Here is a 55,268-nt window from a genome sequence, read left to right on the forward strand (position 1 = left end):
GCCGCCACCAGGGCCGCCAGCTCTTCCTGCTTGGTTTCGACCGGCAGCGTCTGCTGGACGGATTTGAAGCCGCATTCCTTCGCCATCTTGCTCTTGGAACTCACATAGGCATGGCTTGCCGGATCGTCACCGACGATGATGACGGCAAGTCCGGTCCTGACGCCGCTTTGCTTTTCCAGTGCAGATGTCGCGGCCTTGACCGTTTCGATTACGGATGCTGCCACCTGTTTGCCGTCGATGATCTCAACCATCGCTCAGCCCATGCGCTCCGACGCGTAGCTGCCTGGGCTCGCGGGAAATACGACCGTTCGATTGCCGTTGACAAAGGTGCGATGATGGATATGGGCATGGATTGCCCGCGCGAGCACCTGACTTTCGACATCCCGGCCGATCGAAACGTAATCATCTGCACTTTGTGCATGGGTAATCCGCGCCGTGTCCTGCTCGATGATCGGCCCCTCGTCGAGGTCGGCTGTCACGTAGTGCGCGGTCGCACCGATCAGCTTGACCCCGCGCTCATAGGCTTGCTTGTAGGGGTTGGCACCTTTGAAACTCGGCAAAAAGGAATGGTGGATATTGATGATCTTCCCCGACATCTCCTTGCAGAGTTTGTCGGAGAGAACCTGCATGTACCGTGCCAGAACGATGAGCTCCGTTCCGCTCTGCTTGACGAGGTCGAGCAGTTGGGCTTCGGCCTGCGGCTTGTTTTCCTTGGTCACCTTGATGTGGTGGAAGGGGATGTCATGATTGACGACAACCTTCTGATACTCGAAGTGATTGGAGACCACACCGACGATATCGATCGGCAAGGCACCAATTTTCCAACGGTAAAGCAGATCGTTGAGACAATGGCCGAAGCGAGAGACCATCAGGAGGACCTTCATACGCTTCTCGCTATTATGAAACTCGAAATCCATGGCGAAGGGAGCCGCGACGGGCGCGAAGTCCCTGACGATCTCTTCTTCGGACACGCCAGCCTCGGAGATGAAGCTGATCCTCATGAAAAACCTACCTGTGTCCAAATCGTCAAACTGCGAACTGTCGACGATGTTGCAGCCTTTGCCGGAGAGATAGCCTGAGATTGCCGCAACGACCCCTCGCGTGGATTTGCAGGTGACAGTCAAAACGATGTTTTTCACGGTGAAGATCCTTGTTGGGCCAGGTCGCAGTTCAGCAGTCCAGGTTTGCAGGCACATGCAGCCATCGGAGCGCGAGATCCGCGCTCCGGCATCCGATTGCGTTGACTGCCTTAGATATCCAGTGTTGTCTGGTGCTCCCACGACGTGAACTGAGAACAATAGGTATTCCACTCGCCGTGCTTCATTTTGAGGTACGCCGCAGAGAACTCGGTTCCCAGCGCCTGTTGGAGCTCGGTGTCCTTCTCATAGGCGCGCAATGCGTCAAGCAGATTGAGCGGAAGCTTTGGGGCGTCCGTTACTGTGTGTCCTTCCCTGTACATGTCGATGTCGTAGTGCGGCCCCGGATCGGCATTGGTCCTCAATCCGCTCAACCCGGCGGCAATGATAATTGCCTGCAGAAGGTAGGGATTGACCGCACCGTCCGGGAGACGGAGCTCAAACCGCCCAGGTCCGGGCACGCGTACCATATGGGTGCGGTTGTTGCCGGTCCAAGTGACGGTATTCGGCGCCCAGGTCGCGCCCGAGATCGTTCGGGGCGCATTGATGCGCTTGTAGGAATTGACCGTCGGATTGGTGACCGCGGCCAGGGCCGAAGCGTGCTTCATGATACCGCCAAGGAAGGTCTTGCCCTTGGCAGACAGGCCAAACGGTGCTGCCTTGTCGGCAAAGGCGTTTGTCCTGCCCTCGTTATCCCAGACGGAGATGTGGCAATGGCATCCGTTTCCGGTCAGGCCCTTGAAGGGCTTGGGCATGAAGGTGGCGCGCAACCCGTGCTTCTCCGCAACGGACTTGACCATGAACTTGAAGAACGAGTGCTTGTCCGCGGTCTGAAGGGCGTCGTCATACTCCCAGTTCATCTCGAACTGACCATTGGCGTCTTCATGATCGTTCTGATAGGGCTTCCAGCCGAGTTCGAGCATGTAGTCGCATATTTCCGCGATGACGTCATAGCGGCGCATCACGGCTTGCTGGTCGTAGCATGGCTTTTCGGCGGTATCGAATTCGTCGGAAATCCTGGAGCCGTCCGGCGAGATCAGGAAAAACTCCGGTTCCACGCCGGTCTTGACGCGAAGACCCAATTTATCCGCCTCGGCGACAAGACGCTTCAAAACGACACGAGGAGCCTGACAAACCGGCTTGTCTTCCATGACACAGTCGGCAGCGACCCATGCGACATCCTTTTTCCACGGAAGCTGGATGACAGAAGAGGCATCGGGAATGGCAAACAGGTCGGGATGGGCAGGTGAGAGATCGAGCCATGTGGCAAAACCGGCAAATCCGGCCCCGTCTTCTTGCATGCCTGCGATCGCTTCGGCCGGAACCAGTTTGGCGCGTTGCGCACCAAACAAGTCCGTGTAGCTTATCATGAAATATTTGATGCTTCTATCAGCAGCGAACTTTGACAGTTCCAGTGTCACTTTATTCCCCTTTTTATGAATACAAGACACTTTTAAGGTGGGTTGGTCCGCGCTCTCCCAAACACAGACCACCGGTTTGGCGATCGGTCAGAAGCCTGCCTTGCCAGGATACCAGTTTGTGCCGGCCAGAGGGATCTGTGCCATCGCTGCTGCCTCCATCGTCAGCGCGCAAAGGTCTTCCGGCTCGAGATTGTGCAGGTGGTTTTTGCCGCAGGCACGCGCCACCGTCTGCGCCTCAAGGGTCATGACCTTCAGGTAGTTGGCGAGCCGCCGGCCGGCAGCCACAGGGTCAAGGCGCATTGCCAACTCAGGATCTTGGGTGGTGATCCCGGCCGGGTCCTTGCCTTCGTGCCAATCGTCATAAGCACCAGCAGTCGAGTTAAGCTTCTGATACTCATCCTCCCAGCGGGGATCATTGTCACCGAGAGCGACAAGGGCGGCGGTGCCGATCGCCACCGCGTCTGCACCAAGAGCGAGTGCCTTGGCGACATCGGCACCGGATCGGATGCCACCTGAGATAATCAGTTGAACCTTTCGATGCATGCCGAGATCTTGCAGTGCTTGAACGGCCGGGCGAATGCAGGCAAGCGTTGGCATGCCGACATTTTCGATGAAGACATCCTGCGTTGCTGCGGTGCCGCCCTGCATGCCGTCAAGCACCACGACATCGGCCCCCGCCTTCACAGCAAGTGCGGTGTCATAGTAGGGGCGTGCGCCGCCAACTTTGACATAGATCGGCTTTTCCCAATCGGTTATTTCGCGCAGCTCGAGTATTTTGATCTCGAGGTCGTCAGGACCGGTCCAATCTGGATGACGGCACGCCGATCGCTGGTCGATCCCCTTCGGAAGATTACGCATCTCGGCGACACGATCGGAAATCTTCTGACCGAGCAGCATACCGCCACCGCCCGGCTTGGCGCCTTGACCGACGACGATCTCAATTGCGTCCGCGCGGCGCAGGTCTCTTGGATTCATGCCATAGCGCGATGGAAGGTACTGATAGACAAGTGTCTGAGAATGGCCGCGCTCTTCGTCTGTCATGCCGCCGTCGCCGGTGGTGGTTGACGTCCCGGCGATTGTCGCGCCTCGCCCTAGCGCTTCCTTGGCATTGCCTGAAAGGGCACCGAAGCTCATGCCCGCAATCGTGATGGGGGTCTTCAGATGGATTGGCTTTTTTGCAAATCGCGTGCCGAGCACCACGGAGGTGTCGCATTTTTCCCGGTAGCCTTCGAGTGGGTAGCGTGAAATCGACGCTCCGAGAAATAGAAGATCGTCGAAATGAGGGACCTTGCGCTTCGTGCCGGCGCCGCGAATATCATAGATACCGGTGGCGGCCGCGCGCCTGATTTCGGCCAGCGTATAATCGTCGAAGGTAGCTGACTTGCGCGGCGGGGTCGGAGGATTGTGGTATGACATATCTTACCCTTTCGCCGCTCAGTACGCGTCGGCGTTGTCGATATTGAAGTTGTAGAGCTTGCGGGCCGAACCGTAGCGCTTGAATTCCTCGGGCTTCACGTCGGCAACGCCTGCCTTGTCCAGCAATTGGGAAAGCTTGGCGAAATGCTCTGGTCGCATCTCCTTTTCAATGCAGTCGGACCCCAGGCTTTTCACCGTTCCGCGTACGAAGAGCTTTGCTTCATAGAGCGAGTCGCCCAACGCCTCGCCTGCATCGCCAAGCACGACAAGGTGGCCAGACTGACCCATGAAGGCAGACATGTGGCCAATGTTTCCATGAACGACGATGTCGATGCCCTTCATCGAAATACCACAGCGCGAGGACGCATTTCCCTTGATGACAAGAAGACCGCCACGCCCGGTCGCGCCGGCATACTGGCTTGCGTCACCTTCAATGACGACTTTGCCGGACATCATGTTTTCGGCAACTCCCGGCCCCGCAGAGCCGTGCACGGTGATCGTGCCGCCGTCATTCATGCCGGCACAATAATATCCGACGGAGCCACGAACATCCACTGTCACCGGCGCGTCGATCCCGACAGCCACGGAATGGCTCCCGCGCGGATTAACGACCTCGAAATTGGTGTCGTTGGTTCCCGAGGAAATATTGTGCAGAGCGCTGTTCAACTCACGCAGCGGTGTGATCGACAGATCGAAGACTGGCATAGTTCGGGTACTTTCTTGCTTTGAACTGACATTCACGGTTAGGCCGCCTTTTCGTGATCCCAGAAGTAGACAGTCGCCGGCTCCGGCTCCCAGACACGTGCGTTCTCGATGCCGGGAAGATTGACCAGCGCGCGGTATTCCGAACCGAAAGCAACATACTGCTCTGTTTCGGCCATGACAGCAGGCTTGCAGGCGATGGGATCGCGAACGACGCCAAAGCCCGACTTGGTGCCCACCACAAATGTGAAAAAGCCGTCGAGGTCGTCGAGAGCGCCCGTCAGAGCCTCACCGAGGTCTTTGCCCTTTGCCATCTGCGACGTGAGATAGGCGGCCGCGACTTCGGAATCGTTCTGGGTTTCAAACGTCATGCCTTCTGCGACAAGCTCGCGGCGAAGATTGTTGTGATTTGAGAGCGAGCCATTGTGAACCAGGCACTGATCTGCGCCCGTCGAAAACGGGTGAGCGCCGAGCGTGGTGACTGCGGATTCCGTGGCCATTCGCGTGTGGCCAATGCCATGGCTGCCGGTCATGGCCCGAACACCAAATCGAGCCACCACATCCCTGGGGAGGCCCGTCTCCTTGTAGATCTCCACGCTGTCGCCCGAACCCATGATCCGCAGCCCTGGGAATCTTTGCGCAATGAAGCTCCGCACGTCGTCGGCTGAGGCGTTTGTATCGATCACGGCATGGGTGCTCTTGATCGTCACGGCAGCTTCGATGCCGGACTTTTGAAACTCGCTGCCAAGGTTGGCAAAGCCGCGTTCGGCATCGGGCGACTGCACGGTGATCTTCGTCTTGCCCGCAGTCGAAGCGCCATAGATCGCGATGCCGGCGGAGTCGGGTCCACGGTCTGTCATCGTGATCAACATGTCCGAGAGCAATTCGCCGAGCTTCGGCTCAAGGCTTCGGTCTTTGAGAAATAGTCCAACTATACCGCACATGGCTGAGCATCTCCGTTCGCGTCTGAACAAAGTGCTACCAGATGAATTTTGAGCAATCAACCTACAAGAATATTTTTTTCTTGTGAGGCAATTCGTGTCAATCGCGGTTTGTGCGCTTGTGGGGGTAGGAAATTATGGAGAGGTAGCGGGAGGGAAGTTGCACGAGCTGCTCCGGGCCATGGGGCGCGTCCGCGTCGAAAAACAGGCTGTCGCCTGGCTGCATATGATACAGCTGATCGCCGTGGCGATAGACCACCTCGCCTTCCAGCATGTAGAGAAATTCCATTCCATCGTGTTGAAATGTCGGGAACACGTCCGATTCAGCTGTCAGCGTGATGAGGTACGGCTCGACCGCAACACCACTGCTGTTGTTGTCGATGTGTCCAAGCAGGTTGTACTGATGCCCGGCGCGCGTGCCCCGCCTCTCGATATTGACACCTTGCCCCGATTTGACGAAGGTCGCCGTCCGTGGTTCTTCGTAACCCCTGAAGAAGGCTGTTATCGGCACGCCTAACGCCTTTGATACGGCCTGCAGGGTTGTCAATGACGGAGAGATATTGCCGTTCTCGATCTTGGAAAGCATCCCCATGGACATGCCGGTTGCCGCGGCGAGATCTGTAATTGTGATCCCAAGTTTGCGACGGCATTCGCGCACTTCGTGACCGATCGCCATCTCGAGATTGTTCTGCCGCGGCTCGCGAACAGCGTGGGGGTTCTGTTCGAAAGCAGTTTTCATGGCTGCCTTCTCGGCGGCCTTGTTTTTCTGCGGTGGCATTTTATCTCCTTAAAAGCATCGCTCTATCTTCTCAGTAAATATTTCACAATTCAAAGGAAAGATTCAGCGCCTAACGCGTTTGGGTGTCGTGCCGAAGAGCCTCTTGAAACAGTTGGTAAAATGGGCCGCGCTTGAAAAGCCTGTGGCGTAAGCGATTTCGGATATCGACAGCGGGCTCTGCTCAAGCAGCCGCCGGGCATGGCGCAGTCGAATATCGCGATATGTGTCCGAGAATGTCGACCGCCGATGCTCCCGGAACAACCGATCGAGATGCCTGGAACTGATGCCGGCAAATCTCGCCATGGAAGATCGGTCGAGCGGTTTCTCAATCGTGGTTTCCATCGTCTCAAGGATGCTGAGCAGCGCAGCGTGGGTGGTGCCAAAACGTTCCGCAGCCGAGCCACGCTGAGGGGCCGCGGGCTCGGCGACCGCTGTGTGCAGAAACCAGTCGCTCACCCTTCGGGCGAAGTCACCCCCCATCCGCTCCGCGATCATCGCGTGCATCATGTCCAGGGGTGCCACGCCACCACCGCAGGTTATGCGGCCACCATCGATCACAAAGCGCGCTTGGCGCGGCGCGAGTTGGGCAAAGGTCTCCTTCAGTACGGGAGCATGTTCCCAGTGGATGGTGAAGTCGCGATTGTTCAAAAGGCCGGCTTCCGCCAGGACATAGGAACCGCTGGAGATCCCCCCAATCCTGACGCCTTTCCGCGCAAGCCGTCGGAGCCCCGCATGAAGGACGGACGTCCCTGTCCAGTCGGCGGGTCCGCCACCTGCGCAGACAAACACGGTGTGACAGCTGTCGCCATGCGCTGCAAAATCGTGGCAGTCCACCGCGATACCAGAGGAACTCGCGATCGACGACCCTTCAAGCGACAGTGGCACGATTTCGTACAACGATCGCCCCGCGAGCAGATTTGCAGCGCGCAACGGTTCGATGGCAGATGCGTAGCTCATCAGCGCAAAGTTCCTGACCAGGATAAAGCCGATGCGCTGGAGGCTCCTGGTGTCCGGTAGAGTCATGGCTCATTGTTATCTGAAAATGGCTCATCTGCGCAATGACTCCAGGCGCCTTCGTGATAGGCGTTATGAGAATTTCAAGGACCCGGCAGCGATGCGCTATTCAGCTCTCTCGGTATTTCTCAATGGTCTGCGCGGCAACAAGAGTTGGCAGCCTGTGTGGCGCCAGCCACAGCCGAAACCCCACTACGATGTCATTATAGTCGGCGGCGGCGGGCACGGTCTGGCGACGGCCTATTATCTCGCGAAGGAATTCGGCGTCACCAACGTAGCCGTCCTCGAAAAGAGCTATATCGGTTCCGGCAACGTCGGCCGCAACACCACGATCATACGCTCCAACTACCTGCTTGCCGGCAACAATCCATTCTATGAACTCTCGATGAAGCTATGGGAGGGACTGGAACAGGACTTCAACTTCAATGCCATGGTCTCGCAACGCGGCGTGCTCAACCTATTCCATTCTGACGCGCAGCGTGATGCCTATACGCGCCGTGGCAACGCCATGCGCCTGCACGGCGTTGATGCCGATCTGCTCGATCGGGCTGCGGTGCGCAAGATGCTTCCGTTTCTCGACTATGAAAGTGCGCGCTTCCCCATACAAGGAGGCCTTCTGCAGCGCCGTGGAGGCACGGTTCGCCATGACGCCGTTGCCTGGGGTTACGCCCGTGGAGCAGATACGCGCGGCGTCGATATCCTTCAGGGCTGTGAGGTTACGGGCATCCGGCGCGAGAATGGCCGGGTGGTCGGGGTCGACACAACGAAAGGATTTATCGGCTGTGGGAAGCTGGCACTTGCGGCGGCCGGCAACTCGTCCCGTGTCGCGGAGATGGCCGACATGAAGCTTCCGCTGGAAAGCCACGTGCTTCAGGCCTTCGTCTCCGAAGGGCTGAAGCCATTCGTTGACGGCGTCGTGACATTCGGTGCGGGCCATTTTTACGTGTCGCAGTCCGACAAGGGCGGTCTGGTGTTCGGTGGCGACATCGACGGATACAACTCTTACGCCCAGCGTGGAAATCTCGCGACGGTGGAGCATGTCGCCGAAGCGGGCAAGGCGATGATACCGGGGCTTTCACGCGTGAGGGTATTGCGATCCTGGGGTGGCATCATGGATATGTCGATGGATGGTTCTCCCATCATCGACCGGACACCGATTGATAATCTCTATCTCAACGCGGGCTGGTGCTACGGCGGGTTCAAGGCGACGCCTGCGTCAGGCTATTGCTTCGCACATCTTTTGGCGCGCGGCGCGCCACACCAGACCGCAAGTGCTTTCCGGCTCGATCGCTTCGAACGCGGCTATCTGCTCGACGAAAAAGGTATGGGCGCGCAGCCCAATCTTCACTGAAGATACGACTGAGGAAATAGAGAAGATGGCAAGCCTCGTCCCATGCCCGCATTGCGGAAGACGACCGAAAGAAGAATTCACGATCAAGGGCGCGGTCTTGGACCGCCCCAGCCCGGACGCCGGTTCCGGGCGCTGGATCGACTACGTCTACCTGCGCGACAATCCACGCGGTTCTTACGCGGAATATTGGCACCACACATCTGGCTGCCGACGCTGGCTGGTGGTTACGCGAGACACGGCTACCCATGAAATCGAAAAAAGCCACGATGCGGCGCGCGCACAAGAGGCTGGCGTTCAATCATGACATCCTATCGTTTGCAAAGGGGCGGCCTCGTCGACAGAAATGCGTCGCTTTCCTTCACCTTCGATGACAAAGCCTTGGTCGGCTTCCAGGGCGACAGCCTGGCATCCGCCTTGTTGGCGAATGGAAGGCAGCTCGTCGCAAGGAGTTTCAAGTATCATCGCCCACGCGGTGTCCTCACCGCTGGCGCGGCCGAGCCCAACGCACTCGTGACAATCGGACAAGGGGGCCGCAGGGAGGCCAACACCCGCGCCACGATGCAGGAACTCTATGAGGGACTGGAAGCGACAAGCCAGAACCGGTGGCCCTCGCTCACCTTCGACCTTGGTGCGGTCAACAGCCTTTTGTCGCCGTTCCTCAGCGCCGGGTTCTACTACAAGACCTTCATGTGGCCCGCTGCTTTGTGGGAAAAACTATACGAGCCTTTCATTCGCCGCGCCGCCGGCCTCGGCAAGGCGAGTTACGAGGCTGATCCCGACAGCTATGAAAAGACATGGGCGCATTGCGACCTTTTGGTGATTGGCGCCGGTCCGGCAGGCCTGGCGGCCGCCCTCTCGGCCGCGCGCTCCAAAGCACGCGTGATCATCGTCGACGAGCATTCTTCAGTCGGCGGCTCCCTTCGCTCGGAGACCGCTTCGATCGATGGCAGGCCCGCTGCAGAGCTCGCAAATCGCATCCTTTCCGAGCTCCAATCGCTTCCGAACGTCCAGGTGCTGACCAGAACGACAGTTTTTGGCTGGTACGACGGCAACGTGTTTGGCGCCGTCGAGAGAGTGCAGAAACATATCCGGCATCCGACCGACAATGTGCCGGTGGAACGGCTCTGGCGTATCGTCGCAAAGCGCGCGTTGCTGGCGAGCGGCGCAGAAGAGCGCCCGCTGGTATTTGGCGGCAACGACATTCCTGGCGTCATGATGGCAACGGCCATGCGGACCTACCTCAATTGTTACGCTGTCGCGCCCGGGAAGACGACTGCCGTCTTTACCACCGACGACAGCGGTTACGCGCTTGCCCGCGATCTGGAGGCCGCCGGCACCGAGGTTTGCGCTATCATCGACAGCAGAGCAAACGTATCGGTTGCCTACTCCGGCCGCGCCCGGCTGATCAAGGGAGCGATGGTTTCGAACGCACGCGGCCGCCGGCAACTGTCGGCAATCGAAATCTGGCAGGACGGTCGCATCGAAAAGCTGAATGTGGACGCCCTTGCCATGGCAGGAGGCTTCAGTCCGATCATCCATCTCGCATGCCATCGCAGCGGAAAACCTGCCTGGTCCGAGCAACACGGCGCGTTCCTGGCACCGGCGAACCTGCAGGGCCTTGCAATTGCCGGAGCGGCCGCAGCAACGTGTGGCCTCGCCAACTGTCTCGCCGATGGTGCGCGCCTCGGCGCAGCACTTGCTGTCGAACTGGGCTTTTCGGCGCATGCCGCCGAATTCGGGGCTGTCGAGGGTGATATCATTGCGCCCGCAGCCAAACCCCTATGGCGCATTCCTGGCGTGACGAGCAAGGCGTTCGTTGATTTCCAGAACGATGTCCACCGCAAGGATCTGGGCCTTGCGGTACAGGAAGGCTATGACCACGTCGAGCTTGCAAAACGCTACACGACAAACGGCATGGCCACGGATCAGGGCAAGCTCTCAAACGTCAATGCCATCGGGCTTCTTGCAGAAGCACGCGGCGTTTCACCGGCAGAGGTAGGTACCACCACCTTTCGACCATTCTACACGCCGGTATCTTTCGGCGCGCTGACCGGAGCCCACAGCGGCCACCACTTCCAACCCGTGCGCAAATCGCCGCTGCATGACTGGGCCACGAAGCATGGCGCAACTTTCGTTGAGACCGGACTTTGGTACCGGTCTTCCTGGTTCCCGCGCGCCGGCGAAACGACATGGCGCGAGAGCGTTGATCGAGAAGTCATCAATGTCCGGACCAACGCTGGCATTTGCGATGTGTCGATGCTCGGAAAAATCGAGATCTGCGGCAAGGATGCCGCCGAATTTCTCAATCGGGTGTATTGCAACGCGTTTCTGAAACTGCCGGTCGGAAAAGCGCGTTACGGGCTGATGCTTCGCGAAGACGGCATGATCTATGACGACGGCACGACGAGCCGGCTCGAAGAGGAGCGTTACTTCATGACCACCACGACAGCGTATGCTGCTGGCGTCATGAACCATCTCGAATTCTGCTCGCAGGTGCTCTGGCCGGATCTCGACGTTCGCATGGCCTCCGTCACCGATCAGTGGGCGCAGATGGCGGTTGCCGGGCCGAAGGCACGGCTCATCCTGCAGCAGGCAGTCGATGACGACATTTCCGATGCGGCATTCCCCTTCCTCGCAGCCAGGGAGATCTCGCTCTTTGCAGGAGCACTCCGCGGACGGCTCTTCCGTATCTCGTTCTCCGGCGAACTCGCTTACGAGCTAGCGGTGCCGGCCGGCTATGCTGAAAGCGTTGCTGACGCATTGATGGACATTGGGCAGCAACACGGACTTCAACCCTACGGCGTCGAAGCGCTGAGTGTTTTGCGTATCGAGAAGGGACATGTCACCCACAACGAGATCAACGGCACGGTCGTCCCGGCAGACCTGGGCTTCGGCAGGATGGTTTCGATGTCCAAACCCGACTTTATCGGCAGAGCCCTGCTCGGGCGCGAGGGCCTCATGTCGTGCGAGCGGCCAGCGCTCGTCGGCGTAATGCCACTCGATCCCAGGGAAAGCTTCCGTTCTGGCTCGCATATCATCGGTAAGGATGCGGTGGCGACCCTTGAGAATGATCAGGGCTACGTAACATCGAGTGCGTTTTCCCCGCATCTGGGGTCGACCATCGGCTTGGCTCTCGTAAACCGGGGTCCGGAACGACACGGCGAAGAGGTGGTCGTTTGGAACGGTCTTCGAAACGAATTCACCGCAGCCCGTCTATGCAATCCGGTTTTCTTCGATCCTGAAAACGAGAGGCTTCATGTCTAAGCTGCGCGCCATCCACCGTTCCGCCCTTGGAGCCAGGCAAGCGATCATCGGCTCTTCCGTCACTCTGTCGGCCCTGGCCGAGGGTACCATCATTCACGTTTTGGCAAGCAGGTTCGGAGGTGACATGCAGCCGCTTTTACACAAGCTGGCCGGCGACAAGCTGAATGCGGTTCGCCCTGTGGCACCATACCAATGGTTTTTGGTGAGCGACGAACCGACGCCGCATGAGAAAATGACTGCGCTACTCGAAGGTCTACAGCCCAAGGCGACGGGGGTAGATCAAAGCCATGGTCGCGTTCGTATTCTTGTCCAGGGCAGGAAGGCTGAGCGCGTCCTTTCCAAGGGAACCGCCCTCGATTTGTCCGTGAACGAGTTTGCGATCGGACACTCGGCAAGCACGTTGATCGGCCACATTGCCGCCCATCTAACCCGCGTTGGTCAAGACGCGTTTGAGATCATCGTTTTGCGCGGCTTCGCCGAAAGCCTATGGGACGATCTGGCGCGCATGAGTGCCGAGTTTGCCTAAGATGTCCTGCCGAGCAGGACGTTGATCGATCTCGGCCTCTGCGACACCCAAAGACCAGAGGATTGCGGATACATATTCCATAGCAGGACGGGCTTCCCGCGGGCCAAGCGATGACAAGCGATGACAAGCGTATCGGGACCGGGGACTGGACCACGCCGAAAGTCAGGTCGCTCCGATGATCGGCAAGACGATGCCGCTCCCGCTCTCCTTGACGGTCGCCATCGCCACATTGGTCGACGTGCTAGCGACATAGGGGAGTTTTGAAATTCGCTCGCCCAGCACCTTGCGATGCAGCGTTCGTCGGCGCCCAGTACGACTGGATTTTTCATCCATCATCCGGTTGGGTTGCTTGGATACATCGCGGTACTGGAAAGTGAACCGGTCGGTACTGGAAAGTGATCCGGGAACCGCGGACGTCTACGACGATCTCGAGCGTCGGCAGGCCTTCCAAAGCCACTGTTTCGCACTTGTAGGATGCACGGCGAACTGGACCCGCAGCACGTCAAGGAATTGGATGACTTCATCGATTCCCTGCCTTTAACCGAAGGTCAGATGTCCTTGATGGGCATCTCCGCCATGAGCGCGAGCATTGGTTTGGCAGAATGCGTGTCTCGGCTCCATTCCTGATCCGGCTTCGGATCAACAGTAGTGCGCCGTCTGATAGCGTCCTGGTGAATGCCAGGCCTATTGCAGATAATCATATGAGAAAAATTGTGCCGGGCATTCTCGGATGTCCGCTTGATTGGAGTTGGCAAAAAGCGATATATCCGACGATATAGGAAATATCAGAGACCCCTTGATGTCGCAGCAGATCCTGAGTGAGACCATTGCGGAGAGCAGCTACAGGCGAATTCGCGCCGATATCATTTTCGGTCGCTTGGCTCCCGGGCAAAAGTTGAAGCTGGAAAGCTTGAAGGAGGCCTACGAAACCAGCATCAGCACGCTGCGAGAAGTGTTGAACCGGCTCTCCTCCGAGGGGCTTGTTCTGGCCGAGGGGCAAAAGGGGTTCGAAGTGTCCCCGGTGTCCGTTGCCGACCTCAAGGAGACGGCGGCACTCAGGCTTCTTCTTGAGACCCATGCCCTGGAGCAGTCGTTCATGTATGGCGACGTCGAATGGGAGGCTCCCCTGGTATCTGCTCATTACAAGCTGGCGCGGATGGAAAAGGTGATGGCCTTAGGCGACACCAGCAGGGCGGAAGACTGGAAGCGTTACGACTGGGAGTTCCACCAGGCCTTGATATCCGCCTGTGGATCGAAGCTGTTGATGGAGACGCACTCGGTGATCTTCGACAGATACCTCAGATATCAGATGGTCGCCTTGTCCTATCGTGGTGAGGTCGCAGCCAACGAACACCAGCAGCTCCTCGAGGCGGCATTGCGCCGTGATGGCGAGACAGCCAAGCGGGTGCTTGCACTGCATATACAAGGCGGCGTCGAACATGCGCTGGCGAGAGGCACGCTGAAATAGACTTGATCGGCACGTCTCTCTTCGCACCACACATCGACGCCTTCTCGGCAAATCAGGAAAACCCATGCTCAAGCACGTCCAAGACCCGGCTGAAACAGTAAGCGACGTCGTTTTCCGGCAAATACGCCAGGACATCATTTCCGGAACATTGCCACCGGGGACCAAGATCAAGCTGGAGCAGGCGAAGGAGCGCTATTCCATCGGCATTTCATCGCTGCGTGAAATCCTGAGCCGCCTGACCACGGAAAACCTCGTTGTCGCCGAAGGGCAGCGCGGTTTCGAAGTCAGTCCGGCGTCGCGGCGCGAGCTCCTTGAACTGGCGGACCTCAGGATTGTTCTTGAGACGCATGCGATCGGCCTTGCATTCGCAGCCGGAAATCTCGAATGGGAGGGGCGGATCGTCGCCGCGCATCACAGGCTTGCCGCGGCTGAACGCAAGCTCCTCGCGGGCGATGTCTCGCGCACCGTCGACTGGGTGCGATACGACTGGGAGTTCCATCAGGCGATCGTCTCGGCCTGCAACTCCTCGACGCTGATGGCGACACTGTCGTCTGTCTTCGACCGCTTTCTTCGCTACCATATGCTGGCCGAAAGCTTTCGCGGAAAGCCGGTGGTCGATGACCACAGGCTCCTGTTTGAGCTTTCCATTCAACGTGACGTCGCCGGGGCGACGGAAGTCGTCAGACGGCACGTCCAAAGCGGCGTGGAACATGTGCTCAAGAGCGGCCGGATCCTGTAAATCGAGATCTTAGAGCGCGTCTTTCGGGATGCCTTCGGGACGCATCTGCTTTTTCAGGGCGGCAATCCGAAAGATGGCGTTCGGTGCGCCGTATCCGCGATAGCCGCTGCGCTCGACGATCTCGAAAAAGAAACCCTCGCCATATGTTCCGCTGTAGAGCTGGAAATACTCGCCGTGCTCGTCGCGATCATAGAGGATGTTTTCCGACTTCAAACGCTCCGTCAATGCCGGATCGAGGCCGAAGCGCGCCTCGACGTCGTCGTAGTAGTTCGGCGAGATAGGGAGGGATTTGAAACCGCACGCCCGCAACTCCCGCGCTGTTGCAAAGATATCGACTGTCGCAAACGCCAGGTGCTGTATGCCCGATCCGAACTTCTCGGCGATAAAATGCCCTGCCAGGGTGCGGCGGTTCTCAGCTCCGTTCATGGTGATGCGGAGTTGCCCGGTTTCGTTTTCGACGACCTGACTGCGAACGACCCCGGCCGGATCGATGATGTCGACCATCGGGGTCTTGCCGGTCTCAAAGATCGATGTGTAGAACAGCAGCCAGGTGAGCATTTCATCATAGGCCACGGTCTGGGCGATGTGATCGATGCGGAGAAGGCCGGCTGAGGCCGTGCCGCTCTCGTCTGCGACCGGCATAAAGTCAATCTCCGAGAAGCGAGCCGATGCGCTCTTGTCGTCAATGAGATAGACGACCCCGCCCCCCACGCCGCGAATGGCGGGCAACTCCAGTTCGCCTTCTGCAACAGGCTGAAGGAAGGCTTCGGCATCGAGCGCAAGGGCGCGAGTATAGGCCTTTGCGGCATCATCGACGACGAGTGCGATGGCATACGCAAAAGTGCCATGGACGGCGTAGGCCGCGTTCGCAAATCCAGCCTGATCGACATTGACGAGGATCCGGATCTCGCCCTGTTCGAAGAGGAAGACCTTCTTCGTGCGGTGGACCGCCGTCTTGCGGAATCCGAGAGTGTGGAGCAAGGCAACCAACTCGATGGCGTCATCCTCGTCGGTGGCAAACTCCACGAAGCCGACACCCTTGACGGCCGCCCTTTTCGGCATCGCCGCTCCGGTCAGATATCCATCGCCGAGGTCGCGACGCACCTGGTCGCCAAGGTAGATCAGCGACCGATGACCATCGGCCGCGATCGCACGCGACGAGCCGCCCCGAAACTGATCGTTGAAGATTTCGAGCGAGAAGTAGCCATCATAGCCAGTCGCTGCGACGGCTTCGGTGAACGCGGTGACAGGCAGGTCGCCCTCGCCCGGCATGTTTCGGAAATGTCGGCTCCAGTACAGCAGATCCATGTCGATCAACGGGGCATCGGCAAGCTGCACGATGAAGATCTTCTCCTTGGGGATCGAGCGAATGGAATTGACGTCGATCTTGCGCGACAGCGTATGAAAACTGTCGAGGATGAGACCGACATTCGGATGATCGGCGCGGCGAACGATTTCCCAGGCATCGCGATGATCGTTGATATGGCGACCCCATGCGAGCGCCTCGTAGCCCACCCTCAGGCCGCGTCTGGCGGCGCGCTCGCCGAGTTCGCGGAAGTCCGCTGCGGCACGATCGATACCCCCGACAGACGCCGGCGAGACGTTCGAGCAAACAAGCACCAGATCCGTTCCAAGCTCCTGCATCACATCGAACTTCCGTTCCGCCCGATCAAACGTCCGACTTCGAAGCGGTTCCGGCATGCCCTCGAAATCACGAAACGGCTGAAACAGAGTGATCTCCAGGCCATGGTCGCGAACAAGCCTTCCGACATCCGCCGGGCTTCCGTCGAAGGCCAGGAAATCATTTTCAAAGATCTCGACGCCATCGAAGCCGGCCCGAGCGATCGCCTCGAGCTTCTCGGGCAGTTCGCCGCTGATCGTGACAGTTGCAATCGAGGTCCGCATTTCAAAGCCTTCCGCTGTGCGTGCGAGGAGAGTCAAACAGGGTTGGCGCCTGGCATAGGCGCCAACTCAAAATCGCTCTCTACTATTATTGCAAATGTCGTGAGAATTTCAATTAGCTTGGCATATTATAAATTCTCATACGATTTCGAAAAACTCGGTTGATTTCATGGTCCGTCTCTGGCAATCATTCCCCCACAGTCAAAGGTGAGGGTGGCTGTCCGGTCGAACGACCGCCAAAGGAGGAGGAATTTACATGTTCAAGTCTATGCTGACGCGCCGAAATGCCATGCTTGGAGCAGCAGCCCTGGTGACTGCCGTCACCCTGGCGCAGCCGGCGGCCGCAATTACGCCAGAAGAGATCAAGGCCAAAGGCAAGCTCATCGTCGGAATTCAGGGGGACAACCCCCCTTGGGGCTTTGTCACCAGTGGCGGCAAGCAGGACGGGCTCGATGCCGACATCGCGACCCTGTTCGGCAAGGAACTGGGCGTTCCCGTGGAGTTCGTGCCGCTTGAAGTCAACAACCGCATTCCCGCGCTGACCGCTGGCCGTGTTGACGTTCTCTTTGCGACGATGGCCATGCTGCCGGACCGGGCAAAAGCCGTGCAGTTCAGCAAACCCTACGTTGCCAATGCCATCGTCCTGATCGGACCGAAATCGGCAGAAATCAAGACAAATGCCGACATGGCGAAGTTTACGGTCGGTGTGGCGAAGGGGGCTGCTCAGGACACGCAGGTGACCAAGAACGCGCCGCCGAACACGACGATACGACGTTATGATGGGGACGCGGCGAGCGTCCAGGCGCTCGTTTCGGGTCAGGTCGACACACTCGGCGGCAACATTTTCTACATGAACCGCGTGGAGAAGGCTCGTCCGGGCGAATTCGAAAACAAGCTTGAATTCCAGAAGCTCTACAATGGCGCCTGCACGCGTCTCGGCGAAAAGGAAATAAACGCAGCGCTCAACACCTTCATCGACAAGATCAAGGCAAACGGTGAGCTGAAGGCAGTTTACGACAAGTGGATGAAGGTCCCGGTTCCGGCTTTCCCGGAAAGCCTCGACGGCATCCCGTTCGCGGCGAACTGACGGCTCAGTCTATCGAAAGCTTGACCCAGAAGGCGGGCATCCCGGCGATGCCCGCCAACGCCACCACCATATCGAGAGGTGGCTTCGATCCAGGTCCGAGGAGCGCGATCATGAACAAACCAATCTTTGTGCTCAACGGGCCGAACCTCAATCTTCTAGGCCAGCGCGAGCCCGCGATCTATGGCACCACGACGCTTGCCGATATTCGCGCGCGATGCACGACGAAGGCAAAGGCGCTCGGATTCGAAGTCGAGTTTCGTCAGACTAATTTCGAGGGCGAACTGGTCGAGAGTGTGCACCAGGCACGCACGGACGCCTGTGGCATCATCATCAATCCGGCCGCCTATACGTTTACCTCGATCGCGCTTCTCGATGCGCTGAAGACCTTCGACCCGCCTAAGATCGAACTGCATATTTCGAACGTGCATGCGCGCGAGAGCATCTATCACAATTCACTGATTTCGCGCATCGCGACGGCCATCATGATCGGCTTTGGCGCAGACGGATACGAGCTTGCCGTCCAGGCCATGGCAGGAATGGTCAAGCGGGACTGAACTTTAGGGAAGACTGACCGGAAAGATCGCCATGAACTATAAGTTGGACTTCACTCCCGTGATCGATGGGTTGCCGAACCTTCTACTCGGTTGCCTCGGTACATTCCTGCTGGCGATTTGCGGAATGCTGCTCGCGATCGTGATCGGAATTGGCGGCGTTGCCCTGCGCGATTCTCCACTCAAACCGGTGCGCTGGCTGATCATCTCCTTTGTCGAGCTGATCCGCAACACGCCGTTTCTGGTCCAGATCTTCTTCATCTACTTTGCGCTTCCGCTGGCCGGCATCAGGCTCGATCCGACGCCGACGGCGATTATCGCACTCGGCATCAACGGCGGTGCCTACGCAATCGAGATCATTCGTGGCGGCGTCCAGTCGATCCCGAAGGGACAGATGGAAGCCGGTCTCGCCCTTGGCCTGCACAAGGCTCAGGTCTTCAGACTGATCATCCTCAAGCCGGCACTGCGGGCGATCTATCCCTCGCTCACCAGCCAGTTCGTGCTGTTGACGCTGTCCACCAGCATTGCCTCGGCAATCTCCGCCTACGAGCTGACATCCGTTTCCCAGCGCATCGAATCGGAGAGCTTCCGGAGCTTCGAGGTCTACTTCACCGTCACGGTCTTCTATCTCGTGATCTCCTGGCTGATGATGCGCATCTTTGCGCTCTTTTCGGCGCGCTACTTCAAATATCCCGTCAAGTAGGAGGGTCTCATGGGTCGCGAAGAATTCGTCTTCCTGCTGATCGGCCTGAAATGGACTGTCGTCTTGTCGGCGGTCGGCTTCATCTGTGGCTGCATCGCCGGCCTCTGCGTCGCGCTCGCGCGCACCTCTGGTGTGCCCCTTTTGGAGCGTGTCACGGCCGGCTACATTGCGGTCTTCCAGGGAACCCCGCTTCTGATGCAGCTCTTCGTCGTCTATTACGGGCTGGCACTGGTGGGTCTGAGGCTCGACGCGTGGATTGCCGTCGCAATTGGCCTGACGCTTCACGCCAGCGCCTACCTCGGCGAGATCTGGCGCGGAGCGATCGAAGCGGTCCCGCGCGGCCAGACGGAGGCCGCAAAAGCTCTCAGCCTTAGATACGTATCGCGCACGAAGGACGTCATCCTGCCGCAGGCGCTGCGCATCTCGCTGCCCGCGACGGTCGGCTTCCTCGTGCAGTTGATCAAGGGCACCTCGCTTGCGTCGATCGTTGGTTTCACCGAGCTGACGCGGGCTGGCAACATCATCTCCAATCAGATCTTTGAGCCGCTGACGGTTTTCGGGATCGTCGGAGCGCTGTACTTCCTGATGTGCCTGCCTTTGACCATCCTGGGTGCACGCCTCGAACGAAGATTTGCCGCATCAGCGCGCTGATCAGCGCTGACTTATGCCACCTTGCCAATAAAACGTGGAGCTCCGTCAATGGCCAGCCTTACTCCTGCGATGGGCGCAGACACCATGATCACCATGGAACGGGTGGAAAAATGGTACGGCGCGTTTCAAGCCCTGCACGACATCAACATGTCGGTCCGCAAGGGCGAAAGGATCGTCTTGTGCGGGCCGTCCGGCAGCGGAAAGTCGACGCTCATACGATGCATCAATCATCTGGAGACATACAGCAAGGGCGAAATCCGCGTCGGCGGCATGCTTCTCGGCAACCAGGCAAAGACAATCGATGCGATCCGCCGTGAGGTTGGCATGGTTTTCCAGCAGTTCAATCTGTTCCCGCATTTGACGGTGATGCAGAACTGCATGCTTGCGCCGATGCGGGCGCTTGGCATCAGCAAGACCGAAGCCGAGCAGCGGGCGCGCGGGCTTCTTGAGCGGGTCAAGATCCTGGAGCAGGCCGACAAGTACCCGGTACAACTCTCTGGCGGCCAGCAGCAGCGTGTGGCGATTGCGCGGGCCCTTTGCATGCGGCCGAAAGTGATGCTGTTCGACGAGCCGACCTCGGCGCTTGATCCGGAGATGGTCAAGGAGGTTCTCGATACCATGATCGGCCTGGCTGAAGAGGGTATGACGATGATCTGCGTCACCCACGAGATGGGTTTCGCCCGTCAGGTGGCCGATCGCGTGATTTTCATGGCGAGCGGTGCGATCGTCGAGGAAGCGCCACCGGCCGAGTTCTTTACCAACCCGCAGCATGAACGAACCGAGAAGTTTCTCGGAGAAATCCTGCGGAAGTGAGCAGGCACAGAGGTTCGCAACTCGTCCTATTGTCGTAAATTTCGGGAGCCGGCCATGAAGCCGCTAGCGATTGCAGTCATGGGAGCCGGCCTGATTGGCAGACGCCACGCCGAGCGAATTACGTCCGAGCCCGGAACCATACTCTCAGCAGTCATCGATCCCTCTGACGCCGGTCGTGACTTCGCAGAAGGTGCCGGCATCCGATGGTATCGTAGCTTCTCGGACATCCGGGCCGAGGAAAGACCGGACGGCGTCATCGTCGCAACGCCGAACCGGCTTCACGTTGAGAACGGAATGGAGGTCGTAGCCGCGGGTATTCCGGTTCTCATCGAAAAGCCGATCGCAGACGATGTCGATGCAGCCACGACGCTCGTTGCAGCCTGCGAGAATGCAGGGATACCGCTCCTGGTCGGCCATCATCGGCGATATAATCCGATGATCCGGATGGCCAAACAGATCCTGGACGATGGAAAGCTTGGCCGGATCGTTACGGTTCACGGAACTTTCTGGGTCGCCAAGCCCGACGATTATTTTGACACGCCGTGGCGGCGGGAAGCCGGTGCTGGCCCCCTCTTCGTCAACCTGATCCATGATCTCGATCTCTTCCGATATCTCTTGGGCGAGGTTGAAGCCGTCTACGCCATGGCGTCGCACGCCATCAGACACCATGCCGTCGAAGATACCGCCGTCGTTTCACTGCGCTTTGCAAGCGGGGTCCTCGGGACTGTCAACGTCAGCGACACCGTGGCCGCGCCCTGGAGCTGGGAGCTGACGGCCGGGGAAAACCCCGCTTTTGCCCGGCAGGATCAATTCTGCTACCAGATCGGCGGCACGCAAGGCTCCCTGGACATTCCCCATCTGACGTTTTGGACAAACCCCTCGGCGCCTGATTGGCTGGAGCCACTTAGCCACGAGCGCATTTCGTTCACGCCGGCCGACCCTCTGCGCGTTCAACTCAGGCACTTTTGCGACGTCATTCGCGGCGAGGCCACACCTATTGTGAGTGGACGCGAGGGTCTGGCAACCCTCACGGTCGTCGAAGCGATCAAGACATCGGCGCGCACGGGCCAAATGATCCATCTTTGCGACCTCCGTACCTCTTCCGATCCCCAGAAAGTCTAGAAAAATGATCACCGGGACGACCAAACTCATCGCACACCTCGGCTATCCCACCGAGGCATTCAAGGCGCCGCTGATTTACAATCCATATTTCGAGAAGAGCGGAATTGACGCAGTTGTGGTACCGATGGGCTGCCGGCCGGAAGACTATTCCGCGTTTCTGAAGCTCATTTTCCGTCTATCCAATATCCACGGCGCTCTCATCACGATGCCACACAAGATCTCGACCATGGGGTTGCTGGACGAAGCGTCGACCAACGCGAAGGTCGCGGGCTCATGCAATGCGGTCCGCCTCGGGCCGGACGGCCGACTGATTGGTGACATGTTCGATGGGGAGGGTTTTGTTCGCGGCGTCCTGCGCAAGGGGAAGCAGGTTGCGGGAGCACGCGCGCTCGTCGTGGGTGCAGGCGGCGTCGGCTCGGCGATCGCCGCCTCATTGGCCCAGGCGGGTGTAGAACGTCTCGCGATCTTCGACTCCAACGAGGCGACGACGGCGGCACTGCTTGACCGGCTGGAAAAATACTATCCGCACCTGCAGGTAACGAGCGGTTCAGCTGACCCCGCAGGCTTCGACATCGTCGTCAACGCAACGCCACTTGGAATGCGACGGGGTGACCCGCTGCCGATTGATGTCGACCGCATTTCCTCGTCGGCCTTCGTCGGCGAAGTTGTGATGACAAAAGAGATGACGCCCTTTCTCGAAGCGGTCCGTGCTCGGGGCTGCGCATTTCAGGTCGGCACGGACATGTTGTTCGAACAGATCCCTGCCTATCTCGAATTCTTCGAATTCCCGACAACGACAGCGGACAATCTGCGCGCCATCGCGAAACTCGGTTGACGAGACGAAGAGGTCCAGGGGTGATATCAGGTTAACGTTGGGCTATTCGCGCCTGATGACCCGGCACGCGGTTCGCTATGAGCGTCACCGTTTCCCCCGTCGATACCTGCCAGACGCCAGCCTGATTTCTTATGCTTCAGTCACAGACTACAGGCTGACAAAGTGAATCAAATAATCATACTACAGTATGAATCATGTTGTTGATAATCAGCCTGTATACTGATACACATTGTCCTGAGATCAGCTTGCAGTCTGAGACATGTGGATGAAAAGCGATAATCGAAAAAGGGGGCGCCTGCGCCTCGATGAAAGACTTCGGGCGCTCCAGCCGGTTGATCGGTTCAAGGCGCCGCCGAAAGGATGGGTGCGTGCGCTACGCGACGCGCTCGGGATGACGGGTGCGCAGCTCGGCACGCGCATTGGCGTGCGGCCCCAAACCGTAGAAGCCATCGAGAAATCGGAAGCCGCAGGCACGATCCAACTTAACACCTTACGTCGCGCAGCTGAGGCGCTGGATTGCACGCTCGTCTACGCACTTGTTCCCAACAGTTCACTCGAGGCGGTAATCGAGGCGCGCGCAAGGAAAATCGCAACGCGCGAGCTTCACCGCGTCGCGCATACGATGCGGCTCGAAGCTCAGGGCACGGACGAGGCGGAATTCGAATCCCGCGTCCAGGCATATATTCGCGACAGGCTATCCGAGCGCGACCTCTGGAACGAGACATGACGGACCTGTTTCAGGAGCCAGAGGACGCAACACCCCTTGAACCGCATGAGCGAGAGGGACTGCTTCAGACATGGATCACGCACCGCCGTGATCTCAACGAGGCGGAACAGGAAAACATCGTCGAGGGCGCGGCCTGGGCGCGTGGTCGTCGGCGCGCATCCTTTGAGCGAATGCTGAGCGAGGACTTCATGCGAACACTGCACAAGCGGATGTTTGGCGAGGTCTGGGAATGGGCCGGCACCTTCCGAACGACGGAGCGCAACATCGGCGTCCAAGCCTACCGCATCGCAGTGGAGCTCGCGAGCCTGATAAGTGACGTCCGCAATTGGGTTGCGCATGAGACATTTCCACGGGATGAGATTGCGATCAGGCTCCACCATCGCCTGGTCGCGCTCCACCCATTTCCAAACGGAAATGGCCGTCACGCCCGCTTGGCGGCCGATCTTCTGATCGAACGCCTTGGTGGCGAGCGTTTCAGTTGGGGCGGCGGAACGCTGGCCGATATCGGTGAACTGCGCACTTTTTACGTCACGGCCCTTCGTGCAGCAGACAACCATGATATCGCGCCGCTGCTAGAATTCGCGCGCACCTGAGAGGCACCGCCTCTGTGCCATCGTTCGCCTTGATGGGAATCGAACCAAGAACCTGGAGCGCCAAGGCGGCTACAACGGCGCCAGGCTATACATTGACGGCGCCTCGGTTTTGGATATCGAGTTGCTGAAGGACGGCTGAGCTACTTGTACGCGTCGGCGCTCGGGCTAGTTGGCACAAGTGTCAAGTATCGGAGTCATCAATTTCAGATGCGCGTCTATCCGCTCGAGTACTTTTTCCGGGACGACACCCCGTTCCGGAAGGCTCCACCAATGCTTGTTGACGCGCTCAACGATATCGAGCACCGTTTTGAGCACGGCAGGTTCCGGCAGCCTTGCACGATGAGCAAAAACCTTCCATCGCTGCGCGGTGAGTGCCTTAAAGGAGCGCTCGCCTCCAAGTGACAGCGCCATGGCGCCGGCGGAAATATAGGGTACGGTCGAAAGAACATCGTAAATCGGCGCGAGTTCCGGCTTGTCGCCATTGCCACGGTAAATCAGCGACCAGTTTTTCAGGTGCATGTCGCCATTGCCGGTGATCACCGTTAGGGCCAGACGGCGCACGAATTCGAGGGCAGCCGTGGGCGAGACGGCGACGCTGAGGGCGGCGGCTATATCGTGGTATGCGGCGGCCTCGTATTTGCGCGAAGGATAGATGCCGAAGACCTGCGCGAAATCCTCAATATGAATGCGTTTCCCGTCGGCGCCACGATCGAAGCGCTTGACCAGGAGAACCTTGCCGTCTGACAATGTATTGAATTCCTCGGGAATCCCCTCAAAATCCGACTTCTCGACCAGTTCACGTTCGGGCACTTCCATGCCGATCGCGGCCGCCAGCGCAAGGTTGGCGTATTCGTTCTCGGAGACGCCAGGAAACGCTGTCGAAGGGAACTTGGCTATGTACTGGCCTTGCGCGTCTCCCATCGGCAAGGTGAGACCACCGCCCTTGCCGGTTGTCTTCATGACTGAGAGTTTCATCTGCACGCCCGCGAGCGAAAACCGGGCTTTCGGCTTGTCCTTTGAGGCATCTCCGATAGCCACCTTTGTGCCATCGCTCGGCACGACACGGACGGCGCCTGGCAGATCCGCGCCGAGCGCGGCCAACAGATCAAAATCGTTACCCGGGCGCACATTGCCTGCATGGTGCTTCTCCATCGCTTCGCGCAATTTGTCTTCGGGAAGAAGGTTGGCGAAGAACGCCGGCAAGGCTCCGGCAAGCGGCTTGGGATCCTTGCGCAGACCTCCCGCCGCTGCCCGGAACGATAAGCTGAGAACGGGGAAACCGCCCGTCGCGCGATAGGCGTCATCAAAGTTAAACGCATTGAAGTCGCCGGGCGTCCTGACAATCGTGCCGACCTTCAGATCGTTCAGCAGCACCTCCATTGATGGGATGGCCTTGGGAGCCTGAAACAATTTAGCCATGATCGTCGTCTTCGGGACTGGAGATAAAAGCGGGTAGATCATCGTCGTCATGCGGGCGCAGCAAGGCCTCGATCGCTGGAATCATTGCCTGTGGGATCAGCATCATCTCCAGGCCCAGCGCTCGGGCGATATTCATCAGTGTCGTTGCGCGCGCCGCAGCGCGTCCCGTCTCGATATCGCGATAGCGAGGTCGTGATATGCCTGCCAAATCGGCGACCTGTTCCTGTGTCATCGCCGAAGCCAGTCGGGCCTTCTTCAACAGGCGCCCTATTTCAATCAAAACCTCGGCTTCAGGCCTCATAATGATACCTATGCGCTTCATTGAGCATTTAAATGAGCCGTATAGATATCTTTTTACTCGCTGGAGTCAATGCTTTGGATCTGTTTGCGGCTCATGCTTCGGAGTAATGATATGTTTGCAGATCATTCTCATTGGTTGAATGGGAGAAGCCGTGTTTTTGAAGCTCCTCGTGCGCTTTTTCGGATACACGCTTTGCTTTGTTCATGGGGGCTTTTATTCCCGTTCGCTCTCGGCATTGGTGCCAAGCGGATCGAGACCGCCGGCGCGCCGTCCTCAACCGCATGTTCGCCTCTGCTCGCCCGAAATCCGTTCGCCGCAAGGCAAGTGTAGCGTAGCCCACGTCATCAAAGTTCGAGATCCGTCACGCTCCAGATCCGTGCACCAACGCCGCACGTAGGAGACATTGCGGACTGTCCAGGTGGCTTGCCCCGACACCGCCGCAGGGACAGGACGAGGGGGGACGCGCGAGCCTCAAGCGAAGTAAGAACGGAAGCTTCTCAGACAGCTACCGCCGCGACATCTTTCGACATATCGGTCGAGTGGCCGAAATCGGCTGCATGAACAAGTTGCGCCCGGTTCCGGGCCGCCTGCTACAATCTCCGCTCAAACAGCGGGCCGATTGGAAGTTTTCTTCCAGGCGTGACACCGCGATATGTCGCTTACCCCGCTTGGTGCGCTATTTTCGTAGTTGGCAATCCGAGACGCTATTGATTTTTTCTATTTTGTGTTGAAACAACAATAGCGAAACACGCATGGATTGCGCCACATTGTCTTCGAAAATCTCAAACAGGAAAATAGACCCCGTTAGCGCTCGTATTCGCAATTACATTAATGCTGTTTCAATAAATCCATCAGTATCCTCCGAGACAATTGGACTGGCCATGATGAGCCTGCGAACGAGCAAACTCTCGGCGGCCAGCAACGTGCTTTTTAGGGAAGCATTTACGCTTGCGGTTCCAGCACATCGGCTGTCGAGCTGCGAGCCAGCAGCTAGACGCCAGCAACGCAAGTGGGGCGACTATGACTCTATCTATCCGCAATATTCTGGTTGGAATATTCCTACTTCTGAGCGCAGTTATCTGCGTGCTCACCGCATCGTCCGCCTTGGACGCTTACAACGATAACCGGGTTTTCAGCGACGTCTCAAAGCTTACCGCTCTCGACCGCGCACTTTTCCAGACCCTTGCAACCTTTCGCAACGAACGTGGCGATGGTTCCTCCGCGGCCAAAATGGAAATCGACGCCCTCACCGGGACGCTGGCTTCGCTGAAAAAGGATCGCGGGTTGGTGGACAACGCCATGGCCGACGCCAAGGCGATCTATGCCGGCATCGATGACGACGCGATCAAGGCGCCGATTGCTGATGTCATGAGCACGTTCGACCAAGTGCTGGCGTTTCGCTCAAAGCTTGATGATGAGTTGACCAAAAAGTTGGCAGACCGCGACCCAGGCCTGCAGGACAACACCCTCAACCTCGGACAGCAACTGCTGACGGCGCTGGAAAATGGTTCGACAGCCACCGAAGCCCGCATTCGCGAGAGCGATCCTTCAATGACGGCAATGATCCAGATCCGCTCGCTGGCATGGTCGACGCGGGCACTTGCCGGGGCATCGAACCTGCAGGTCAACATCACGCTAGGCGCAGGCGCGACGATGACGGCTGCAGAACTCAGCAAGATCCAGCTCAACGACTACACCGTGAACTTCGCCTGGAAACAGGCCGGCATCCTCGTGAACCATCGCGACACGCTTCAGATCGTGAAGGACGCCTACCAGGCAGCAGAGACCGGCTATTTCGGCGGCGATTTTGCTCAAAAGCGCGCAGCACTTCTCGAAACGTTCGCTGCCGGCAAAAAGGCGCCGATGTCCCTCGACGTTTGGCGGCCGATGGGCAATGATGCCCTTCTCTTCATCACCAAGACTGCCGCCGCTGCTGCCGACGGCATGGTCGCTGCCGCCGCTGCTAGCCAGTCCCAGGCCTTCGCCGACTTCATTCTCTATGCACTCACCTTCCTCGTCGCTGCTATCGTCAGTGTCGTCGGCATCTGCGTCATCATCTTCCGCGTCACCAAGCCGATCGGCGTCATCACTCATTCGATGGCAGCCTTGGCGCAAGGCGACCTGAAGATCGCGGTCGCCGGTGTGGATCGCCGCGACGAAATCGGCGATATGGCCCGCTCGGTCGAGGTCTTCCAGCAGGCCGCCATTCGCAACAAGGTGCTCGAAGAGCAAACGGCCGAGGCACGGGTCTCTTCGGAGCGCGAACGTATCGAGGTGCAGCGCCGCGCCGAAGCCGAAGCCGAAGAACGCTTGACGCAGGCGACCGGCGCGCTCGCCGCAGGCCTGCGGCGTCTCGCAGCCGGTGACCTTGTTTGTGAAATCGATACGGCTCTCGCACCGCAGTTCGAGGCACTCCGCAATGACTTCAACGTATCGGTCAGCCAGCTTCGCGATGCCATGCGTGGCGTCGGCCAGGCTGCGTCAATGGTCAGCAGCGGCAGCTACGAGATCTCGCAGGCGTCCGACAACCTCTCCAAGCGCACCGAACAGCAAGCCGCTTCGCTTGAGGAAACCGCCGCCGCACTCGAGGAAGTTACCGCCAATGTGCAGTCGACCTCTCAGCGCGCCGGCGATGCGCGCGATCTGGTGCGTGGAGCCCGATCCCGCGCCGAGAACTCGAGCCAGGTCGTCAACAATGCGGTCAGCGCCATGGGCAAGATCGAACACTCATCCAGGCAGATCAGCCAGATCATCGGCGTCATCGACGAGATCGCCTTCCAGACCAACCTGCTCGCATTGAATGCCGGCGTCGAAGCCGCCCGCGCCGGTGAAGCCGGCAAGGGCTTTGCGGTCGTTGCCCAGGAAGTGCGCGAGCTAGCGCAGCGCTCGGCCAATGCCGCCAAAGAAATCAAGAGCCTGATCGGCAATTCGGAAGTCGCCGTCAGCGAAGGCGTCCGCCTCGTCAACGACACCGGCGAAGGCCTTTCTGCCATTGCCGAACTTGTGCAGCAGATCAACCAGCACATGGACGCTATCGCCACGGCTGCTCAGGAGCAGTCCATGGGACTTTCGGAGATCAATAGCGCTGTCAACCATATGGACCAGGCGACACAGCAGAACGCCGCGATGGTCGAACAGATGAACGCCGCCGGCGCAGGTCTTTCGCAGGAAAGCAGCCGCTTGGGCGAACTGCTCGGCACCTTCCAGACCGGCGATGGCAGCGGATCGGCCGCCAGCAACCGCGCTCCAACCCGGACCTCGGCCCCTGTCCCGCTCAGGGCGTCAGCGCCTGTCTCGCGTCCAAGCCCGGCCGCACGGGGCAACGCAGCGCTCAACACGCTGCAGCAGAAATGGTCGGAATACTGATACCAGCCAGTGAAACCATCACCCTGGCAGCAATGCCGGGGTGATTCACTTCACAACCCTGATATTTTTCTCAGGCGGCAGACCTTGGGCATCCACCATTGAAGCGGATCCATGTCGAAGCCTACGGATCAGTGGAAAAGGATTGTCACGGGGCGCGATCTTGATCAAGAGACGGTCGATTTCGAGATCGAGGCGAACGATTGGGAAGGTCAAGAAAGCGGCCATTCTCGAAGCAAGGGCCTCACCACATCTCCGGGACGCCGTCCCGGAGCCCGAGCATAACTTTCGGCCTTGTCTAACTGCCCGAGTGAACGAAAGACATTCACAAGCATGATCGGCGCGCCAAAGTCCGCAGGCTTGATTGCCAATGCGCGCTGAAAGTATGTGGCCGCCGGCTCGAGCTGACCGTCGGTGACAGGGCGCCACAGTCGTCATTCCGCCGCGCATCAACGCGGTGGAACGGCCGGACACCGAGCCCTCCAGTCAGCGGGACAGGCATATCGCGGTGCGACCGGCTAGCGAAGAAAGAGCCTATTCCCTTCCCCTGAACCGTCGCTGATAGGCTGGATCGTAGAGCGAGCTCTCGCGGAAGTCGCTGGCGCCGAGAGACGGTCCCACGAAGATGATTGCGGTGCGCTCGATCGGTTCGGCGACCAGCTTGGCCTCGATATCCGCAAGCGTGCCCCGTACGATCCGTTCATCGGGCCAAGAGGCCTTTGCCACGATCGCCACCGGGCATTCCGCACCGTAGAGCGGCGTGAGCTCCTCGACGACCTGTTTCAAGGCATGAATGGCCAGATGGATGGCGAGCGTCGAAGCGGTCGCGCCGAACTTTGCCAGCGTCTCGTCATTTGGCATCGGCGATGCACGGCCGGACACACGGGTCAGCACGAGGCTCTGCGCAACCGTCGGGATCGTAAGCTCGCGCCCAAGCGCGGATGCCGCGGCGGCAAATGCCGGAACGCCTGGCGTCATCGTGTAATCTATGCCCTGCCTTTCAAGGCGGCGGATCTGCTCGGCAACAGCGCTCCAGACGGAAAGATCGCCGGAATGCAGTCGTGCGACATCCTCGCCTGCGTTTGCGGCGCGCATGTATTCCCGCTCAATCTCGTCAAGCGACATCGGCGCCGTATCGACGATGCGGGCACCCGGTGGGCAATACTTCAGCAGTTCCGGGGACACGATCGAACCGGCATAGAGGCAGACCGGGCACCGTCCGATCAGATCGCGGCCGCGCACGGTAATGAGGTCTGCAGCGCCCGGGCCGGCTCCTATGAAATGCACCGTCATGTCTTCACCTTCAATTCTTGGTCCAGCGCCATTGGGTCACGGGCATCGCCGACCGCCAGCCGGTCATGCCGCCGATGGGTGCGGCATGACCCATCTCGATCCGCCTCAGCGAACCGCCGAGCTCTGCTTGAATGGCGATCAGCTTGGCCTCCATCTCCAGGGTCACTGCGTTTGCGACAAGTCGCCCTCCCCTTTTGAGGCCCACGATCGCCGCACGCAGAACGCCGCCCTCGCTGCCGCCGCCACCGATGAAGATGGCGTCGGGCTCGGGGAGCGCACCGAGTGCTTCGGGTGCGGTTCCTTCAACAACCGCCAGCCCCGGCACGCCGAAAGCCATTGCGTTGCGCGCAATGCGCGACGCCCTGTCAGCCGATTGCTCGATTGCGATTGCGCGCATGGAAGGGTCGCGCAACATCCATTCGATGCCGACGGAGCCCGATCCCGCGCCAATATCCCAGAGAAGCTCTGCATGGCAGGGTGCGAGCGCCGACAGCGTTATGGCCCGGATATCCTGCTTGGTGATCTGGCCGTCATGCTCAAACAGAGCGTCGTCAAGGCCGGTGGAGAAAGGCAAGGTCCTGGCTCCCTCCCCCGCCACAACCACTATTGCGCAGAGGTTCAGCGGATCGACGCCCGTCAGATGAAAGGCGTCGGCACGACAGCTTCTCACGCGTTCACGCTCGCCCCCGACCGCTTCGAGCACCGATAGCGGCGACAGACCGAAGCCTGTCGCGCTCAAGAGTCCGGCAAGCTGACCCGGTGTTTCGGCATCCGATGTCAGGGCGATGATGCGGCGGCCATGATGCAGATGCGGACGGATCAGATCGAGCGGTCGCCCGTGGAGCGATAGACACGTCGTCTCCTGCAGCGGCCAGCCGAGCCGCGAGGCGGCAAGGCTGAAAGAGGACGGCGCCGGAATGGACCGCATCTCGCCGGGGATCACGCGTCGCGACAATGTGGCTCCGACGCCATAGAGAAACGGATCGCCCGAGGCGAGCACGACGACGGGCGAGCCTCGGCGAGACATGATCGCCTCGATCGAATTTTCGAAAGGACTTTGCCAAGGCAGACGTTCACCTGAGACGAGATCGGCGACCAGCGCGTGATGACGGGCACCACCAAACACCACCTGCGCGGAGGCGATCAGTCGCCTTGCCTCGTCACCGAGCCCGTCTGGACCATCCTCTCCGATACCGATAATAGTCAGCCAGCATTGGTCGGAGGCGCAAGACATATCAGACATGAGCAAGATCCGCATTCTGATGCTCGGCGGCACCACCGAGGCGAGCGCCATGGCGCAGGCGCTGACTGGCCGAGAGCGATGCGACGTCCTGATGTCGCTGGCTGGCCGCACAGCCAAACCGTCCGCCCAGCCGGTTCCCACGAGAATTGGTGGCTTTGGCGGAGCAGAGGGCCTTGCGAGGTTTTTGCGCGAGGGCGGATACGACCTGCTGATCGACGCGACACATCCCTTCGCCGCCAGGATTTCGCAGAACGCAGCCCGGGCCGCCGCGACGGCCGGCATTCCAGTCTTCGCCCTTCGTCGCGCGGAGTGGTCTGCGCAAACCGGAGACAACTGGATTGATGTCACCAATGTTCCCGAAGCGATCTCGGCGCTCGGCGCCACCCCGCGCCGGGTGCTTCTGGCGATCGGGCGACAAGAGGCTCACTGCGCGCAGGCTGCCCCGCAACACTTCTATCTCGTTCGCAGCGTCGACCCCGTCGAGCCGCCGATCGCCTTGCCGGATGCGTGTTTTATCCTCGATCGAGGCCCCTTCGACGTCGAAAGCGAAGGTCGATTGCTTGCGACACATCGCATCGACGCTGTCGTTGCGAAGAACAGCGGCGGCTCTGCGACCTACGCCAAAATCGCGGCGGCGCGGCACCGTGGCATCGAGGTGCTGATGATAGCGCGAGCGCCGGCTCCCGACCTGCTGACGGTCGCGACGGTCGAGGCGGCACTGGCTGCAATCGATCACCTGTTTCCTCCCGCAATGAAACGCGGCGTGTAGACAAGGTCGCCCTTTCCGCCACGGGCCACGACCCTTGTTTCCGCCGAACCGATGATCACGCAGGTGGCCATATCCGCAATCGCTGCATCGGCCTCCGCGAGAGGTTGAACGGTGATGCGCTCGTCCGGCCGCCCGGCGGCGCGACCGAAGATGACAGGCGTTGCGGGCGGAAGATGGGCGCGCAACAACTCGAGCGCCTTGCCCAGCTGCCAAGGTCTGGCCTTGCTGATCGGATTGTAGAGAGCGATCACAAATCCGGCACTCGCAGCTGCCTCAAGACGGTTTTCTATTATAGCCCAGGGTTTTAGATTGTCAGACAACGATATGGCACAAAAGTCGTGGCCAAGCGGTGCGCCAATCCGCGCGGCCACCGCAAGCATCGCTGTGATGCCGGGCAGGACGACCAGATCGATGTCGCGCCATTCCTCAGGACCGTTGTCTATCGCCTCGCAAACGGCTGCGGCCATGGCAAACACACCAGGATCCCCACCGGAGACGACACAGACGTTGGCTCCTGCCGACGCAGCCTGCAACGCGGCGGTGGCCCGGTCGAGTTCCTCCCTGTTGTCTGATGCCTGGCGCCGCTGATCGCCTCTCAAATTCAGCCGGTCGAGGTAGGGGCCATAGCCGTAGAATTCCGTGGCCTGCGAGACAGCGCTCGCCGCTTCCGGCGTCATCTGGTCCGGATTGCCGGGACCGGTTCCAATCACGAACAGCGTGCCGGTCATCGATTGCTCTCCCAACCCGGAACGAGCACCAGGGAAAAATAGGGTGCCTCGCCATCGGCGCGGTCGGCAAGCTTCACCATCGCGGCATTCGCCATGGTGCCGCGTTCCACATAGACCGCTTCGCGAAGGCGGCCGGATGCTTCCAGCGCGCGGCGAATTTTTGGCAGATTGCGGCCGACCTTCATGATGACGGCCGCCTGGGTGTCGCAAAGACGGCGTTTTAGCTCGGCCTCAGCCATCGTGCCCGGAAGCACCGACAAGACGTCATCGCCTTGAACGATCGGAATTCCAGCGACCGACCAGCATCCCGACATGGCGGTAATGCCGGGGATTACCTCTGTCGGGTAGCGGTGGGCCAGCCGGACATGCAGATGCATGTAGGAGCCGTAAAACAGCGGATCGCCTTCGCTCAGCACGGCGACCGTCCGGCCAGCCTCCAGGTGAGCTGCCACCGCATCGGCCGATGCGTCGTAGAAGGTCGTGATCTGGCTTCGGTATTCCGCTTCGGTCTTTTCGATCTCAGTCGTAACGGGATAGTAGAGCGGCAATAGCGTCGTATCGCCGGTCAGTAGGTGCTCCACGATCGCCTTGCCATTGCCGCCCCTGCCCCGCTTGGCGAAATAGGCGACGACATCGGCAGTTTCGATTGCCTTGACGGCTTTGACGGTGAGGAGCTCCGGGTCACCAGGACCCGTGCCGACCCCGATAAGACGGCCGGTGCTTGTCATAGGCCGGGCCTCGCAAGGGCGTTCATGGCAGCCGCCGTCATCGCGCTGCCGCCGAGGCGGCCGCGCACGATCGCAAACGGCACGCCGTAGGAGTTTTCCGCCAGCGCGTCCTTCGATTCAGCCGCGCCGACGAAACCAACCGGCATGCCGATGATCGCCGCCGGTCTGGGCGCACCGTCGCGCAGCAGTTCCAACAGATGAAACAGTGCTGTCGGCGCGTTGCCGATCGCAACGACGCTGCCGGCCAATCGATCCAGCCAGAGATCAATCGCCGCTGCCGAACGCGTGTTGCCGGTCTCCTTGGCGAGGCTTGCCGTACGGGGATCGTGGAGCGTGCACAGCACCTCGTTGTTCGCCGGCAGTCGTTTACGGGTGACGCCGTGAGCAACCATTTCCGCATCGCAAAAGATCGGCGCACCGTCCTGCAGGGCGAAGCGTGCAGCACTGACGAAGCGTGGCGAAAAGACAAAATGCTCGGCTGCCTCGACAAGGCCGCACGCATGGATCATGCGTACGGCGACATCGGCCTCCTCGACAGAGAACCGAGACAGGTCGGCCTCGCTGCGGATGATCGCAAAGGAGCGCTCGTAAATGGCGTCACCGCTGTGAATGTAATCGTATTGTGGCATTCCTATCCCTGTCGCAGCGCTCGCGTGACGTGGCCTTTGCCGAGCCGTTTAAGGCAGGCTGCCGCCGATTCGCCAGCATGTCCCTCGTCCTTGATGAGGTGAGCGAGCTTCTCTATAGCGGAATCGATGTCGCCGCTAGCAATCTGTGCATCCGCCGCATCCGAGGCCCGGCCGTCGAGGACGAGGTTGTAGCCGTCGGCTGTGCCGGCAAGTGTCAGCGCCTGTCGCGGATGCGCGCACCCCTTGGAACAGCCCGACAAATGGACGCTCAAGGTTCCATCGAGCAGCGCGGGGGAGCTGGTTGCGATCGTTTCTGCCAGTGCCTTGGTGGCATAAAAGCCGGACGCGCAACCACCGGCCCCGGCGCAGGCCACGATATGATCTGAGGGGTCGTGGGCGGCGGCCGACAAACCATGGTGCCGAGCAAGCTTTTCAACCGATGAAGCGCCTTGCGGCGTCAGCCCGGTCAGAAAGAAACAGCGCCCCGGAGCAGGCCGGATATCGCGCACGCCGAAGCCTTCGACGGCGTTCAGAAAGTCGACCATGTCCGCTCCACGCATCTGCCCGAATCGCGGTTTCAGTCCGACAGCGATTGAACCGTCGAGGGCGGTGTGAAGGCCCATCGGGGCGGCTCGTCCGCTCGGCAGACCGGCCTTTGCCAAGGCATCCATGCGGTGAGCGGAGGGCCGCCATTTTTCGTCGATATCGCGGCAACGCCTGTGCAAACCCATGGAAATGAGCAATCTCAAGACGTCGCCGACCGCATCAACGGCCTGATCCGCTGTGCCCTGCGCAATCGGGCGGGAATTGTGCCCATCACCCGCGATCGCCACCATCCAGATCCCAGGCGCAACGGCCACAAGACGGATGTCGGCGCTGATCGCGGCAAGACCGAAAACGCCGCCGCCGTCGATCGTGATCGACAGTTTCGGCGCCAGTGCGGCTGATCGGAGAAGTTCTGCCAACTGCGTCCGGACGAGCTGCTCCATCATGGCCGCGTCGGCGATATCACCGGAAACGCTCCCGTGCAGCGGCGGCAGCTCGATCACGGGACCCACGGGAACGGAAATACCGGCCGCATCGATTTCGGTTGCCATTGGATCAACCGTGTCGGCCGCCAGCCCACGGATCTGGATGCTGCCACGCGCGGTGATCTCCAGGATTCCGTTTCCGTATCGCTCAGCGGCGCGGGCGAGCTGCCTGAACTGATGCGGAGTGAAGATGCCGCCTGCCGGTCGCAGACGAACGAGCAGCCCGTCGCCGGTCTGCATGGGCCGTTCCACCGTAGGGCAGGCACCGCGCCTGACCGACGGCGATCTCGGTGCATCGATTGTTTGCTTTGCTATCAGTTTGCCGCGCGCCATGTTCGCCAATTCCTTCGATCATGTCATTATATGATCGAGGCGCGCAGAGCAAAACGATCACCGCAATCAAAGATCGTCGAAGTCGCGACCTTTGCGCAGCAGGTAGATGTCCATGATCCATCCGTGACGCGCTCTGGCGTCTGCTCGCGTCCTGACGATAGCGGGAGCAACATCGGCCAACCGTCCCGAGATGAGGATTTCATCCTTCGTTCCCAGATAGGCGCCCCAGAAGATTTCGGCATCGGGGTCCTCGATCTTGGTGAACGCCTGCTCACCATCCAACATCACCACCGTGCTATCGGCACGATTGCCGTTTTCAACCAGCCGACGGCCCGTCGTGATCTCCAGGGGTTTGCCGACGAGATTGACGGGAACGCGGTGACTGGCGGCAAGCGCCTGGATGCTGGTGATGCCGGGGATGACGGTGAGCTCGAAATCCACGGTTCCGATCAGCCTGGCACGCTCGATAATGCGCAAGGTGCTGTCGTAGAGGCTGGGATCACCCCAGACGAGAACCGCGCCCGTGCCATTCTCGGGAAGCTCATTGATCAAACGCACGTAGGTTCCGGCGAGCGTGGCATGCCATTCATCGACGCTTTCGATATATGTCCGGCCTGCTGTCATGCGGGTTGGAACCGCAAATTCGGCAATCGTCGTGCGCGCGTTGGTCAGGTAGCGCTCACAGATATCCCGGCGCACCGAAGCAAGACCTTCCTTCTCCGTCCCTTTTGTCGGCAGGAAGATCACATCGGCAGCGTTCATGCTGTTGATGGCCTGGACGGTGACGTGCTCCGGATTTCCCGTTCCGATACCGATGATATGGATGTGACGCACGCCCGCTCCTCTGGTCGATTGCGCCGTTTTTGCAGCAGTCGGCCGGGCTGCGCAAGGGCTACGCTCAAGTTGGCCGCGGCCAACTTGCCAGGCCGCTTGCCGCTGTCATTGTCGCGAACCACGAATCGTGCGATCTTCAATACAATTTTCGCGAAGAATCGCCTAAAAAGCGCATGTCTGGAGATCGGTTGTTTTGGACAGCATTAGCGTTTCGAGCGGGCTTGAAAGCGATCGCCGCTTCGAATTGGCGCTCGCCTAGTTTGTCAGGGAGCCGGAAAAGCTGGACGCCGTGGAGTATGATTGGACCCCCGCAATGGATGGCAAGATCAAGCACCGCGTCAAGACGCTGCGAAATTCGCTTGCGATCGCGCTGAAGATGGGGGATGCGCCGGAGTTCGGACAGTATCTGCCCCAGAGGCTCGACGCGCTGTACAAGGCCTATCGAGCTGGCAAACAGACGTAACAATGGCCTACGACATAGACGCCTCCCTGCTGAAAGATTTGCTGCCCCGCCTTGTTCACGCGGAGGACGGGCTGGCGCGGCTGGATGAGCGAGTGCAGCGCTCATCGGTCGGTGAGGGGTTCGCAGAGCGCGGTCATTTCTTCGATGCGGTTGGTGCCATGTGGGTGGCAGGCGAACTTGTGCATCTTGAGGACCTCGTTCTCCACGATGCGCATATGGATGCGCGTGCACCGAGCCATGAGCTGACCATCGCGCACGGGATCTTGCGCGCGCGGAGACGAATCTGGACGAGTGCGCCGGCCTGGGCGCTCAGCAATGCAGGCCTTACGATCCTCGCAGGAATCGGAGGCGCGGAGGAAAGGGCTCCCGAAAGCAAGGGTGCAGAACAAATCGTCGAGGAAGACGGTGGCGGCGGTATGGACGAGCCCCTGTCTGCCGAACTGGCAGAGATCGACGCCGTGCTGGAACGCTCCCAGCGTTTGCTGGACAGCCATTTGGGTAAGCCCACAGCGCAAGCCCTCGCCCGGCCGGCGATGGAACCCCGAGCTGACGATCCGCTCGGCCTCTTTGGCGACGAGGAGTGGGACGAAAAGGAACGGCTGCGCGAATGGCGAAACGTCATGATCATCGCAGACGAACTGCCGCCGACGGTGGGAGCTGCATTGCTCTTTGAAGCCTGGGAGAAAATCGAGCCGTTGCGACGCCAGCACTGGCTTGGCGGCCTGCTCGTCGCAAGCTATCTGCGGGCGCGCGGCAAGGTCACGTCGCACCTGTTTTCGTTCTATGCGGGCCTGAAGACCATTCGTCACGAACGGCGGCGCTCCCGAGACAGATTGATGCGACTGCAGTCGTTTCTCGAAGCCATGGCGGGGAGCGCCGGCCTGGGCCTCAAGGAAATGGACCGCCTTCTACTTGCCCAAACACAAATGGAGATGCGTTTCAAGGATCGGCGTTCCAATAGCAGCCTGCCAGACCTTGCAAACTTCGTGCTGTCGCGCCCGTTGGTCTCGTCGTCCATGGTCGCCCGCGAGCTCAGGGTCAGCAGCCGGGGCGCCCTCAATTTACTCAACGATATCGGCATCCGCGAAATCACCGGGCGAGGACGCTACCGCGCCTGGGGCATCATCTGAACGACAAGTAAAACGAAAGTGGCCGGGCATGATCCCCAGCCACCAAGCTGAATGTGGAATCGCTCAAACTTTACGGTTCCACATTTATGAACCATGACCGCTGTAGGGCCCGTTCTGGGGCCTCGCAATGTTTGAACTGGAGACGCCGCCCGACGTGCCTGGATCGGAATTGAGCGATATACGGAAGTTCCGGAAGACCCCGCACCGAGGGATGAGTGACGGTTCATGGCCAGCTCCCATCGACCTATTGAGCGGCATCTCCCACAATCTCGATATCCTCGTCAGTACAATCAGTCTTTATCGTCGGGAGCGTGCGGGCAGGCATAAGGATTTAAAGTTGCCACGTGTAGAAGAGCCGCCGGGCGATCCAATCGGCGTTGGCTCGCCCTACTCGTCCTCGCATGGAGATACCTGGTGAATTTCGTCGCGACCCCGATGTGCTCCGTTGTCAATGCGCAGAACATGCTGACACTCGAGACGATTGTGGAGAATCCGCTCTTTGCCGTCGCGTTAAGAAATGCTGCGCTGAAGCTTATTGCCATGCACGATGCGGCGCCGCGCATCGTGCGCTATACCGCAGACATGAAAAGGTGGCTGCTGACCCAAGCAATTCTCGCATTTCACTTCGAGACCGTTACCAACCCAGCCCAGTGCGGCCTGTCGGCTACAAACCTGATCGCATTCATCGCAGACAACAAGGTTGCCAGTAAGAACACGGCGACCGCACATCTCGCAGAAATGCGCAACTACCGTCTTTTGCTCGATGCCGAACCAAAAGGAGATAGGCGCTTTCGTCCACTTAAGATTGCCGATACTGCAGAAGGATTGATCCGCGAATGGTTCGATGAGCATCTGAAGTCGCTGGATATGCTCGACCAAGGTACGCGTTATCTGCAGTCATCGGCGGACCAACGGTTGCTTTGGTATGCGCAGCCAAGAATGGCTCGACGTTTGTTTCACGATCCGAACTGGTCCGACCCACCTTCGACTGTGGGGGGGTTCGTTCGGACAGCATCAGGCAGCAACATCCTACACGACATCATGTCAAGATTGCCGCCAGAACGGGCGCTAGAGGCGCGGACATCGATCGGGCCTTTGCGCATAGGGGAGCTTGCCAAGCGTTACGTCATCTCCCGCAGCCATGCTCAGCGCGTATTCGTGCGGGCGCGGATGCACGATATTGTTGGATGGGACCTGCCTGGCAATGGTGGTAATTTCTGGATTTCGGAAGCGCTGATACGCGACCATCGGCGCTGGCAGGCATCCAAGTTCGCAGCCATCGATGAAGCGTTTCAATGGTCGCTTCAGCGTCAGACTGGCGGAGACTGAACAAGCGGAAGTGATTGTCGCTGTTGGCTCTCCTCGTCCAGAGATCTCGCAAACGTATAGGCTGCTATCCGATCTGTGGAAAGCGTGTGGCTGCAATCGCTGCCAACGGCTTTTCGGCCATAGCTTATCTCTGACACACAATCGCCATGCAGTATCTGAGTGCTTCGGCGGCGCGTCGCCCAAGTGGCTTTCACAAGTGGCGAGCCGTAGATTTTAACTGCAGAAGCGATTGCCACTTTTGGTTTAAATCACTGGCACTATAAAACCGCTACAATCTCCCATCGACTTGACCCTCAGATCCTACAGAACGAGCTGCAAGCGCGGACAAGCCTTATGAGCGCGTCTCCGGTCACCGGTTAACCCGATATACCCAAATATGAGACAGCGAGGGTAGGCCTCGGGCAAGCAATTCCCCTTTCAAATCACCCAGTATTTTCTATAACGCCTTTTAGGCAGCAACAAAGCTCAGCGCTGTCAAACAACAATTAGACCAATGACCTTCTTAGGTGTTTCGGAAGAACGTCCTGAACATATACTGAAAAAATAAGTATTAAATTTCTGATATCCAAGACATCAACTACGTATCTGGTTGTGATGTCATTGTATATCTATGTCAACAGCATCGCCGAAAGACCTTCAATGCCTGCTGCAGCCTTCTTTGATCTCGATAAAACGCTTTGGGCTTGCGTTGGGGAGAAGGTGTTCGCATATCACCAGCTTGCACAAGGTGGTATCAGTCTAAAGCAGTTCTTCAAGATTCTCAGCCTACAGCTGCGCTACGATCTGCATCTGATCGATGGTACGGAAACTCTGAAAAGACGGATCCTGTCCGAATTGTTTGCAGGAGAGAGCGTCGAGCCTTGTCTTGATATCTACAAGAAACTGTTTCACGCAAAACTCAGTCGGGCTTTCTTTCCCGATATGCTCGCTCAGATCGACAAACACCGACAGGCAGGAGACAAGATCGTCATCGTGTCTGCAACGATTGATTTCATCGCCTTGCAAGCAGCAGACTACCTCAAGGCTGACGAGTGCTATGCAACCACTCTCGAAATTCGCCAAGGTCAGTTTTCAGGTGAAGTTCGGGGACCTATTCCGTTTGGTAAGGCGAAGGCCAGGATCGTGCAAGACTATGCACATCGCAACAGTATCCAACTGGGTCGATGTCATGCATATGGCGATCACTGGGAGGACCGCCATATGCTCAAGGTTGTCGGCAATCCCGTAGCGATCAATCCCGACGCCAAACTCAGGCGCCATGCCAGGCAACAAAACTGGGAAACTAGAGTTTTCACGGCGTCGAAATACGCCGGTTTCAGCTACGCCAAAACATTCATGCCGAAGATAATTGGAAAAAGCTCATGATCCAACCGGAGCCCTCTGCAGCCAAGCCGTCTGCTACCAATCACGACATCACGGATCGACTGGTTTACCCATTATTGTCCAGACTGGTCGCCCTTATTCCGCGATCGGTTCATCCAAATACCCTGACGCTCGCTGCGATCGGCGTTGGGTTCGTTGCGGCGGCAATTCTGGCTTTGTCGACGCAACCTTACTCGCTTCTTGCGTGCGCCGGCTTGCTGGTCTTGTGGATCCTGCTTGATTCCTGCGACGGCATTCACGCCAGGAACACCGGTCAGTGTAGTGAATTCGGAGGCTTTCTGGACCATTTCGGTGACGCTCTTGGCTTTTTCGTTCTACAGGCTGCCATTGTCTACAGGTTCGATCTCCATGAGCCCTTAGTGTTCGGCGCCATGTTGCTGCGTCAGGCCCTTGCATGCTGGACATACATAATTCGAATATATGCGGGCCAATTGTTTATCACGCGCCTTGGCTGGAGCTTCGAGATCTACGCCTACTCAGCTCTCATGGTGGCCTTGTTTTGCTTTCCTGATTTCAGGCTTCAGATTGGTTCGCTTCCCAGTCTTGATCTTTTGGAGACCGTTCTGCTGGCCTATTACATCGCCGTCCCTTTGACGCTTCTGGAGATCGGGTTGATGGTTCTCGCTTCGAGAAAGACATCCGCCTTGGCAGCACAGCTTCCCTAAGCTGGCACCCTTTTGGCCGGTGACGTGCCAGAGGATGCGACCGTAACTCCTGATCGGTGTCATGGGTCGTACTGCTGCGCCGTCTCCAATGGATCAAATCAATTCGCGAAAGCGGGCACCGCTTTCTTGTTCAGGCTGCATCGTCTTGCGGCTCTCGGCGCGACGGCAATTTGCCGAAACCTAGACATTTGAAGGAATTGGACTTTGAAGAAGACAACGCAACTCAGAGAAATGCTTCGAAGCAAGGGGCTCGATTTCCTGTGCGAGGCGCATAACGGCATGAGTGCACGTATCGTCGAGGAAGCGGGGTTCAAGGGCATATGGGCCAGCGGTCTGACCCTGTCAGGCTCGATGGGCGTCCGTGACAACAACGAGGTCAGTTGGACCCAGGTTCTCGAGTTTGTAGAATTCATGAGCGACGCCACGCGCGTGCCGATCCTTCTTGATGGCGATACCGGCTACGGGAACTTCAACAACCTGCGTCGACTGGTCTCCAAGCTCGAATCTCGCCAGATCGCAGGTGTGTGCATTGAGGACAAGCTGTTTCCGAAAACCAATTCCTTCATCGACGGGGAAAAGCAGGGACTGGCAGAACTTGATGAATTCTGCGGCAAGATCAAAGCCGGAAAAGACACGCAGCGCGACGACGACTTCGTGATCGTCGCGAGAACTGAGGCGCTTATTGTGGGCGCCGGCGTCAAAGAGGCACTCAATCGAGCCGAAGCCTATCGCTTGGCTGGCGCCGACGCCATCCTGGTGCATAGCAAGAAGTCTGGGCCTGAGGAAATCGAGGCCTTCATGGGGGAATGGGGCAATCGCCATCCTGTCGTCATTGTTCCAACGACCTATCATTCCACACCGACGCCTCGTTTCGCGGAGCTGGGCATCTCTACAATTATCTGGGCGAACCACATCCTCCGTTCCGCCGTATCGGTGATGCGCAAGACTGCCGAGGACATCTTCAAGATGCAGTCTATCGCGCATCAAGAGGACAAGATCGCTCCTGTATCGGAAATATTCCGGCTTCAGGGTGCCGAAGAATTGCAGCAGGCCGAAGAAAAATACCTCCCTGGCGAATGGCGAGACATCAAGGATTATACCGCGGCAGGCCAACGGCTATGATCGATACCAATAAATTCGGGGCCCTGCTGCGGACGCATCGCTACGAACTGTTTTCTGGAGTTCCCTGCTCCCTTCTGCAGCCCCTGATCAATCTCGCGAGCAATTCTCTCGATTATGTCGCCGCGACGAACGAGGGCGAGGCCGTTGCCATCGCAGCCGGCGCTCAACTGGGCGGCAAGAAATCCGCAGTGCTCCTGCAGAACTCCGGACTGGCAAATGCGCTGGCCCCCCTGACGTCGCTGACCAACATTTATGAAATCCCCGTCACCGGCTTTGTCGGCTTCCGTGGCGAAGAGGGTGTTCCCGACGAGGTCCAGCACGAATTCATGGGACGGATTACGAGACAATTGTTGGAGACCAGTGGCGTGCACGTCATCCACCTTCAGGCCGACCTGCCGGCGGCGGCAAGACAACTCGAAGAAGGTCAGGACTATTTGCGTGCCGGAACTTCCGTGTTCTATCTCGTGTCGAAGGGCAGCTTTTCTCCGCTCGACCTCACACCATCAGCGCGCCAGGCCTTTCAAGGCGGCACATTKATGATCCCGAGCTCGCGAGATCTCAAACGGCCCCGCCGCCATGACGTCCTGAAGGTGATCTCCAACCGCAAGCGAGACGACACCGTGCTGCTGGCGACGACCGGAATGTGCGGAAGGGAGCTTTTTACCATCGAAGATGCTCCCAACAATTTCTACATGGTCGGCTCAATGGGTTGTGTATCCTCGATCGGGCTTGGGTTGTCCATCGCCCGACCCGGGCGGAAGATAATAGCGCTCGACGGAGACGGCGCCCTGCTAATGCGCATGGGAAATCTGGCAACCAACGCCTGCTATCGACCCGATAGTCTGCTTCATGTGCTGCTCGACAACGAGATGCACGACTCCACCGGTGGTCAAGCCACCGCGTCCGGCGGCATGAACTGGCCCATGATCGCGCACGGTGCCGGATATTCCCACGTGGCTAGTGCTTCGAACCTGAGTGAAGTCGAGCAGGCTCTGGACGATTGGCTGGCTCAGCCACGACTGACCTTCCTGCACGTTTCGATAGCGCCAGGATCAATTTCTCCGCTCGGACGGCCCACCATTTCGCCTGCGGATGTGGTGCGTCGCTTGCAGGAGTTCATGCAATGAGCATCGATACCGCAGTCATCATGGCCGCAGGGCTTGGCAGCCGAATATCGGCATTCTCCCGCAATGCCCCAAAGGGATTCATACCCATCGCAGGACAGCCGATCGTCGAACGGTCGATCGCTATCCTGGCTGATCGTGGTATCCGCCGTATCGTCATCGGTACAGGACACATGGCGGCTGAGTATGAGGCGCTGTCCTCGCGCATCAGGAGCATTCAGATCGATTGCGTTGCCAATCTCGATTATGCCAACTCCGGCAGCCTTGAGACATTTCTACTATGCGCCGGAAACCTCGGTTGCGACTTTCTCTCGCTGGAGTCCGACCTTCTTTACGACGCCGCGATGATCGATCGGGTGCTGGAGTGCCCGTTTCCCAATGTCATTCTTGCCTCCGGGCGAACGGGATCGGGCGACGAGGTTTACATCCAGACGGATGACCGATCGCATCTCGTGAACCTATCGAAGGACCGGCACTCGCTGGTGCGCATCGACGCAGAACTGGTCGGCATCTGCAAGCTGGATCAGAGCATTCCGTCCGCGATTGAGGCGTGGATGGCGCGCGAGGGACACAAGCGCCCCGTCGGCTTCCACTACGAAGAAGGTCTGGTTGGGATTGCTCGCTCACTACCCCTGCACATCGAAAAGACGGAGCTGCCTTGGACTGAAATCGATACGCTCGAACATCTGGCACGCGCAAACACCGTGATATGGCCGCGTATCGCTTCCGTTGCGGGAGGGCCGGCATGATCCCGATGCGAAACATTCTTTTGACCCCAGGACCTGCGACGACCAGCCAGCGTGTGAAACAGGCTCAGATCGTCTCCGACATTTGTCCGCGCGAGATCGAGTTTGGCCAGCTACAGGAGGCGATCAGCCGGCGGCTCGTGGAGATCGTCCACGGCGAAGACACACATAGTGCTGTACTTTTCGCAGGGTCCGGAACCTGTGCCGTCGAAGCCTGCATCAGCTCGCTCATCCCGACAAACGGCAAGATCCTGGTGTTGATCAACGGCGCCTATGGCCTTCGCATTTTGGAGATGTGCCGCATCCATCTGCGTTCCGAGCAGGTGGTGGGCTGCGAAGCGGGCTATAATCAACTGCCCAATCTGGAAGACATTGCGGCTCTCTTGGCGAAAGACCGGGCGATCACCCATTTGGTCGCGGTACACCATGAAACCACCACCGGTGTCCTCAACCCAATAGAGGAATTAAGTGATCTGTCGGGCAGGTTCGGCGTCAAGCTCATCGTTGATGCCATGTCCTCTTATGCCGGCATCCCAATCGATTTGAGAAAGACATCCTTAGACGTCCTAATTTCGTCGTCGAACAAGTGCATCCAGGGCACACCTGGCATCTCATTCGTCATTTGCCGCAACGAACTGCTGACCCCTCCTCCGGACTACCGCCCGCGGAGTTTATACCTCGACTTATACGCACAATATCACGGCTTTCACAGCAGCTTGCAGATGCGGTTCACACCGCCAGTGCAAGTTCTATATGCCCTCGATGCTGCTCTCGATGAGTTTTTCGAAGAGTCCCAAATCGCGCGTTACATGCGTTACCGCCATTGCTGGGAAGTTCTGGTTAACGGCATGGATAAGCTGGGCTTTAGAATGGCTGTACCGGACCTGCCACAGTCGAAGCTCCTAACAACGTTCCTGATACCCCCGCATCCGAATTTCAGCTTCGATGCAATGCACGACGCGCTTCTGGCGAAAGGCTTTACCATCTATCCCGGAAAGGTCGGACAAATCGAGTGCTTCCGACTAGCCAACATCGGTCAGATCGCACCAAGGGATATCAAGGCATTCCTGCATGTGCTTCGTCAATACCTGGCTGAACACTCGATCGATCTGCAACAGAACACGATCAGGAAATGCAGCTGAACTGCGGCGTGCCATCGGGCATGCCAGCTGAATCATCAAAAACCACCAGGAGCATGTTCTACATGAACATTGGCAGACTATACGACCAGAGCATAGCTCACACATATGATCACGACGAAAGAGGTTTGCTCGCCGGCGCCAGAACCCTTGCTTTGGAACAGATCCGCAAGCACGTAGTGGCCGATCAGACCCAGAGCGTGTTGGATCTTGCGGTCGGAACCGGTGAGTCGTTGATCGCCATCCAAAAGGCCTATCCCGACGCCACTTTGCATGGAATCGACCTCTCTGAGGAGATGCTTCGGATTGCCAAGTCCAAGCTGAGTTTCCACTCAATCCACGATGATGTGGCCAATTCCGGGCAACATTTCGCCCCCGAGAGCATGAGCCTCATCCTGATGCATTTCCTGACGACGTTCATCGATGGCGAGGACATTGTCTCACGCACTGCAAGGCTTCTGCAGCCGCAGGGATATTACTCGATCGTCAGCAGCACGTTCCAGGCATTTCCACGCATTTACTCTCTGGCACGCATGGTGCTTCCGGATGAGTTCATCCGCGACAAGAACAGGGCACCCGAGAATGCCGATACGATCGTTTCGTTCTGCACGAAGGCAGGGCTCGATGTGGTTGCCGTGGAACACTTCACCAAGACGGTCAGCTTCGCTAATTTCGAGGACTTTTACAGCTTCGGGATGAATTCGGGCTTTTTCGCCCACGTTCTTTGCCATCTCGATGATTCCCAGCTTGCCGGTCTCGCTCACATGGAGGGCATCTTCCCGCTGGAGGATCACTATTGTGCCTGCGCCGTCTTGGTCCGCCTTCCGGCGTGAAGGCAGGTTTCCCGACACTCATGTCTGATCACGACTGCTCTCAGGCTCCGATAGATCAACGACTGAAGTCCAGCCGATGAAAGAACCGATAAACTGGCCATTTGCGATGCACTGCGTTATCGGCGCCTCGAACGCGGCCTTTGACGTGCTGCTGAAGAATTCGGTGATTGTCTTCATGGCATTCCGCGGCGACATTGATGCTGAGCACCTCAGCTGGCTGGCATCCTTGGCGTGGGTTTTGTTCATGGCGCCATTTTTCATCTTTTCTGCCCATGGCGGCTATCTCGGCGACCACTTCAACAAAAAGAGTTTGGCGCTCGGGCTCAGATACGCCGATATGGCAATTGCGGCATGTACCGCCTACGGCTTCTATGCCAGTAGCGTGCCACTTTTGCTGATACTGTTGTTTGCAAAAGGAGTAACCTCCACATTGTATAGCCCGATCAAGTACTCATTGGTCTCGGATCTGCTTCCCCGTCCGGCCCATGGAATGGGCTATGCCGTTGTCGAGGCCTGTTCCATGGCAGCAATTTTGTGCGCGACTTATTTGGGCACAATCCTTGGAGCCGAGCCAGATCGTAAAATGATCGGCCTTGTCGCGCTGCTGATCGTCGGCGTGTCGCTCCTTCTTACGATCGCCAGTCCCAGCTTTGCCGGCGCAAGCGCCCCACGCGCCACGCTTGGCATCAATCCAATTCAGCCTACGCTGCGGATTCTTCGCTTGGCCATGCAGGATCGCCGTGTACTAGCTTCCATCCTTGCGCTTTCTTGGTACTGGGCGCTCGGTGCCGTGTATCTCTCGAACGTCGCCGTTCTGGTTCGCTACACGTTGCTTGGCGCCGAAGCGCAGATCGCGTCTATCCTGCTAGTCTTCACATTCGGCGTTGGTCTGGGATTGGGAGGCGGCTCTTGGCTAAATCGTGGCCGCATCGCCCGCTACCTGCCCAACATAATGGCCGTGTTGATCGCAGGCATGGGCATCGATCTGCAATTCTCGATCTCCCTTGCTCCAAACCGGATGCTACTCGACTTCTTTGTAATCGCGTTGGCTTCGGGCGTGTACGCCTCCCATTTTTCGTCGGCCTTGTATCAAGCGGCCAATGAAAACGAGAAGTCACGTATTTTTGCTGCGAACAACATCGCAAGTTCGCTCTCTATTGCCTTGGCCCTGGCGATAAGCACTCTGCTCCTTCGGTTGGAAGTACCGATCGCAACATGTCTTGGGCTGTTTGCGGCAGCAACTCTCCCAATTACATCTGTCGTGCACGCTATAGGCAGAAATGCTGTTGACGAGCCCCCGTTAAATTGAGCCATTTGCAACTGGAATTTTCCACTATTTTGAGCGACTGGCAGAGGTCGGGATAAAACTCGCCGTTGGCAGCGTCGGCGACTCCTACGACAATGCACTGGCCGAAACTATCAACGGTCTTTACAAGGCCGAGGTCATTCATCGACGCCGAGCCTGGCGAAACTTCGAAGCTGTCGAATTCGCTACCCATGAATGGGTCGACTGGTTCAACCATCGACGGCTCTGGAGCCCATCGGGAATATCCCGCCAGCCGAAGCTGAGGAGCAATACTACGCCATGCTGGCCGAACCAGCCATGGCAGCATAACTTAAGCCAAACAGCCTCCGGCAAACCCGGCGCGGTTCACTTCACTAAATAGCCCTCCAGGCGGTGCTGTGGGTTTCAACCTCGCTGACGGGCGGGCTCTCCGACGGCTATGAGAAGCATAGATGAGGGCATATATCTCGGCATGTCCTGGAAGTTAGATTCAGCCGAGGCTCCTGTCGAGGATGGCGCAAGGTCGAAGTCGGACGCGGCTCCGCCGACGCCACCTGCCCGGTCGTCGCGATTGAAACGTGGATCAAGTTTGCCAAACTCGCACCCATGGGCCTGCCGTGGGTCCCCGTCCAGTTGTAATTGGCGCTCACGCGACTACTTTTTATGTTACGCCACCCTCCGCGCAGTGGCAGAGAGAAGATGACCGGGAGCAAGTCATGTGCCGAAATATCAAACCCCTCTTCAATTTCGATCCGCCAGCGACGGACGAGGAGATCCATGATGCCGCGCTTCAGTTCGTGCGCAAGGTGAGCGGAACCACCAAGCCATCGAAACGCAATGCAGCCGCGTTCGAGCGCGCAGTCAGTTCGATCGCGACATGCGCCCACGAGCTGCTCGATTCGCTGGAGACTACTCAACCACCTCGCGATCGTGAGGAAGTAGCCGCAAAGGCGCGCGCGCGAACGGCGATCCGGTTCGCGTGAGAGGCACGTCACGCATATGAGCTCATAGTTCGGATCGTGCAGGTGGACGACCATTGGCGGCTTCATAGAAAGTGAGCCTTGGCAGGGATATGCTACAGCAGGATGATGATGTTCTCCGTTGGCTGCTATCCAACCGAGGCGTTCGTTTGCAGTCAGCCCGAGACGGCGGCCATGTGTGCAGGCAAGACAGCAGAAAGCGGCTACGTGCGAACGCCAGTCTCTGAATTTGCCGCTTCCGGCAAACGGCGTCGGATCAGAGACTGCTCCAGCTCATCTCCCGCCCACGGGTCGGGGTATGGCACTTCCATGGTCAACCGTCGCAAAGTCGCTAATTCGGGCCCGGCGTATCCCAATTGCTCAAGGCGGAGTTGAAGCAAAGCGGGGTCCGTTTGAACAATCAAACGCGCGGACCCACTCACCTGACGTAGGACGATCAGCATTGACGCATACGTCTTAAATCCAAACGAGGAGGCAAGCGCTTCGTCAGCATGGGCAGACCTGACGGTTGAGTACTGTCTACGGAGTGCCTTCTTGAGCGCAGCCACGTTGGCGAGGGAGAATTTTATAGTCTCATAAAACATCAGCGATCCCTTATCCGCGTCGAAGTCTGCCGATTACACATCGACCTCTGGATAGGGTCGTCATCAGTATCGTGGATGCGCCCTTCAACCCGGCAGCAGGTTCGGCGAGGCGGCCTGAAGTAATCGTAACAGCCACATCACCGGCGATCAAGAATGCCGCCTCTCGTTGTTTGGGGGAAGTGTTCAACCATCGGGTCTGGCGCTATCCAGGCGGGGCATTGGTCCGCAGTCGGGGCCCTTTGCCGTCATCCTCTGGCTGTCGCCTCGGCGCTTTGCCGAGGCGACTTGCACCATCAATTTTCCATTAGGCTTTATCTGCCGCTATCGCCCAATTGTGGAGGCATCGGTCTAGGCCAATAGCGATCTCCAGGACAAGCACATCGTGCTCGCGGGTTGCGCCCCCTTTTGCTCGCGACACGAATTTTTTCGGAAAGTCAGTCCGCCGCGAAATTGAGCAAACCTCCATCCACTTGAAACCATTATCAATCTCAACGTCTATCGTGGTCTGCGAGTAGCTCGGAAGTCGGTCGGAATCGACAATCCTAGTCGCAAGGTTGATGACCGACGCGATCATCTTCCTAACAGGTTCGAGACTTGCGGCATGGTAATCCATGCCCGTGTCTGCGGTGAACGCCGCCTGGAACTCCATCTGCCAGAACTCTTTCAAACGCATATGCGCAGTCGTCTGCTCCTGCTCACGACGGTAGGATCGGCCAGCCTGCCAGACGCATAGAGGAAGCTTCACACCCGAGTGGCTTTCAAGAAGATGAGCCATATAGGCGTAGGTTGAAGGGGTGGTTTCCGGTCGGAGGACGAGTTCCGTTTCTGTGGAGGTCATTTGTTCCTGCACCCATATGTCTCGGTTTTCATAGGCGTCGGAGATAAGTGTCCGTGGAACAAGTGTTGGTGCTTCGACCCGTCGCATGTCCCAGGCGGAATTCACGGAACGGAGGAAGGCGCGGACCTCCTCCGAAAAATGACGGATGAACTCCTCGCGTCGGAGGATTTCGCGTTCCTCCCAATGCACAAGCGAATTTACGTTCAGAATGCTGAGCATGGCCTACTCTCCTGGTAGCCATTGAAGGATGAGGTGAATGCTTTACGTCCAGTCGGTCGCGCAGAAACGCGCGGCTTCACGACTGGACGTGAAGACCTCGTCCGCCGAACACGCATGCGAAGATAGCCCGCTGATTGCGACCTTCCTTCATCGATGATGCGTGTGCGTTGCTCATGGTGCGAATAAATGCCCTAGTGTGTGTAGACGGTCAACCCTTGGTTTGTCCGCTTCCTGGCGCAATGCGGCGGGGTTCAGGTTGTTGGATTCTCTATGCGATCATTTAAGCCGCAACTATGGCCAGCATTATATTGTTGATTGCAGCAACCGTGACGTTGGCGCGATTCCATTGGTTATGCTGCCCGTGATCGGGGAAGCAGATTTCATGAAAGGGCCTCCGTCGTTCCAAGCAAGACATGCCAACCTGATCCTTCCGCTCACGGTGCTTGCCGGGGGGCGTGTGGCAGATCTTGGGGATGGCCGTAAGCAGTAAACTCTGTCCGCTTCTTGGCGCGAAGACAACTCGTTTGTCCGCTCTCGGGCCCCAAGCGAACCAACACAATCGGGCTTTAAACCAGGGCAAATCCGGCGGAAGGACCGGCCTTGTGACGTGATGCGCATCCAAGTCGCTTCATAACGCGGGACAAGTCGATGATGACCGGAGCCGAGCATCTATTCATGGGCAAACACTGCGCTGCCGGATTGAGCCCGCCTTTTGTAGAAAATGCGGACAGACAGGACCACCCCGGTGACGAGAACTGCGACCCCTCCTGCTTCCATTGCGGTCGGCCATCGAGCATGAACGATAAGTCCGCCGATAACCCCAAAGGCTGTTTCCGAGACGATCAATTGCGCCGCCAGCGCAACGGGTAAGCTTCGCGACGCGACATTCCACGCCCATACTCCGCATACGGTTGCCAACAGCGCGAAGGATGTGCCCCAAAGATAGAGTGAACCAGCCGCACGCCAGCCGAATCCGAGTTTGGGAAGCTGGAAGAGGCCCATCGCTGCTCCGGCCGGGTAGAAGGTCAACATTAAAACGCCTCCGCCGACCAGGATGAGCGCGGACCATACACCCGAGGGCATTTCCGGCCGTGCCGCCAGCGCGGCCTGGTTGGCGATGGCGAACCAAACCCACAACGCCACGGCTGCGAGAGCCAATGGAACGCCGATCCAGAATGAACGGACGGAATCCATTCCCTCGACTGTGAGTGCTGTACCGTTGACAAAAGCAAGGCCGATCAGCACCAGCATGAGAGGCGTCACCAGGAATCGCCATGGCAATGATCCCTGCCGCTGATTGCCGATGATCATCAAAACGATCGGGACCAGACCGAGAAAGGCGGGGGCGATCACCGGTCCGGCAAAGATGGCTGCTTTTGTTACTGTTAGAAAGTAGCCCGTGTAGCCGATGAAGGCGAGCCAAATTGTAAAAAGGCAGTTTCGGAGCGTGAGATGTTGCGTCACCCCTTTTTGCGAAAACAGAATACCCAGACCCACCAGGGCCGATACCACGTGCCGGATAAGGGCAAAATCAAAGGTGGAATAGCCACCAATGATAAACGGCACGACAAAATTGAGTGAAAAGGCAAAGGCCGCGAAGAGTGCGGCCAGAACGCCTATGTAGAAACGTTTGTCCAAGGACGATCGGGATTGCGGCTTCGTCACTTCGGTAGCATCTGCAGCCTGCATTGCTTGGGTGGAGGAGCCTTCAGCCGTCGAGTTCTGACGCCTGGCAGGCAGCATTGCGGCATTTTCTTCCATGATTATTCTCCTGGCGTGCGGACAGGTGCGCCGGTACCCGGTCCAGTGTTGAACGGAAATGATCTTCTAGGAGCGCATGGCCTTGAAGCCCCCCGACCAGGTTGCTCGAGCGCGCGACCGATCCCAAAGACGGCAGACAGCTTGTCGCAATAGGCGGCGGCGGCATCCAAGTCCTTCGTGCCGACGGTCGAATGACCGGCAAGCCCTCTGACTTTTTCCGGCGACTCTTTCTGCTGAGGGCTGTTACTTCGTTCATGTTCATCTTGCCTTGATGCGGGCGATCGTCTTCTCCCGCTTGAGTTGGACGCGAATCGGCGTTTTGACTGACGATCCGTGAATGAGTAAAATCTACCAACGGTGCCGGGCCGCCGGTACTGAGCGAAATTGAGAGCCATCCTCTCACTTTGGTTAGGGATCGATCGCGGCATCTGGCAACTGCGCGCGCCCGCCCGCCGTGGTCGTCCAGTGAGGGAATGGTCGGAACTTCCCGTCTGTGGAAACCGGCAAGAGCCGCATCGACGCAGTCATCACGGGTCATCATGCCAGGAAGCGTCTCCGTCTTGCGCAGGCCGATGGCGCAGAGACATTAGTGGTAAGGGCCTTGGTGGTTGCGGCATGGCGTGGATCCCTTCGCAATCGACATAGGTCATCCCGTCGCATGTTTTTGGCACCCGCTCGGTTCAAGAGGGTCCCTATCAAATTCTCCAACTACCGGTCGCCGGCACGATGTTCGATCTTCTCGTTACATCCAACCAAACCGAAAGGACGTCTGAGATGCCTATCCCACCACTTAAAGCCCTTGTCGCAACAGTCACCGAGGTGTCCACTTCGATGGAATACGGACATGCCGAGGCGACCGCCTTCCAGGCAGAGCCGAAAAGCGACTTCATCAAGATCGACGAGAACATCACGCTCCGCCGGTTGGTTTCCTATGCCGCTGCCCCCAAGGGCACGGTTCTTTTCCTGCATGGTTTTCCAGAGACATTGGCCGTCTGGAAAGAGATTTCAGTTGTGCTGGGCAAGGATTATGAGGTTCACGCCTTCGATTGGCCAGGCTATGGCCAGTCCTCTCGTCCGTCGCCGGATAAATTCTCCTACTCGCCGAAAAGCTACGCCGAGGTCCTGAAGGCCTACATCGAAAAGGCAGGTGTCGACCGATCGACGCTGCTCATCTACGCTTCGGATATCGGCGGACTTCCCGCTCTGCTCCTTGCCTTGGACGAACCTGCTGTCGCGATGAAGATCATTGTCGGCGATTTCGCCCCGTTCAACAGACCACAGTACATGTACGAGAGCCTGCAGAACCTGAAGACAGAACCGACGGCTACCCCGACACGGGCCCACATGAACAGGACCAGCGATGACATCCTGCAGAACGTGCACCGGCGAGGACTCTCGACGGAAGCGCAATACGACCTTCCCTCCGACGTGCAGGAGGATATGAAGCACTCTTGGGCACGTGACGGCCTGACGACCGCCGATGCCTTCGCATTCTACTATTCATACTTCAACCGGGATGAGGACTATCTCGAGGCCAATCTCGGCAAGCTCAAGACACCGGTGAAGGTGATCTGGGGCGACAAAGACATCTACATCAAGAAGGAAATGGGCTATGAGTTCGCCGACCGCACGGGTTCGGAGTTCGAAATTCTGCAAGGTATCGGCCACTTCCCGCATCTGCAGGATCCGGCACGGACAGTGGCAGAGGTCCGAGCCGCGTTTTCGAACTAGACGTGCACGGCTTCGCCTCGCCCTGAGACAGCACGAAGCCGTGGCAGGACCCAGTCGATGAAGGACCGCACCTTCAGCGTGAGTAGGCCCTGGCGAGAGTAGACGATGTGGATCGGCCTGAGAGCGCCGTCGAAACGCCCCAGGACCGGCACAAGGGAACCTGACGCCAGCTCTTCGGGAATCTGATAGTCGAACAGGCGGGCGATGCCGGCCCCGCCGACGGCCGCGGCCACGCAGTTGGCCGCGGTATTGACCTCAAGACGGTTTCGGGGAATTGCTTCGACAGCCTGGCCGTCGACGTCAAAGCTCCAGAAGAACCCTCGCTTATTGAAAAGAATTCCATCGTGATACGCCAGATCGCCTGGGTGTTCCGGCACACCTCGGCGCTGCAGATATGCCGGGCTGGCGCAGGTCAGCAGGCGGAATTCACCCGTCTTGACGGCGTAGAGCGAGCTGTCCGCGAGGTCCCCAAGCCGGATCGCGATATCGACCTGCTCGTCCACCAGATGCACCGTCCTGTCGAGCGACAGCAGGTTCAACGATACCTCAGGATGTTTCTCCATGTAGCTCAKGGCGATCGGCAGGACGTAGCGGGCGCCGAATTCCACCGGCATAGTGATCGTCAGCGTGCCACGTGGGGTTTGGTATTCGCCGGAGGCCCGCCGCTCTGCTTCCTCCAAGTCCGCCATGATCCTGCGCGCCGCCTCGACATATTCTCTCCCGGCGTCGGTGAGCTGGAGGTTCCGACTGGTGCGCACGATCAGATTTGCGCCGAGGTGCCTTTCGAGCTCGGCGACCTTGCGGCTGACGCTAGGTAGCGGCGCATTCAGCTTCCTGCTTCCTGCAGAGATACTCCCGGCGTCGACGACTGCCAGCAACATCCTCATTGCTTCGAGACGATCCATCCAAACCTGCCGTCGGCGTTTGCGTGCATGCTTAGAGCATTTCCTACCGAATGCTTGATTTCGTCAATCGCTAAGCCGACTGGTCTGCATTTCATTCAATATTCAAGTCCATGCCACTTTGGCTCAATTTTTTTCGTATGAGGTCGTCAAGTGGTTTCCATTCGTCTCGATCGATTTCCTTCGAATGAAGAACTGAATGGACTTTGTGTGGAAGCTTGGGGCGACCATGGAGCAAGGGACTTCGGCCCGGTTTTAGCACGAAGCCTCGCGCGCCTTGGGGCTTACGACGGGCAGCGACTAGTAGGTTTTGTCAATGTTGCCTCAGATGGCGCTTTGCATGAGTTTATTTTAGATACTTGCGTCAGCCCTCTTATGCGCAGGAGGGGGATCGCCACGAGGTTGGTCAAAGAGGCGACAAATATTGCCCGAGATCGGGGCGCAGTGTGGCTACACGTCGATTTTGAACCGCATCTAGTGTTTCGTCTCAGAGATTATGACGGGTTGTCTATGCCGAGGATTGGCAGTTCTTGAGGCGGGACAAGCAGTTGGATGCTGCGCGCCTGGCCTGGTTGCTTTTGGATCAATCCAATTTGGTCGAGCGTCTTTAGCATCTGGTGAAC

52 protein-coding genes and 2 pseudogenes are annotated in these 55,268 nt (G+C 58.5%); 32 read left to right on the top strand and 22 right to left on the bottom strand.

Features of this window, described 5'->3' with window-relative positions; all coding sequences use genetic code 11:
- The 8 genes from AC1DMK_RS27445 to AC1DMK_RS27480 all read right to left on the bottom strand — a co-directional run.
- Window positions 1-251 (bottom strand): tetrahydrofolate dehydrogenase/cyclohydrolase catalytic domain-containing protein (locus AC1DMK_RS27445; RefSeq protein WP_477863547.1); only part of this gene is annotated, 251 nt, incomplete at its 3' end.
- Window positions 252-254: 3 nt separating this feature from the next.
- The gene (gene purU / locus AC1DMK_RS27450) at window positions 255-1,139 is read right to left on the bottom strand and encodes a formyltetrahydrofolate deformylase (RefSeq protein ID WP_477863548.1); all 885 of its coding nucleotides are present in this window, start codon (window positions 1,137-1,139) and stop codon (window positions 255-257) included.
- 110 nt (window positions 1,140-1,249) lie between these two features.
- The gene (glnT, locus tag AC1DMK_RS27455; RefSeq protein ID WP_477863549.1) at window positions 1,250-2,557 is read right to left on the bottom strand and encodes a type III glutamate--ammonia ligase; all 1,308 of its coding nucleotides are present in this window, start codon (window positions 2,555-2,557) and stop codon (window positions 1,250-1,252) included.
- A gap of 87 nt (window positions 2,558-2,644) precedes the next feature.
- The gene (locus AC1DMK_RS27460; RefSeq protein ID WP_037067355.1) at window positions 2,645-3,973 is read right to left on the bottom strand and encodes an FMN-binding glutamate synthase family protein; all 1,329 of its coding nucleotides are present in this window, start codon (window positions 3,971-3,973) and stop codon (window positions 2,645-2,647) included.
- A gap of 18 nt (window positions 3,974-3,991) precedes the next feature.
- Window positions 3,992-4,678: a GltB/FmdC/FwdC-like GXGXG domain-containing protein gene (locus AC1DMK_RS27465; protein WP_037067357.1), complete on the bottom strand. Its 687-nt coding sequence runs from the start codon at window positions 4,676-4,678 to the stop codon at window positions 3,992-3,994.
- A 38-nt stretch (window positions 4,679-4,716) separates the two neighbouring features.
- Window positions 4,717-5,619 (bottom strand): class II glutamine amidotransferase, encoded by a 903-nt coding sequence (locus tag AC1DMK_RS27470; protein ID WP_477863550.1) that lies wholly within the window; start codon window positions 5,617-5,619, stop codon window positions 4,717-4,719.
- A gap of 97 nt (window positions 5,620-5,716) precedes the next feature.
- A complete protein-coding gene (locus tag AC1DMK_RS27475) occupies window positions 5,717-6,394 on the bottom strand; it encodes a helix-turn-helix domain-containing protein (RefSeq protein ID WP_477863551.1) in 678 nt (225 codons plus the stop codon).
- Between the two features lie 63 nt (window positions 6,395-6,457).
- Window positions 6,458-7,417: a GlxA family transcriptional regulator gene (locus AC1DMK_RS27480; protein ID WP_477863552.1), complete on the bottom strand. Its 960-nt coding sequence runs from the start codon at window positions 7,415-7,417 to the stop codon at window positions 6,458-6,460.
- A 91-nt stretch (window positions 7,418-7,508) separates the two neighbouring features.
- On the opposite strand from AC1DMK_RS27480, the gene AC1DMK_RS27485 reads away from it, so the two are divergent.
- Genes AC1DMK_RS27485 through AC1DMK_RS27500 form a run of 4 tightly spaced genes read left to right on the top strand, consistent with a single transcriptional unit; the run spans window position 7,509 to window position 12,549 of the window.
- Window positions 7,509-8,759, top strand: coding sequence for a sarcosine oxidase subunit beta family protein (locus AC1DMK_RS27485; protein WP_477863553.1), 1,251 nt, complete (start codon window positions 7,509-7,511; stop codon window positions 8,757-8,759).
- A gap of 25 nt (window positions 8,760-8,784) precedes the next feature.
- Entirely contained in the window at window positions 8,785-9,063 is a 279-nt protein-coding gene (locus tag AC1DMK_RS27490) for a sarcosine oxidase subunit delta (protein ID WP_037067366.1), read from the top strand.
- Entirely contained in the window at window positions 9,060-12,023 is a 2,964-nt protein-coding gene (locus AC1DMK_RS27495; protein WP_477863554.1) for a sarcosine oxidase subunit alpha family protein, read from the top strand. The genes AC1DMK_RS27490 and AC1DMK_RS27495 overlap by 4 nt, the downstream gene beginning before the upstream one ends.
- Window positions 12,016-12,549, top strand: coding sequence for a sarcosine oxidase subunit gamma family protein (locus AC1DMK_RS27500; RefSeq protein WP_477863555.1), 534 nt, complete (start codon window positions 12,016-12,018; stop codon window positions 12,547-12,549). Before AC1DMK_RS27495 ends, AC1DMK_RS27500 begins: the two co-directional genes overlap by 8 nt.
- A 162-nt stretch (window positions 12,550-12,711) precedes the next feature.
- Here the strand turns inward: AC1DMK_RS27500 and AC1DMK_RS27505 are convergent.
- A pseudogene (locus tag AC1DMK_RS27505) lies at window positions 12,712-12,840 on the bottom strand (ArsR family transcriptional regulator); the annotation flags it as partial.
- 508 nt (window positions 12,841-13,348) lie between these two features.
- On the opposite strand from AC1DMK_RS27505, the gene AC1DMK_RS27510 reads away from it, so the two are divergent.
- Together AC1DMK_RS27510 and AC1DMK_RS27515 are read left to right on the top strand one after the other, a co-directional pair.
- Window positions 13,349-14,017 (top strand): GntR family transcriptional regulator, encoded by a 669-nt coding sequence (locus AC1DMK_RS27510; protein WP_037067455.1) that lies wholly within the window; start codon window positions 13,349-13,351, stop codon window positions 14,015-14,017.
- 64 nt (window positions 14,018-14,081) lie between these two features.
- On the top strand, window positions 14,082-14,756 hold the full coding sequence (locus AC1DMK_RS27515; protein WP_037067458.1) for a GntR family transcriptional regulator: 675 nt from the start codon (window positions 14,082-14,084) through the stop codon (window positions 14,754-14,756).
- 9 nt (window positions 14,757-14,765) lie between these two features.
- Here AC1DMK_RS27515 and AC1DMK_RS27520 read toward each other — a convergent pair whose 3' ends face one another.
- A complete protein-coding gene (locus tag AC1DMK_RS27520; RefSeq protein ID WP_477863556.1) occupies window positions 14,766-16,661 on the bottom strand; it encodes a bifunctional sugar phosphate isomerase/epimerase/4-hydroxyphenylpyruvate dioxygenase family protein in 1,896 nt (631 codons plus the stop codon).
- Window positions 16,662-16,914: 253 nt separating this feature from the next.
- Here AC1DMK_RS27520 and AC1DMK_RS27525 point away from each other — a divergent pair, with 253 nt between their 5' ends.
- The 9 genes from AC1DMK_RS27525 to AC1DMK_RS27565 all read left to right on the top strand — a co-directional run bounded on the left by AC1DMK_RS27525 (window position 16,915) and on the right by AC1DMK_RS27565 (window position 23,740).
- Complete coding sequence (locus tag AC1DMK_RS27525; protein WP_037067372.1) at window positions 16,915-17,745, top strand: transporter substrate-binding domain-containing protein; 831 nt, start codon at window positions 16,915-16,917, stop codon at window positions 17,743-17,745.
- Window positions 17,746-17,855: 110 nt separating this feature from the next.
- Entirely contained in the window at window positions 17,856-18,299 is a 444-nt protein-coding gene (gene aroQ, locus AC1DMK_RS27530) for a type II 3-dehydroquinate dehydratase (protein ID WP_477863557.1), read from the top strand.
- A gap of 31 nt (window positions 18,300-18,330) precedes the next feature.
- Entirely contained in the window at window positions 18,331-18,999 is a 669-nt protein-coding gene (locus AC1DMK_RS27535; RefSeq protein ID WP_037067374.1) for an amino acid ABC transporter permease, read from the top strand.
- 9 nt (window positions 19,000-19,008) lie between these two features.
- Window positions 19,009-19,650 carry an amino acid ABC transporter permease gene (locus AC1DMK_RS27540; protein WP_477863558.1) on the top strand — a complete coding sequence of 214 codons (642 nt, stop codon included), beginning with the start codon at window positions 19,009-19,011 and terminating at the stop codon, window positions 19,648-19,650.
- Between the two features lie 48 nt (window positions 19,651-19,698).
- Complete coding sequence (locus tag AC1DMK_RS27545) at window positions 19,699-20,463, top strand: amino acid ABC transporter ATP-binding protein (RefSeq protein ID WP_477863559.1); 765 nt, start codon at window positions 19,699-19,701, stop codon at window positions 20,461-20,463.
- Window positions 20,464-20,517: 54 nt separating this feature from the next.
- Entirely contained in the window at window positions 20,518-21,585 is a 1,068-nt protein-coding gene (locus AC1DMK_RS27550) for a Gfo/Idh/MocA family protein (protein ID WP_477863560.1), read from the top strand.
- 4 nt (window positions 21,586-21,589) lie between these two features.
- Window positions 21,590-22,420, top strand: a complete 831-nt coding sequence (locus AC1DMK_RS27555; RefSeq protein ID WP_477863561.1) for a shikimate dehydrogenase family protein — start codon at window positions 21,590-21,592, stop codon at window positions 22,418-22,420.
- 265 nt (window positions 22,421-22,685) lie between these two features.
- Entirely contained in the window at window positions 22,686-23,147 is a 462-nt protein-coding gene (locus tag AC1DMK_RS27560) for a mobile mystery protein A (RefSeq protein WP_037067460.1), read from the top strand.
- Window positions 23,144-23,740: a mobile mystery protein B gene (locus AC1DMK_RS27565; RefSeq protein ID WP_477863562.1), complete on the top strand. Its 597-nt coding sequence runs from the start codon at window positions 23,144-23,146 to the stop codon at window positions 23,738-23,740. The genes AC1DMK_RS27560 and AC1DMK_RS27565 overlap by 4 nt, the downstream gene beginning before the upstream one ends.
- Window positions 23,741-23,905: 165 nt before the next feature.
- Here the strand turns inward: AC1DMK_RS27565 and AC1DMK_RS27570 are convergent, their stop codons facing one another.
- Window positions 23,906-25,159 carry a type II toxin-antitoxin system HipA family toxin gene (locus AC1DMK_RS27570; RefSeq protein WP_477863586.1) on the bottom strand — a complete coding sequence of 418 codons (1,254 nt, stop codon included), beginning with the start codon at window positions 25,157-25,159 and terminating at the stop codon, window positions 23,906-23,908.
- Window positions 25,152-25,481 carry a helix-turn-helix domain-containing protein gene (locus AC1DMK_RS27575; RefSeq protein ID WP_477863563.1) on the bottom strand — a complete coding sequence of 110 codons (330 nt, stop codon included), beginning with the start codon at window positions 25,479-25,481 and terminating at the stop codon, window positions 25,152-25,154. The genes AC1DMK_RS27570 and AC1DMK_RS27575 overlap by 8 nt, the downstream gene beginning before the upstream one ends.
- Window positions 25,482-26,480: 999 nt before the next feature.
- Here AC1DMK_RS27575 and AC1DMK_RS27580 point away from each other — a divergent pair.
- Complete coding sequence (locus AC1DMK_RS27580; RefSeq protein WP_477863564.1) at window positions 26,481-28,826, top strand: methyl-accepting chemotaxis protein; 2,346 nt, start codon at window positions 26,481-26,483, stop codon at window positions 28,824-28,826.
- 531 nt (window positions 28,827-29,357) lie between these two features.
- On the opposite strand, the gene cobM is transcribed toward AC1DMK_RS27580, so the two are convergent.
- Window positions 29,358-30,116, bottom strand: coding sequence for a precorrin-4 C(11)-methyltransferase (cobM, locus tag AC1DMK_RS27585; protein WP_037067408.1), 759 nt, complete (start codon window positions 30,114-30,116; stop codon window positions 29,358-29,360).
- A gap of 10 nt (window positions 30,117-30,126) precedes the next feature.
- Window positions 30,127-31,359, bottom strand: coding sequence for a precorrin-6y C5,15-methyltransferase (decarboxylating) subunit CbiE (cbiE, locus tag AC1DMK_RS27590; protein ID WP_477863565.1), 1,233 nt, complete (start codon window positions 31,357-31,359; stop codon window positions 30,127-30,129).
- Between cbiE and AC1DMK_RS27595 the strand changes: the two genes are divergently transcribed.
- Window positions 31,358-32,128 carry a cobalt-precorrin-6A reductase gene (locus AC1DMK_RS27595; RefSeq protein ID WP_477863566.1) on the top strand — a complete coding sequence of 257 codons (771 nt, stop codon included), beginning with the start codon at window positions 31,358-31,360 and terminating at the stop codon, window positions 32,126-32,128. The two genes, cbiE and AC1DMK_RS27595, sit on opposite strands and share 2 nt — an antisense overlap.
- Here AC1DMK_RS27595 and AC1DMK_RS27600 read toward each other — a convergent pair.
- The 5 genes from AC1DMK_RS27600 to cobF all read right to left on the bottom strand — a co-directional run bounded on the left by AC1DMK_RS27600 (window position 32,092) and on the right by cobF (window position 36,411).
- Window positions 32,092-32,856 carry a precorrin-3B C(17)-methyltransferase gene (locus tag AC1DMK_RS27600; RefSeq protein ID WP_477863567.1) on the bottom strand — a complete coding sequence of 255 codons (765 nt, stop codon included), beginning with the start codon at window positions 32,854-32,856 and terminating at the stop codon, window positions 32,092-32,094. The genes AC1DMK_RS27595 and AC1DMK_RS27600 overlap by 37 nt on opposite strands.
- Entirely contained in the window at window positions 32,853-33,584 is a 732-nt protein-coding gene (locus AC1DMK_RS27605; protein WP_477863568.1) for a precorrin-2 C(20)-methyltransferase, read from the bottom strand. The genes AC1DMK_RS27600 and AC1DMK_RS27605 overlap by 4 nt, the downstream gene beginning before the upstream one ends.
- Entirely contained in the window at window positions 33,581-34,213 is a 633-nt protein-coding gene (locus AC1DMK_RS27610; protein WP_477863569.1) for a precorrin-8X methylmutase, read from the bottom strand. The genes AC1DMK_RS27605 and AC1DMK_RS27610 overlap by 4 nt, the downstream gene beginning before the upstream one ends.
- A gap of 2 nt (window positions 34,214-34,215) precedes the next feature.
- Window positions 34,216-35,577, bottom strand: coding sequence for a precorrin-3B synthase (gene cobG, locus AC1DMK_RS27615; RefSeq protein WP_477863570.1), 1,362 nt, complete (start codon window positions 35,575-35,577; stop codon window positions 34,216-34,218).
- Between the two features lie 66 nt (window positions 35,578-35,643).
- Complete coding sequence (gene cobF, locus AC1DMK_RS27620) at window positions 35,644-36,411, bottom strand: precorrin-6A synthase (deacetylating) (RefSeq protein ID WP_477863571.1); 768 nt, start codon at window positions 36,409-36,411, stop codon at window positions 35,644-35,646.
- 313 nt (window positions 36,412-36,724) lie between these two features.
- Here cobF and AC1DMK_RS27625 point away from each other — a divergent pair, with 313 nt between their 5' ends.
- The 13 genes and pseudogenes from AC1DMK_RS27625 to AC1DMK_RS27685 all read left to right on the top strand — a co-directional run bounded on the left by AC1DMK_RS27625 (window position 36,725) and on the right by AC1DMK_RS27685 (window position 48,613).
- Complete coding sequence (locus tag AC1DMK_RS27625) at window positions 36,725-36,874, top strand: hypothetical protein (protein ID WP_477863572.1); 150 nt, start codon at window positions 36,725-36,727, stop codon at window positions 36,872-36,874.
- A gap of 2 nt (window positions 36,875-36,876) precedes the next feature.
- Window positions 36,877-38,004 (top strand): RHE_PE00001 family protein, encoded by a 1,128-nt coding sequence (locus tag AC1DMK_RS27630; protein WP_477863573.1) that lies wholly within the window; start codon window positions 36,877-36,879, stop codon window positions 38,002-38,004.
- 414 nt (window positions 38,005-38,418) lie between these two features.
- Window positions 38,419-39,333, top strand: coding sequence for a hypothetical protein (locus AC1DMK_RS27635; protein ID WP_477863574.1), 915 nt, complete (start codon window positions 38,419-38,421; stop codon window positions 39,331-39,333).
- Between the two features lie 600 nt (window positions 39,334-39,933).
- The gene (locus AC1DMK_RS27640; protein WP_477863575.1) at window positions 39,934-40,698 is read left to right on the top strand and encodes an HAD family hydrolase; all 765 of its coding nucleotides are present in this window, start codon (window positions 39,934-39,936) and stop codon (window positions 40,696-40,698) included.
- Window positions 40,695-41,381: a CDP-alcohol phosphatidyltransferase family protein gene (locus AC1DMK_RS27645; RefSeq protein ID WP_477863576.1), complete on the top strand. Its 687-nt coding sequence runs from the start codon at window positions 40,695-40,697 to the stop codon at window positions 41,379-41,381. Before AC1DMK_RS27640 ends, AC1DMK_RS27645 begins: the two co-directional genes overlap by 4 nt.
- Before the next feature lie 204 nt (window positions 41,382-41,585).
- Window positions 41,586-42,503, top strand: a complete 918-nt coding sequence (gene aepX / locus AC1DMK_RS27650) for a phosphoenolpyruvate mutase (RefSeq protein WP_477863577.1) — start codon at window positions 41,586-41,588, stop codon at window positions 42,501-42,503.
- Window positions 42,500-43,630 (top strand): phosphonopyruvate decarboxylase, encoded by a 1,131-nt coding sequence (aepY, locus tag AC1DMK_RS27655; protein ID WP_477863578.1) that lies wholly within the window; start codon window positions 42,500-42,502, stop codon window positions 43,628-43,630. The genes aepX and aepY overlap by 4 nt, the downstream gene beginning before the upstream one ends.
- Complete coding sequence (locus tag AC1DMK_RS27660) at window positions 43,627-44,376, top strand: phosphocholine cytidylyltransferase family protein (RefSeq protein WP_477863579.1); 750 nt, start codon at window positions 43,627-43,629, stop codon at window positions 44,374-44,376. The genes aepY and AC1DMK_RS27660 overlap by 4 nt, the downstream gene beginning before the upstream one ends.
- Window positions 44,373-45,515, top strand: a complete 1,143-nt coding sequence (locus AC1DMK_RS27665; protein ID WP_477863580.1) for a 2-aminoethylphosphonate aminotransferase — start codon at window positions 44,373-44,375, stop codon at window positions 45,513-45,515. The genes AC1DMK_RS27660 and AC1DMK_RS27665 overlap by 4 nt, the downstream gene beginning before the upstream one ends.
- Window positions 45,516-45,577: 62 nt before the next feature.
- Window positions 45,578-46,345 (top strand): methyltransferase domain-containing protein, encoded by a 768-nt coding sequence (locus AC1DMK_RS27670; RefSeq protein ID WP_477863581.1) that lies wholly within the window; start codon window positions 45,578-45,580, stop codon window positions 46,343-46,345.
- 76 nt (window positions 46,346-46,421) lie between these two features.
- Window positions 46,422-47,654, top strand: a complete 1,233-nt coding sequence (locus tag AC1DMK_RS27675) for an MFS transporter (protein ID WP_477863582.1) — start codon at window positions 46,422-46,424, stop codon at window positions 47,652-47,654.
- 25 nt (window positions 47,655-47,679) lie between these two features.
- Window positions 47,680-47,960: pseudogene (locus tag AC1DMK_RS27680) on the top strand (integrase core domain-containing protein); the annotation flags it as partial.
- A gap of 386 nt (window positions 47,961-48,346) precedes the next feature.
- Complete coding sequence (locus tag AC1DMK_RS27685; RefSeq protein ID WP_037067446.1) at window positions 48,347-48,613, top strand: DUF2277 domain-containing protein; 267 nt, start codon at window positions 48,347-48,349, stop codon at window positions 48,611-48,613.
- An 885-nt stretch (window positions 48,614-49,498) separates the two neighbouring features.
- Here the strand turns inward: AC1DMK_RS27685 and AC1DMK_RS27690 are convergent.
- Both AC1DMK_RS27690 and AC1DMK_RS27695 read right to left on the bottom strand, forming a co-directional pair.
- On the bottom strand, window positions 49,499-50,251 hold the full coding sequence (locus AC1DMK_RS27690) for an aminoacyl--tRNA ligase-related protein (RefSeq protein WP_477863583.1): 753 nt from the start codon (window positions 50,249-50,251) through the stop codon (window positions 49,499-49,501).
- A gap of 669 nt (window positions 50,252-50,920) precedes the next feature.
- The gene (locus AC1DMK_RS27695) at window positions 50,921-51,889 is read right to left on the bottom strand and encodes an EamA/RhaT family transporter (protein ID WP_477863587.1); all 969 of its coding nucleotides are present in this window, start codon (window positions 51,887-51,889) and stop codon (window positions 50,921-50,923) included.
- Window positions 51,890-52,843: 954 nt separating this feature from the next.
- Between AC1DMK_RS27695 and AC1DMK_RS27700 the strand changes: the two genes are divergently transcribed.
- Window positions 52,844-53,743 carry an alpha/beta fold hydrolase gene (locus AC1DMK_RS27700; protein ID WP_477863588.1) on the top strand — a complete coding sequence of 300 codons (900 nt, stop codon included), beginning with the start codon at window positions 52,844-52,846 and terminating at the stop codon, window positions 53,741-53,743.
- On the opposite strand, the gene AC1DMK_RS27705 is transcribed toward AC1DMK_RS27700, so the two are convergent.
- Window positions 53,740-54,648: a LysR substrate-binding domain-containing protein gene (locus tag AC1DMK_RS27705; protein ID WP_477863584.1), complete on the bottom strand. Its 909-nt coding sequence runs from the start codon at window positions 54,646-54,648 to the stop codon at window positions 53,740-53,742. The genes AC1DMK_RS27700 and AC1DMK_RS27705 overlap by 4 nt on opposite strands.
- Before the next feature lie 150 nt (window positions 54,649-54,798).
- Between AC1DMK_RS27705 and AC1DMK_RS27710 the strand changes: the two genes are divergently transcribed.
- Window positions 54,799-55,179 (top strand): GNAT family N-acetyltransferase, encoded by a 381-nt coding sequence (locus AC1DMK_RS27710; RefSeq protein ID WP_477863585.1) that lies wholly within the window; start codon window positions 54,799-54,801, stop codon window positions 55,177-55,179.
- Window positions 55,180-55,268: the final 89 nt, after the last annotated feature.

Source organism: Rhizobium sp. 05L419 (assembly GCF_056397845.1).

Coding starts and splice junctions, on each gene's coding strand:
- AC1DMK_RS27460 (WP_037067355.1), bottom strand. CDS start 3,973: ATGTCATACCACAATCCTCCGACCCCGCCGCGCAAGTCAGCTACCTTC.
- AC1DMK_RS27465 (WP_037067357.1), bottom strand. CDS start 4,678: ATGCCAGTCTTCGATCTGTCGATCACACCGCTGCGTGAGTTGAACAGC.
- AC1DMK_RS27470 (WP_477863550.1), bottom strand. CDS start 5,619: ATGTGCGGTATAGTTGGACTATTTCTCAAAGACCGAAGCCTTGAGCCG.
- AC1DMK_RS27475 (WP_477863551.1), bottom strand. CDS start 6,394: ATGCCACCGCAGAAAAACAAGGCCGCCGAGAAGGCAGCCATGAAAACT.
- AC1DMK_RS27480 (WP_477863552.1), bottom strand. CDS start 7,417: ATGACTCTACCGGACACCAGGAGCCTCCAGCGCATCGGCTTTATCCTG.
- AC1DMK_RS27485 (WP_477863553.1), top strand. CDS start 7,509: ATGCGCTATTCAGCTCTCTCGGTATTTCTCAATGGTCTGCGCGGCAAC.
- AC1DMK_RS27490 (WP_037067366.1), top strand. CDS start 8,785: ATGGCAAGCCTCGTCCCATGCCCGCATTGCGGAAGACGACCGAAAGAA.
- AC1DMK_RS27495 (WP_477863554.1), top strand. CDS start 9,060: ATGACATCCTATCGTTTGCAAAGGGGCGGCCTCGTCGACAGAAATGCG.
- AC1DMK_RS27500 (WP_477863555.1), top strand. CDS start 12,016: ATGTCTAAGCTGCGCGCCATCCACCGTTCCGCCCTTGGAGCCAGGCAA.
- AC1DMK_RS27510 (WP_037067455.1), top strand. CDS start 13,349: ATGTCGCAGCAGATCCTGAGTGAGACCATTGCGGAGAGCAGCTACAGG.
- AC1DMK_RS27515 (WP_037067458.1), top strand. CDS start 14,082: ATGCTCAAGCACGTCCAAGACCCGGCTGAAACAGTAAGCGACGTCGTT.
- AC1DMK_RS27520 (WP_477863556.1), bottom strand. CDS start 16,661: ATGCGGACCTCGATTGCAACTGTCACGATCAGCGGCGAACTGCCCGAG.
- AC1DMK_RS27525 (WP_037067372.1), top strand. CDS start 16,915: ATGTTCAAGTCTATGCTGACGCGCCGAAATGCCATGCTTGGAGCAGCA.
- aroQ (WP_477863557.1), top strand. CDS start 17,856: ATGAACAAACCAATCTTTGTGCTCAACGGGCCGAACCTCAATCTTCTA.
- AC1DMK_RS27535 (WP_037067374.1), top strand. CDS start 18,331: ATGAACTATAAGTTGGACTTCACTCCCGTGATCGATGGGTTGCCGAAC.
- AC1DMK_RS27540 (WP_477863558.1), top strand. CDS start 19,009: ATGGGTCGCGAAGAATTCGTCTTCCTGCTGATCGGCCTGAAATGGACT.
- AC1DMK_RS27545 (WP_477863559.1), top strand. CDS start 19,699: ATGGCCAGCCTTACTCCTGCGATGGGCGCAGACACCATGATCACCATG.
- AC1DMK_RS27550 (WP_477863560.1), top strand. CDS start 20,518: ATGAAGCCGCTAGCGATTGCAGTCATGGGAGCCGGCCTGATTGGCAGA.
- AC1DMK_RS27555 (WP_477863561.1), top strand. CDS start 21,590: ATGATCACCGGGACGACCAAACTCATCGCACACCTCGGCTATCCCACC.
- AC1DMK_RS27560 (WP_037067460.1), top strand. CDS start 22,686: ATGAAAAGCGATAATCGAAAAAGGGGGCGCCTGCGCCTCGATGAAAGA.
- AC1DMK_RS27565 (WP_477863562.1), top strand. CDS start 23,144: ATGACGGACCTGTTTCAGGAGCCAGAGGACGCAACACCCCTTGAACCG.
- AC1DMK_RS27570 (WP_477863586.1), bottom strand. CDS start 25,159: ATGGCTAAATTGTTTCAGGCTCCCAAGGCCATCCCATCAATGGAGGTG.
- AC1DMK_RS27575 (WP_477863563.1), bottom strand. CDS start 25,481: ATGAAGCGCATAGGTATCATTATGAGGCCTGAAGCCGAGGTTTTGATT.
- AC1DMK_RS27580 (WP_477863564.1), top strand. CDS start 26,481: ATGACTCTATCTATCCGCAATATTCTGGTTGGAATATTCCTACTTCTG.
- cobM (WP_037067408.1), bottom strand. CDS start 30,116: ATGACGGTGCATTTCATAGGAGCCGGCCCGGGCGCTGCAGACCTCATT.
- AC1DMK_RS27595 (WP_477863566.1), top strand. CDS start 31,358: ATGAGCAAGATCCGCATTCTGATGCTCGGCGGCACCACCGAGGCGAGC.
- cbiE (WP_477863565.1), bottom strand. CDS start 31,359: ATGTCTGATATGTCTTGCGCCTCCGACCAATGCTGGCTGACTATTATC.
- AC1DMK_RS27600 (WP_477863567.1), bottom strand. CDS start 32,856: ATGACCGGCACGCTGTTCGTGATTGGAACCGGTCCCGGCAATCCGGAC.
- AC1DMK_RS27605 (WP_477863568.1), bottom strand. CDS start 33,584: ATGACAAGCACCGGCCGTCTTATCGGGGTCGGCACGGGTCCTGGTGAC.
- AC1DMK_RS27610 (WP_477863569.1), bottom strand. CDS start 34,213: ATGCCACAATACGATTACATTCACAGCGGTGACGCCATTTACGAGCGC.
- cobG (WP_477863570.1), bottom strand. CDS start 35,577: ATGGCGCGCGGCAAACTGATAGCAAAGCAAACAATCGATGCACCGAGA.
- AC1DMK_RS27625 (WP_477863572.1), top strand. CDS start 36,725: ATGGATGGCAAGATCAAGCACCGCGTCAAGACGCTGCGAAATTCGCTT.
- AC1DMK_RS27630 (WP_477863573.1), top strand. CDS start 36,877: ATGGCCTACGACATAGACGCCTCCCTGCTGAAAGATTTGCTGCCCCGC.
- AC1DMK_RS27645 (WP_477863576.1), top strand. CDS start 40,695: ATGATCCAACCGGAGCCCTCTGCAGCCAAGCCGTCTGCTACCAATCAC.
- AC1DMK_RS27660 (WP_477863579.1), top strand. CDS start 43,627: ATGAGCATCGATACCGCAGTCATCATGGCCGCAGGGCTTGGCAGCCGA.
- AC1DMK_RS27665 (WP_477863580.1), top strand. CDS start 44,373: ATGATCCCGATGCGAAACATTCTTTTGACCCCAGGACCTGCGACGACC.
- AC1DMK_RS27670 (WP_477863581.1), top strand. CDS start 45,578: ATGAACATTGGCAGACTATACGACCAGAGCATAGCTCACACATATGAT.
- AC1DMK_RS27675 (WP_477863582.1), top strand. CDS start 46,422: ATGAAAGAACCGATAAACTGGCCATTTGCGATGCACTGCGTTATCGGC.
- AC1DMK_RS27685 (WP_037067446.1), top strand. CDS start 48,347: ATGTGCCGAAATATCAAACCCCTCTTCAATTTCGATCCGCCAGCGACG.
- AC1DMK_RS27690 (WP_477863583.1), bottom strand. CDS start 50,251: ATGCTCAGCATTCTGAACGTAAATTCGCTTGTGCATTGGGAGGAACGC.
- AC1DMK_RS27700 (WP_477863588.1), top strand. CDS start 52,844: ATGGAATACGGACATGCCGAGGCGACCGCCTTCCAGGCAGAGCCGAAA.